Here is a 56,909-nt window from a genome sequence, read left to right as displayed (position 1 = left end):
ACTTCCGCGCCGGTGAGCACGTCGCTGCACGCGACCGCGGAGCGCCAGGCGGTGGTCCGCGAGGTGACGAGCACCGGCATGCCGTCGTCCAACTCGGCGTTGAGCCTGCGCATCGCGGTGCCGTACAACGCCGGGGGCAGTTCGTCGAAACCGTCGAGGACAGGCGCGATCAGCCCGGCGTCGAGCAGCGCCTCGGCCAGTACCGTGCCGTCGGTGGTGGCCGCCAGCGGCCGGTACTCCGCCACGAGCCACTCGATGAGCCAGGCACGCAGCGAGGTGGTGCCCGGACCCCAGGCCGCCAGAGGGAAGATCACGGGTACCGCCGTGCCGGACGTACGCTCCCTCAGAAGGTCGAGCGTGCAGCACACCGCAAGCACGCTCTTGCCCGAACCGGGGCTTCCGAGCACGACCATGCGCCTGGACGGCACCTCCTCGAAGGCGGTGGCGATCGATGCCAGACAGTTGTCGGCCGGCCGGGGATCCGGCGCCGGGCGACCGCGCCGGATGTTCCGTGTGTCGTCCGCGAGCAGCCGGTCGGCCCACCTCCAGCGGACGTTGAGCGGTGTCGGATCCTGCAACCGCCGCAGCCGCGCTTCCTGCGCCCATTGGACCCGTACCGCCTCGGCGAGCGCGTCAGCGGTCTGCCGCAGCAGGACACCGGGTTCCGGGGCCGTGTCGGGCCGACGCAGGATGTCGACGAGCAGTGCCGCGACGGACACCATGACGCCCACCACGGACACGAGGAACGCGGGGCCGTCGTACTGCGCTTGTTCACCCTGCTCCCCCACGACCCGGCGGAGCGTGACGGCCAGCACGATCAGCGCGGCACAGCCGACGCCGACCCACAGCCTGCGCCGCGTCCAGACCTCCCGCCCCCGCATGTCGCCCCCTCCGAATCCCTCGTCTCGCGTAGAACCGAGCGTTTCAAGAAGGAAGCCCCTGGCGGTTGGTCGGTTTCATTGCTGCAGGGGGCGCTTAGGGGTGAACCCGGGTGGCGTGTTCAGCGCGCGCGCCCCGCTCGGCGTGTGTGCCCCCCGCCCCCCGGACGGAGCTCGCCGCGCCGCGCCCCGTCCGGGCGGGTCGCACGTTGCCGATGGGGCCAGTCGCACCGGTGTGCACGGCGCACCGAACGTAGCCTCAAGCACCCAATGGGTACTTTGTGCGCCTCCCCGTCTCCCGGGGTGACGTGAATGATGAACGCACCGCAACCGAACCAGGAGCCGCGCCGACAACGGGCGGCTCAAGGAGGTCATGGTGTTACTTCTCATCTCCCCGGACAGTGTCGAGGAAGCTCTCGAATGCACGAAGGCGGCGGAGCATCTCGACATCGTCGACGTGAAGAAGCCCGACGAGGGCTCGCTCGGCGCGAACTTTCCCTGGGTCATCCGGGAGATCCGCGACGCCGTCCCGGCGGACAAACCGGTGTCCGCGACCGTGGGAGATGTCCCGTACAAGCCTGGCACGGTGGCCCAGGCGGCGCTCGGCGCCGTCGTCTCGGGGGCCACGTACATCAAGGTCGGCCTCTATGGATGTACGACGCCCGCCCAGGGTGTCGAGGTCATGCGCGCCGTCGTCCGGGCCGTGAAGGACTACCGGCCGGACGCGCTCGTCGTCGCCTCGGGCTACGCGGATGCCCACAGGATCGGCTGTGTCAATCCGCTCGCCGTGCCCGACATCGCCGCCCGATCGGGCGCCGACGCGGCCATGCTCGACACCGCCGTCAAGGACGGGTCGCGGTTGTTCGACCATGTTCCACCGGACATCTGCGCCGAGTTCGTCCGGCTGGCCCACGCGTCCGGGCTGCGCGCGGCCCTCGCGGGCAGTGTCACGCGGGCCGACCTCGGCCCGTTGACCCGCATCGGCACGGACATCGTGGGCGTGCGGGGCGCGGTCTGCGAGGGCGGCGACCGCAATGCAGGAAGGATTCGTCCCCATCTCGTGGCCGCCTTCCGTGCGGAGATGGACCAGCACGCGCAGGAGTACACCGTCGGCGTCCCCTCCGCGCGCTGACCGCCGCCGCGGGCCTCGTCCGTGTGCCGCGGCCCGCCACACCGCAGGGACTGGGTTGCAGCCCCTTTACCCCGGCCCATCCGCCCATCCCCCGTCGGTCCATCGGTCCATCGGCCCATTCGCCCATCGGCCCTTCGTCGTTCACCGACCCGCGGGAGGCATGACAGTGAAGTTCCAGGCGGCCGTGCTGCGCTCGTACGATAGTCCGTTCACGGTCGAGGAAGTGGTTCTGCGGACCGAGCCCGCCGAGGGCGAGATCCTGGTCGAGATCGCGGGCACCGGGATGTGCGGGACCGATCTCGCGGTACGCGGATCCGGTGGGCGAAGCCCGCTGCCGGCCGTCCTCGGCCACGAGGGCGCCGGCGTCGTCGTCCAGGCGTCGGGCGGTCCGGCCGCCGCGATCGACGTGGGTGACCACGTCGTGCTGAGCTTCGACTCCTGCGGACACTGTCCGAACTGTCGTGGCGCCGCCCCCGCCTACTGCGACTCCTTCGCTTCCCTCAACCTCTTCGGCGGCCGCGAGGAGCAACCGCCGCGGCTCACCGACGCGGCCGGCGAGGCGCTGGCGCCCCGGTGGTTCGGGCAGTCCTCGTTCGCCGAGTACGCACTCGTTCCGGTCCGTAACGCCGTACGAGTCGACCCCGCACTGCCGCTCGAACTGCTCGGGCCACTCGGCTGCGGTTTCCTCACCGGCGCCGGAGCCGTCCTGAACACCTTCGGTGCGGGGCCCGGCGACACGCTCGTCGTCCTCGGCGCGGGGGCCGTCGGCCTGGCCGCGGTGATGGCGGCCACGGCGGTCGGCGCGGCGGTCCTCGCCGTCGACCGGCACCCTGAACGGCTCACCCTGGCCGAGCGGTTCGGCGCCACACCGCTGCACGCCGCCTCCCCTGATCTGCACGGACGAATCCGCTCCCTGACCGACGGCGGGGCACGGTACGCGCTCGACACGACGGCTGCGCCGCCGCTCATCAACAACGCGCTGCACGCCCTGCGCCCCATGGGCACCCTCGGCCTGGTGGCACGCCTCCGCGCCCCGCTGTCCCTCGAACCGGGCACGCTCGACCGGGGCCGCGGCATCCGCCACATCTGCGAGGGGGACGCCGTGCCCGGTGTGCTGATCCCCCGGCTGATCGCGCTGTGGCAGGCCGGGTGCTTCCCCTTCGACCAGCTGATCCGCCCCTACCCGCTGGCCGGCGTCAACGAGGCCGAACGCGACTGCGCAGCGGGCCGTGTGGTCAAGCCGGTCCTGCTCCCGGAGAGGACCGGCCGATGAGCGATCACCCCGTACCAGCCCCACCGCTCACACACACCGCGCTCCCCATACATGCCATACACCCGACACTCACCGCACCCATCACGCTCACCACACCCACCGCACCCGCCGACGGAGGACGCATGGCCGGAACTACGCTTCAGCACACTGACGTGGACGGCGTCGACGGAGGCGTGGGCCTGACCGCCCTCCTGGTCGCCGCGGCACGGGCGATCGAGACCCGCCGCCACGACAGCCTGGCCCGGGACGTCTACGCGGAACACTTCGTACGCGCGGCCCCTGCCTGCGCCGACTGGCCGGTGCGTATCGAGCAGGTCCCGGCGGGCGACGACGACCCGCTGTGGGGACGGTTCGCCCGCTACTTCGGTCTGCGGACGAGGGTCCTCGACGACTTCCTGCTGCACTCGGTCACCGCGGGCGCCCGCCAAGTGGTGTTGCTGGGCGCCGGGTTGGACACCCGGGCGTTCCGGCTCGACCTGCCGTCCGACTGTGTCGTGCACGAGTTGGACAGGGCGGGCGTGCTGGACTTCAAGCAACGGGTGCTGTCGGGTCTGTCGGCCGTGCCGAGGGTGAAGCGCATCCCCGTACCCGTCGACCTGCGCGCGGACTGGGTCGGTGCGCTGAAGACCGCCGGATTCGACCCCGCCGCGCCGAGCGTGTGGCTGGCCGAGGGGCTCCTCTTCTACCTGCCGGGTCCCGTCGAGACGTACCTCATCGACAGCGTGGCCAGGCTCGCCGCCGAAGGCAGCGCGCTGGCCTTCGAGGCGAAGTTGGAGAAGGACCTGCTTGCCTACCGCGACAGCCCCATCTATGCGTCGACGCGGGAGCAGATCGGCATCGACCTGCTCCACCTCTTCGACAAGGGGCCACGGCCGGACTCCGTGGGCGATCTGACGGCCGGCGGCTGGTCGGCCTCGATGCACACGCCGTTCGACTTCACCCTGCGGCACGGGCGCGGCCCCCTCCCCGAGCCGAACGACGCGTTGGAGGGGAACCGATGGGTCTTCGCCCACAAGCCGCGGCCTTGACGTCCACAGGGCAACGGCTTGCACCACGTCGGCGTGAGCGCGTCGCGTCGCGTCAGGCGACGGCGCGCGGGGCCACCAGTTCGTCGCCCGGGATCCCCGCCATGTCCGGCGCGTAGTACTCCACGATGCCGGTGGCCCACGTGGACACGGTGATGCGGTCCTCGGCGTCCGGACCGAAGGCGTCGAAGAGGGCGTGGATGTTCGCCTCCTCGAAGCCGATCGCCCTCATCAGCGAGACGAAGAGGGGGCGCTCGATCAGGCCGTCCCCGTCGGGGTCACCGAGTGCGGAGAGGGCTTCGGCGAACTCGGCGATCGTGGGTCCGAAACGCCGCGAATCGAGCACGAACGGCCTGAACTCGTCCACCGTGATCACACCGTCCCCATTGGCGTCCAGTTCGGCGGCCAACGTCGTCCAGTAGCGGCGGAACGCGGCCCGAATGGCTTCCTTGGCACCGTCGTCCGAAGCGGACGCCGCCGCCAGGACCCGGCCCGTCATCAGGTCGAAGTCGTCGGATTCGATGACTCCGTTGCCGTTGGCGTCGAAGAGCGAGAAGACCAGCTCGACCCTCTTGGCGGCCTCAGTTCGCATGTGCATCCCCTGTCCTCTGTGACCCGACGATCGCGGGCCCGTCCCGATGGGCGCAGCCACCCGACGCGGCGCGTGCGGCTGCTCCGACCCATGAAACCGACACAGGCAACCAAAAGTGCTCGTTCTTCACTTTTGGCAACAAAAGACTGCACTGTGAACATGTGTGACCTATACGTAGGACATGCAATGGTGACAGATACGTAAGACGTATACGTAAGGCGCATAGGAGACACCGCGCGCTGCTGAGCGGGTCCTTAACCGTGCTGCTCCGTGTAGTGCGCTCGGAGCAGGTCGATGCCCCAGTCGTGGCGCAGGTGGCGCCAGACCGAGTGGGCGTGGTTGCCGTCGTCCTGGGTGTTGTCGTACTCGATGAGGAAGTCGGGCGCTTGTACGCAGTAGTAGTGCCGGTCCCCCGGCGCGCGACCGCCGCCCCAGGCGAAGGTGAGGGCGCCCAGACCCTGAGCCACGGTCTCGTCCCAGCACTGCCGCGCGTAGGCCGTCGGCGCGCGGTCGAGGTAGCGGCGCACCAGGCGTTCCAGCAGTCGGCGTTGGCTGGGCGTCATGTCGTCGTGGGTGAGTCCTGCCGGGAGCCTGCCCGGGTCGGCGAACGGGTCGTCGCGGGTCAGGATGTCGTCCGGCGGCACGGTGTCGAAGACCGCGACCGCACGTCGGTCCAGGTCGAGGCCCGTGACCAGTTCCCTGGCCAGGTCCTCTTCCAGCCCCAGCAGCCGGCGGCCCGCCTGCGGGCCCTGGGTGATGCGCGCCGGTTCCGCACCGATGAAGTGGGGCGTCACGCGGACGCCATCGGCCGTGATCAGTACGTGTACGGCGAGGTGGTGGCCGTTCATCCGCCACGCCCAGGGGGCGTCGCCGCCAGGGTCGCCGAGGAGCCGCAGCCAGTAGCGGTCGGGGGCTCCTGCGGCGCCGGCGGTGGCGCGGCGGTGCCGCTCCACCTCGATGGCGCCGCGCGCCAGCTCCGCTCCCGTCGCGCTGTGCGCCGCGGCGAGCAGGCGGTCCACCGCGGCTCGCTGGCTGTCGTCGAGTCCCTCGGTGCACAGCCCGGGACGTGAACCCGGCAGATACGTCCACTCGCGCAGTTCGGGCGCGTCCGGCCGAGCGGGGCCCGTACACAACTCACGTACCTGCTCCGGATCCAGGACGGACAGGAGCGCGTGCGCCGCCTCCCGCATGTCCGCAGCCGTCGTCGCGCCCACCGCCCCCGACCTTCTCGACCCCGACGCCTCCCAGGATGCCCCGTCCACCGTGTCTCCTCCGCCTCGCCCGACGTGCGCGTACGCGGGGCGGTGTCGCCCCTGTGACCCATGGTGCGTCATCCGGCGGCCGGGGGCTCGGTTCCCGGGCGGCGGGCCCCGCTCCCGTGGGAATCGGCGGGCCGGGCATGATGTCCGGCACAGGGCGGCGATCCGTCGCCTCGGTCGAGGAACGTCCGAGAGGCGGCCGGTGTGTTCGTCCTGCTCATGTACGGTGCCCTGCTGGCCGCACCCCTCTGGGCCGTCGCGGTGGTGGTGAAGCTGGCGTCGGTGGCCCTGCCGGGGCGCCGGCCGGACTGGGGCCGGGACCTGCTGCGCTGGAGCGCGGGCATGGCGGCGGTCGGCGCCGTGATCACGTACGCGATCGGGCTCGGTACGGTCCAGTGGGACGCGGACGAGGCCGAATCCGGCGCGGGGTCGTCGCCCGCCGTCCCCTGCCGCTCGCTCCCGCCCGACGCCCTCGACCGGCTCGCCGGGCATGAACCGTCATACGTTCCGCTGGGTTTCGACTGTCTGCTGGACGACGGAAGCGTCGTCGCGGCAAACGGCCCCTACACCTCGCTGAACACCGCGGCCGCCGCCTTCGCCCTCGCAGCGGTGCTGGCGCTCATCGCGGTGGGATTCTTGGACGAGTACCGGGCCAGGTCGGCGCCACGAGCAGATACGAGTGGTCCGCGGTCAGGGGCGTGAAACCCTGGCCTGCGCGGCGGCCATCCGCGCGTAGGGTTTGCGAGACGAGCCTCATCCGCTCCCGCTGACCGCCAACCTGTATTGCTCGTCGACTATCGCCACGAAGCGCTTCTTGCGCTTGGAATGCGCGGCCTCCGCCACACGGCCCCAGCTCGGGCGCACCCTGTTCCAGTAGGTGCGGCCGATCTCCCCCCGGAAAAAGGTCGTGAGGCTGATCGCAAGTTCGGCTTCACTGACTTCTTTGAGTACGTACTGGGTCTGCCACCAGTTGACGATGAGGTTGGCGAACATGACCTGGCGCGCCTGGTCGTTGGGGAGCTCATTGCTCGGGCTGCCCCAACAGGCGCGCAGAACCGGATCGTTGAGGCTCAGCATCAACAGTTCGCGATGCGTCTCACGGATGCTTGCTTCCTGAGATATCCGCGTCTGCCGGGACTGGTAGACCAACGAGACCAGTACGCCGGCCAGGGCGGCAGCCGAGATGATCAGCGATATCAGAGCCATGCGTTGACGTTGCCCGACCCGGGTCCCCCATAGTCCCGGCCACGGCTGGTCCCGGCTCCGGCTAGTCCCTGCTACCGCCGCCGCGGGCGGTTGCCGCGCATCACGTGCCCGGCTTGCGGCCGTAGACGAAGACGTCGTCTCCCTTGCGCAGCATGCCCCAGTACTTCACGGCGTCCTTCTTCGTCATGTTGACGCATCCGTGGGAGCCGGGCGGGGCCCAGACGCTGATGCCGACCGAGTGGAACGCCTGGCCGCCGTCGAAGAACTGGCTGTACGGCATCGGCACGTGGTAGATGCTCGACACGTGGTCGATGTGGCGCCAGTAGATCTTCTTCAGACCCGTGCGGGTCTCGTGGCCGTTGCGGCCGGTGCGCACCGGGACCGGGCCGTACTTGAGGTTCTTGCCGTCCTGGATCCAGCTGAGCTGGAGCGTCAGATCGACGCAGGCGATGCGTCCCTTGTTGGTCGGGCACTTGCCGGCCTTGTTGGGGTTGTTCCCGACCGCCTTCTGCTTGTTCATGAGGTTCATGACGCCCCAGGTGACGCTGCCCGCGTACCCGGCGTTCGGGGTGATCTGGTGCTTGGTCTGGAAGGCCTTGATCGCCTTGCAGTCGGCCGTCGACTGCCTGCCGTCCACCGGGCGGCCCAGGAACTTCTCGACCTGCTTCTGATACGGGCCGGTCTGCGTCGAGCACGACGCCGCCTGGGCGCTGCCGGTGCCGAGCGCCACCGTGAGCGGGGCCACCAGCATGGTGATCCCCAGAACCGCGACTCCTCGTCTGCGTATGTCCCCCATTGCCGCCCACTCCTTGTTCGTCGTCCATCTGCGGGTTGGTTCCCATCAGCTAGACGACGCGCCTGCGTGGTTCGTTGTAGGGCGAATCGGCACAGGTGTGTAACAGAGGAAGATTTACCGTCGGGTCGGGACAGCTGTCCGGGGCACGGCTACGAGTCCTGTGCAGAGCGCGCGTGCGGCGCCCCATCGTGGGAAAGCACCTTTTCCGCTCCGATCCGCTGTATGCGTGCGGTGCCCCACTCCCCCAGCGCGGCCAGGGCCTGGTTGAGCGAGGTGCCGTGTTCGGTGAGCGAGTACTCGACCTTCGGCGGGACCTCCCGGTACACCACGCGGAGTACGAGCCCGTCTGCCTCCATCTCCCGCAGGTGCTGGATGAGCATCTTCTCGCTGACGCCCGGCAGACCACGCCGCAGTTCGGCGAAGCGACGGGTCCCGTGGTGGTGCAGCTCCCAGAGGATCAGCGATTTCCACTTGCCGGACACGACGTCCATCGCCGCGTCGATCCCGCAGAAGTAGGGACCGCTCCGCGCTGTTTTCGTCACTCGCCCCTCCGCCCCTTTCATCGTGTGCTCCACGGCGTACTTACCTATAGGTGAGTACCCCACTAATTAGTCCGTACTGGTCAACTCTACTGCTGTCGCCAAGGATTGATCCGTACCGAAGAACACGAGGGGAAGTACGGAAATGACCATGAACAGTGATGTCCAGGTGAGCGTTCTCGGCCTGGGGGCGATGGGGAGCGCGCTCGCCGGCGCCTTGGTGAAGGGCGGGTACGCCACCACCGTCTGGAACCGCTCGCCCGGCAGGACGGACGATCTCGTCGCGCAGGGTGCGCAGGCCGCCGCCACCGCGAGTGACGCGGTTCGGGCGGGTGAAGTGGTGATCGCATGCCTGCTGGACCATGCGTCGGTACGGGAGGTGCTCGATCCGCTCGCCGGTGAGCTGGCCGGACGGACTTTGATCAACGTGACCACGACGACGCCGGACCAGTCACGGGAGTTGGCCGCCTGGGCCGCCGAGGCGGGGATCGCGTACCTGGACGGCGGGATCATGGCCGTACCGCACATGATCGGCCAGGCCGGGGCATCGATCCTGTACAGCGGGTCGGCAGAAGTCTTCGAACAGTACAAGCCGCTGCTCGACCTGTGGGCCGGCAGTGATTACTTCGGAGAGGATGCCGGGCTGGCGTCGCTGTACGACCTCGCCCTGCTCGCCGGCATGTACGTCATGTTCGCCGGGTTCCTGCACGGCGCCGCCATGGTGGCCCCTGCCGGGGTCACGGCCGGCGACTTCGCCGCCAGGGCCACCCCGTGGCTGACCGCCATGACCGGCGCCTTCAAGGGGTTCGCCGATGTCGTCGACGGCGGGGACTACACCGTCGCGGGACAGCAGAGCCTGCTGTTCTCCGACCTCGGTGACCTCCTGGCGGCCACGTCCGGGCAGGGCATCAGCACCGAAGTGGTCGACATGGTCCAGCGGCTCATCCGACGTCAGGTCGAGGCAGGTCACGGCGAGGAGGGATTCGCCCGCATCATCGAGAGCATCAAACGGCCGGCTGCCGAAGCTTGATCAGTCCCTATGAGCGCTCCACGGGCCAGGCCACACACAACAGGCTCGCCCAACGAGCCCAACCGGCCCCACCAGCCGATCCGGCCCCACCGGACGACGAAGGCGGCGTACGGACAAGTGCCCGGTGCGGCATACGACTGCTGCTGTCCGCCTCGAGTGGCTACGCTATGCACGCGGCCGTCCTCAGCCGATGCCGGGAGGTGTGCGCCGGTGCACGACGCGCTACGGGCCACATCCGACAGTCCGCTCTTCAAGGTGACCACGGCGCCGTATCTGCTCCTGGATACGGGCCTGCACATCCGCGGGGTCAACCCGGCCTACCTACGGGCCACCGGACGCTCGCGCGAGGAATTGACCGGCGCGTTCCTTTTCGACGCCTTCCCGGACAACCCCGAGGACACGGACTCGACCGGTGTCCACAACCTCACCACGTCGCTGGAGCGGGTGCTGCGCCACGGCACCCCTCACGACATGGGGATCCAGCGTTACGACATCCCCGAATCCCGGGCCCCGGGCGGCTTCCGCGTCAAGGCCTGGAGCCCCGTCAACTCCCCGCTGACCGCCGGCGACGGCCGCGTCGTGGGCGTCCTGCACCACGTCGAGGACATCACGACGGTGTACGAGTCACTGCGCCATGCCGACGGGAGCGGCACCGCGGACGGCGCGGGGCAGCCGACCGCGCTGCTGCGCGACGTGATGCTGGCTCTCGCCTTTCACCAGCGCGCCGCGCGACTGACCGGACCGGCCGCTCCGGTCGGCCTGTCGGGGGCGGGTGCGGGTGCGGGTGCGGGCACGAATGGCACGTCGGCGGCCGGCCTGGCCCGGCGGGACGCGCTGTGGCACGGGATCGCCCACGCCACCCGCCAGGGCCCGCCCGGCCGGGGTTGCCTCGCCGCGGTGTGCGACTGTGCGGTACGGGAACTGCCCGGAGCCGACGCCGCCGTGATCACCTTGCAAGGCGACGGGGCACAGAGCGTCCAGCTCGCTACCACGTCCCAGTGGGGGCAGCGGGTCGAGGAACTGCAGTGGATCACCGGCTGCGGCCCGTCGCTGACCGCCTTTGTCACCGGTGAGCCTGTCCTGGTGCCGCAGCTGGACCAGCCCAGTACCCGCTGGCCCTTGTTCACGGACGCCGCGTGCCGTATCGGCGTAGGTGCCGCCTTCGCCTACCCCCTGTCCACCGCCTCCACCACCGTGGGCACGCTCACCCTCTACCACCGGGGCAGAGGGCTCGCGAAGCCACCCGCCGACGCGGAGGTGTTCGCCCAGATCGCCGCCGCTGTGCTGCTGGCCGACCTGGAGGGCGACATCACCGCGCGGGCCAGGGCAACGGCCGACCGGGGCGACATCAACACCGCCATCGGCGTCCTCGCCGCCACCCAGCAGATCAGCACGAACGACGCGCTCGCCTGGCTGCGCACCATGGCCCGGAACAAGTCGATGCCCCTGGCCGACTTCGCCCGCGAGGTGCTCGCCCGACGCCCACCCGAGATGCCCTCTTAGCGGCGGCTTCGAGGACACGCTCACGGGACCCGGCCCGACGGTGTATGCAGTCGGCGCGCGGCGAGCAGAGCGATGTCGTCCTCGGTCTCCCTGCTGTAGTGCTGCAACAGGGCGTCCCTCAGGGCGTGCGGGGCGCAGGGGGTGCGTGCCACGCGTCGGCGGAGTTCTTCCAGGGAGACGGCCAGGTCGATCCGGGGCCGCTCGATCAGGCCGTCGGTGACCATCAGCAGGACCTGGTCGTGCTCCAGACGAGCCGTCGTGGCGGCTTTGTGGTGCAGGTTCACACCCAACAGCGGGCCGTGGACGGGGAGGTAGCGCGCCTGTCCGTCCGGCGAGACGACGAGCGGTGGTAAATGCCCCGCGTTGGCGACCTCCATGGCACCGGAGTGCACATCGAGTACGACCAGGCACATGGTCGCCGTCACCTCGAAGTGGAAGTGCACGAGAAGGCGGTCCATCAACTGCAGGATGCGGTGGGGCTCGTGGCCCTCCAGGGCGTATGCGCGCAGGACGTGACGCAGCTCGACCATGACCGTGGCCGCGGCCAGGGAGTGCCCGGCCACGTCGCCCACGGCCAGCAACACCCGGCGCTCGACGGCGAAGGCGGCGTAGAAGTCCCCGCCGAGTTGCGCGCGCTCCATGGCCGGTACGTAGCCGACAGCGAGGTCGACGCACTCCATGCCCTGCAGCGCCGCCAGTTTCTCCGCGCGGGGCAGGAAGGCGTGTTGCAGGTCGAACGCGAAGCTGCGTTCGTCCCGGACGATGCTTGCCTCGCGCTCCGCGAGCAGCACCGTGTCGACCGTGGCCAGCAGTTCCTCCGGGGCGACGGGCGAGGCGAGGTAGGCGCTGGCGCCCCCTTCGAGCCCTCGGATGCGGTCGCCCGGATCGTTGGCTTCCGCCGAGACGTGCACGATCGGGATGCGCGGGAACGTGGGTTCGGCGGCCATCAGCCGGGCGAGTTCGAACCCGCTCACTCCAGGAAGTCGTACGTCCACGATGGCCAACTCGGGCACCGGATCGGCGGCATGCAGAACAGCCAGAGCCTCGGGGCTCGAACCGGCTTCCAGTACGTGGTAGCCGGCGCGGCGTAGCACGCTGCCGACGGCCAGGCGGTTCGGCTCGTGGTCGTCGACGATCAAAATCGTGGCCATCGGGCTCGCGCTGGGCGCCGCTTCCGTCACGCGCGGAATTTACGGGGTCACGCCACGCAGAGACAAGTCCGCCCACCCGTGTGAGTGGCCTGCCCGAATCCTGGCCTCACGGGTGCCGCGGACGTGCCCGCACATATGGTCTGTTTTCTGGCGCGTGCGGCGCGCGGGTCGATCTCGTCGGCAGCGAGCGTGCCCGTCAGCTCCTGGACCTGGGTCCAAGGTCGCCGTGCGGATGAGTCCAGCGACCGATGCCCGCCCCGGTCACGGAGGTGATCATGAAGGCTGTCCGCTCAAGTCGGGGAAGTCGAGGAGGGGTTCATGCGGGTCGAGCAGGTGGACTGGGTCGAGGTCCCGGCCGGAGTGCTGCGTCGGGGCACGCCGGCCGAAGAGGTGGCGGCCGTGGCCCGGCGCTATGCGGACACCGGCGTGCCGACGGCGTGGTACATGAAGGAAAGTCCACAAACCCAGATCCACATCCCCGCCTTCCGGATCGCCCGCACCCCGGTCACCGTGCGCCAGTGGAGTCACTTCGCGGCGGTCGTCGGCCGGCCGGTCCCCCGGGCACCGGCGGAGCACCCGGTCATCGGTGTCACCTGGGATGCGGCGACGGCCTATTGCGAGTGGCTCGGGGTACAGCTCGGCGGCCTCGAGGTCCGGCTGCCCACGGAGGACGAGTGGGAGCGGGCCGCGCGGGGCGACGACGGCCGGGAGTTCCCCTGGGGCGACGAGTACCGCTCCGGCCTGGCCAACTTGGTGGACCTCGGCCTCGGCACCACGACGCCGGTCGGCTCGTTCCCCCGGGGCGCCGGCCCTTTCGGCGTACTGGACATGGCCGGCAACGCCGACGAGTGGACCTCCACGGTCTACGCCCCCTACCCCGGCGCGCCCGCCGAGGTGCCCCGCACCGAGGACTGGGCCTTCGACCGGCACGTCACCCGCGGCGGTTCGTTCCGTCATGACCGGGACCTGGCTCGATGCGCCCGCCGACACGGCGCCTACGAGCAGGATCTCGAAGCGATCGGTGTGGGGTTCCGCCTGGCGACGTCGGCCGTGCGGCAGTGAAAGTCTCCGTTTCACCACACCGCCGCGTCACAACACCTCGGCGAAGAGGGTGGTGAGGCCCCCGGTGACGAGGCCGACCACAATGATCAGCGGGCTCCCCTTGAGCGCGGCGCCGAGATGGAAGCCCATGTCCCCGTACTCGGGCATGCCTTCGGTGCCGGGCAGGATCAGCAGGCGGGGGCGCAGGCCGACGAGGATGATCCAGTCGAGGACGATCAGGTCGTAGACGCTCAATGTGGCGAAAACGAGTGCCGCGCAGACGGCAGCCGGCAGAAAGGCCAGGCCGCCGCTGAGCGCACCGCTCAGCCCCACCATCGCCGACGTCATCAGAGGGATGCCGCACACCCCCCACACGAACACAGCCACGAGCACGGCGACCCGCTTCCCTCGTGCGCTCTTCGGTCTGCCGTACCGCTCCTGGACCGCCGGTGGGTAGTCGTTCAGGAGGAAGTCCCGACTGACCGCGGCCCCCGCGAACACCGCCACAGTGAAGAGGACGCTCAGCACCAGCCCGTACACGACGCCGTACTGAATGACCGTCAACCACTGCATATCGATCCTCAACAGACGCTCTTAATACGGGTGTGCCGTCCGTTCGGAACGTATCGCGCCCTGCCCGACAATCTCCACGAAGGACGCCTCGGCGCGTCTTTTCAGGACGAATCGGGAACCGGGCGGGGAGCAGCTCCCTCAGTCGATGACACGTGCTTCAGGAAGGGGCCACGGCGTAGCTGAGGTCCTGGGCTGTCAGCGAGGTGGGCGTCAAGCGCAGCCAAACAGTTGGCCTACCCCGAGGCGGTCAAGGAGCGGGCGATGTGGAACTGTCGCTCTGCCTCGGCCGGGTGGCCGGCCGCCTCGTAGGTGCGGCCGAGTCGGCGGCGGACCTCCATTTCCAGGGGTCTGCTGGTGTGCTCGGTGAGCGTGGACAGGGCCTCCCGCTGGAGGGTGATGGCCAACGGCAGGTCTCCGAGGCCGTGTTCCGCCGCCCCGAGCAGCGACAGGCTCGTCGCGCGCAACTGCAGGTCACCGACCTCCTGGGCCAGCTCCGCCGCCCGCCGCGCCAGGCCTTTGACCTCGGCGTGTCGGCCGAGCGCCAGGTGCGACTCGGCGGTGAAGCACAGGGTCTTGCTGATCATTCTGGGGCGGCCGATCTTCTCGGCGTACCCGAGAGAGGTGGCGTAGAACGTGAGTGCCTTCTCGTGCCGGCCCTGCTGGTCGTGGAGGGCGCCCAGCTGGCAGCTCGACATCCCGGCCAGCCAGTCGTCGTCGAGCCGCGCCGCCATCCCCATCACCTCGCTCAGGTGCGCGGCCGCTTCCGGGAGCCGGCCCAGAGCACGCTCCGCGGCCCCCATGACGGCGACCGCCCTGGCCTGCTCGCGCAGGTCTCCCCGGCGGCGGGCGAGGTGCAGCGCGTCGGCGCACCAGGCGTGCGCCTGCTCGAAGCGACCCTGGTAGATGTCCGCGATGGCCAGGCAGTTGCGCAGGGAGGAGGGCATCCGCCGGTCGTCGGCCAGGTCGGCGCCGGGCAGCGCGAGCTCCAGGGCGGACCGGCACTCGTGGAAGCGGCCCTGGCGGACCAGCGGGTCGACCAGGGACTCGGCGATCCAGCAGGCGTGGTCACACTGTCCGGTGGCCGCCGCGAAAGCGACCACGTCGAGCAGTTGACCACCCGCCGCCTCCAGCCACGCGTCGGCTTCCCGCCAGTCCGAGAAGGGCGCGTCGGAGACGTCGGGTCCTGTCGGGTAGCCCTCAGGGCCCCAGTCGCTGGCGATGCGTCCGGCGGCCGTGTAGAGGTGCAGCACGGCGGCGCGGTCCGCTGCCGCCTCCTCTGGCTCGGCGGCGGCCAGGCGGCGCGTGTGGTCGCGTACGAGATCGTGCAGGCGGTAGCGGCCGGTCCGCGGCTGCTGCAGCAGACTCGCGTCGACCAGCCCCTCCAAGAGGTCTTCGGTGTCCTGGAGCGGGCGGCCCAGCATGACGGCGGGGGTGAGCCCGTCGAACTCGGCGGTCGGCGCCTGCCCCAACGCCCGGAAGCTGCGGCGCAGTTCGGGCGCGAGCAGGTCGTAGGACATGCGGAACGCGGCTTCCACGCTACGGTCCTCCGCCCGGAGCTCGACCAGCCTGCGTTCGTCGCCCGACATGCGGCCGACCAGGTGGGCCACCGTCCAGGACGGACGGTTCTGCAGACGGGCCCCGGCGATCCGCAGCGCCAGCGGAAGGCCGCCGCAGCGGCGGGCGAGTTCTTGCGCGGCCTCGGGTTCCTGCCCGGCACGCGTCTCGCCGAGGAGGCGCGTGAGCAGGGTGACCGCCTCATCCGTGTCCAGCGGTTCCACGGTGAGCCGCCGGTCGACGTCCAGGCCCGGCAGGCGCTGGCGGCCCGCCACGAGGACTCGGCTGCCCGGGCCCGCGGGCAACAGGGGACGCACCTGTTCCGCGCTGCGCGCGTCGTCCACGACGAGCAGCAGCCGCAGGGAGCTGGTGGCCGCGCGCCATGCGGTCGTCAACTCGGGCAGTTCGTCCGGCAGTTCGTCGTCGACGCCGTTGACGGCACGGAGCAGCTGGTGCAGGGCCCGCTGCGGACGCAGGCTCTCGTGCGGGGCACCGTGGGTGTGCAGGTCGACGAACAGGCAGCCGTCCGGGTACTGGTCCTGCAGTGTCCAGGCCGCGCGAACCAGCAGCGCGGTCTTGCCGACGCCCGCTGTACCGTCCACGGCGGCCACGGACACTGAACCGGCGGGCACCGGCGCGGTGAGCAGCGCCAGTTCCGCCTCCCGGCCGACGATCCAGGCCGTGTCGCCGGGGAGTTCGTTGCGGCGGGGACGCGCGGGGGGCGAGGCGGATGAGGGCGGGAGGGGTGAGGTCGGGGCCGGGGTCGGGTGGTGCTCGGACGTCGGCTGTTGAGCGGGTACGGGGAGGTGGGCGGATGTGGAGGGGTTTGCGGGCGCGGGCGGGTGCGGGGGTTCGGAGGGGGGTGCGGGTGCGGACGGGTGAGCCGTTGCGGACGGATCCGTGGGTACGGAGGGGTGCGTCGGCACAGACGGTTGCGCCGACTCGGACGGGTCCGCGGGTACGGACGGGTGAGCGGGTACGGACGGGTGAGCGGGTGCCGACTTGAGTGCGGGTGCCGCCGCACCGAGCAGCATCCGGTCGTCCCGGCGCAGCACGCCTTGGTGCACCCTGCGCAGCTCATCGCCGGGTTCCACACCCAGCTCAGCACGGAGCCGGCCGCCGGTCTCTTCGTAAGCGGCGAGCGCCTCGGCCTGCCGACCGCTGCCGTAGAGCGCGCGCATGCGCAGGGCGGCGAGCGGCTCGTCGTGCGGTTGCGCCATGGGCGCGGCGAGCAGCTCGTCCAACGCCTCCGTGTACCGGCCCAGGAGCACCAGGCACTCCGCCCGCTCCTGGTGGAGCGTGCGCCACTGCTGAACGAGGCGTTGCCGCTCGGCGTCGGCGAGCGGGCCGGGCAGGCCGGGCAGCGGCTCCCCGCGGAACAGGTCCAGCGCTCGCGTACAGCTGTCGAGGGCGACGGAGAGGTCACCCGCCGTTTTCGCAGCGCGTACCGCGGCACTCAGTCCGGTCACCTCCCGTAGGTCCAGGCGGGCTTCGCCGAGTGCGAACCGGTAGCCGCCGCGCTCGCCTCGAATCACGGACACAGTGGGGCCGGCGCCTGGCGTATCCAGCGCCTTGCGCAGGGGGTAGACGTAGCTGGGAAGGACCCGGCGGCCCGTACCCGGTGGCTCAAGTCCCCATACGTCGTCGAGCAGTTGTTGGTGGGTGACGAGTGTCCCGGCGCGCAGGATGAGTGCCGTGAGTACGGCCTGCCGCCGTACGGGCCCGAGGTCGAGCGGCATCCCGTCCCGGTGTGCGGTGACCGGACCGAGCAGGGCGAGATGGAGGCGGCCCGCGCCACCCCCGCGGCCTACCGCGCCCGCCGTCCCCGCCCCAGCCGGACCCGCCAGCCCCGCCTCATCCGCCACGCCGGACACGCCGGACACGCCGGTCACGCCGGTCACGCCGGTCACGCCGGTCACGCCGGTCACGCCGGTCACGCCCGCAGCATCCACCGGCCGCACCCCGCCCGCCACGTCCACCCGACCCACGTCCCGGGCCCCGGGCCCATCCGCACCCGCGCCCACTCCGAACTCCCCCATCGAACTCCCCCGTATTCAGCGCGCGTTGCCGCGCTTTCCCGCAGCTCCCCGCGGTCCTTCGTCGTCCCCACGGCAGCAGCATCCGCTGCTTCACCACAATTTCATCGGCATTGCAGTGTCTCGCGAGAGGGTTCGGCGCGTCGTGTCCGGTCCCGGTCGATCCCCGTTCCGGCCTGCCCAGGGACGGGTTCCTGTCGGTCCCGAGGGTGTGAACCGTAGGAAGTGAGCTGTCCCGTGAGTGAGAACCCGCAGGTGGATCCCCGGCAGGGCTTCGGCGAGGCGTACCAGGGCCCCGGCCAAGCACCTCCCCCGATGCCCGGCCAAGCGCCTCCCCCGATGCCCGGCCAGGCCCCACAGCCCGCCCCACCGCAGGCACAGGCGCAACCCCAGGCACCCGCCCCACCGCAGGCGCCGGCCGCGCCTTCGGCCTGGTCACAACCGGTGCCGCCCGGCGGTCCCGGCGGACACGGCGGCCCGGGCAGCCGCGGCCCCCGCCGCGACCGCTCCCGCCTCTGGCTGATCGGCGGCGCCGCGGCGCTCGTCGCGGCCGTCGTCGCCGGCGTGCTCGTCGCCACCTCGGGGGACGACGACGGCAAGAGCGACGCGTCGGGCAAGCCCCCCGGCGTACCGGGAAGCGCCGCCAAACCGGAAGCGCCGGAGGCGCCTTCGGAGGGCAAGACGTTCAGCAAGGTGCCCAAGGGCTGCCAGCTCATCAAGGCATCCACCATCGAGAAGATCGCACCGGGCGCCGAGTGCACGCCCGGCTTGATGGACGACAAGGACCTGGCCTCGATGATCACCAGAATGCCGCGGTGGGAGGCACCGAACCCCGGCAGCGACTATCAGAGTCTCGACGCGAACGTCACGGTCGGCCCGTCGGCCGCGAGCATGTACGACATGCACAAGAAGGTGGCCATGAAGGACATGGGACCCACGTACAAGGTGACCGAATCCCGTTCGCTCAGCGGGCTCGGCGAGAAGGCCTTCGTCGTCCACGCCGTCGACGACTCCCTGGTCTGGGTGAAACTGATCGTCCGCGAGGGCAACGCCCTGGTCCGCACGGAGTTCGTCTACAGCACGTCCTCCGACCGTACGGAGAAGCAGACCGAGGCCGACGCCATCACGGCCGCCCGTGACGTGCTCGGCTCGATGAGCTGACCGCCGCGACGACGACGTGCACCCTCAGCCCTACGGCGACAGCGACCCCATGGCCGCCCCCGACGCCACCCCCTCCGCACCCAGCCCCGCGCCCACCTCCGCACACTCCACACGCACCGCCGGGCACCCCTCGCACCCCTCACACCCCACCGTGCCGCACCCACCCGCCACACCGACCCGGCAGTTCACCGCCGTCCCGCAACCCCCTGGCCCGGCCGCTCACCAGCAGGGGCGGGGCGGCCCCGCCCGCATCGGCCCCTACGAGGTCTTCCAGCTCCTCGGCGAGGGCGGCATGGGCCGGGTGTTCCTGGCCCGGTCGCCGGGGTCACGGCTGGTCGCCCTGAAGGTGATCCGGCCCGAGTACGCCGAGACACCGAACTTCCGCGGCCGGTTCCGGCGCGAGGCCGAGTCCGCGCGCCGCGTGAGCGGCTTCTTCACCCCGCCGGTCCTCGACGCGGACGCGGACGCCCCCCAGCCCTGGCTTGCGACGGCCTACGTTCCCGCGCCGTCGCTGCACGACGTCGTGCGCACCTTCGGTGTCCTGCCCGAGGCGGGCCTACGGGCCCTGGGCGCAGGCCTCGCGGAGGCGTTGCCGGCCATCCACGACGCCGGCATCGTCCACCGCGACCTCAAGCCCGGCAACGTACTCATCACCGAGGACGGGCCCCGCGTCATCGACTTCGGCATCAGCCGGGCGGTGGACGCCACCCAGGTGACCCGGACCGGCGCCGTGATGGGGACGCCCGGATTCATGGCGCCCGAGCAGATCATGTCGAGCCGCGAGGCCGGGCCCGCCGCCGACATCTTCTCCCTGGGCTGCGTCCTGGTCTACGCGGCCACCGGGCAGGGCCCCTTCGGCACGGGAGGGACGGCCGAGATCCTGTACCGCGCCGTCCACCATCCGCCCCTGCTGGACGGCGTACCAGCGGCGTTGGGGCCGCTGGTCGGCGCCTGCCTGGACAAGGATCCCGGCCGCAGGCCGCCCGCCGCCGCCGTCCTGGCCGCCTTGGGGGACAGCGATCCCGCCGCGCTGCTCATCGAGGGCCTGCGGGAGGACCTGGCCCGACGGCAGGCGCATGCCGCCGTGCTGGTGTCCGCGCCGCCCGTGCCCATGGCGTCCCTCGCACCGCCCGACGACGCGTACACCGACGGCGGCTCCCGGAGGCCGAGCCGCCGCAGGTTCCTGTGGATTGCCGCCGCCGGCACCACGGTCGCGGCGGGCGGTGGGGCCGCGGCACTGGCCGGGTGGCGTGAGGAGCCCGGCAAGGCCCCCGCACGCGGGGGCAGTTCGGGCACCACCGGTCGGCCCGCGGCAAAAGTCCCGGCCGGGCCGCGGCCGCGTTGGTCGGCCCCGTTGACGAAGCTGGAGAGCGCTCGACTCCAGCTTCTGGGGGATGTGTTGGTGCACTGGGAGCAGCGTCGAGCGATCGCCTACGACACCGCCACCGGGAAGGAACGCTGGACGGGGTCCCTGCGGCTGCCCTCCGACGTCTCGGGGGACCCGAAGTGGCTGGGCGTGCGCGGATCGACGCTGTTCGCCTCGGCCTGGGGCGGCGAGCAGGGCTATCTGTTCGGCGTCGACTGCCGCGGCAAGCAGAAGTTCGCGCACACGGTCACCGAACAGGGCGCCGACGGCGGGTTCGCCGACTTCGCCGAGAGCGTCCTGTCCGTCACCGGTTCGGTCGCGATCGTCGGGACCGGTGGCAACCAGGGGTACGGGGTACTCGCGGTCGATCTCGGCTCGGGCGAGGTGCTGTGGTCGCGCAGGGTCAAGGGGAGCGACTTCCAGGCGTACGCCGAGGGGAGCCGCTGCTTCCTCCAGGACAACGGCACCCTTCGTTGCCTCTCCCTGCGTTCGGGCTCCGAACGGTGGAAGGTCCCGGGCGTCATCAAGCCCGGCGCCTATCCCCACCTGTCCTCCGACGGCGAGACCCTGCTCGTCACCAGCACCAAGGCGCAGGCCTTCCGCGCCGCCGACGGCAAGAAGCTGTGGACCGCCGTCAATGAGACGACCACGATCAGCGCGGCCAGGATCCGCGACGGGCGGGCCTACCTGTACGACGGCCCCGGCACCGTGTTCGCCCTGGACATGCGTGGCGGGAAGCAGGTGTGGCACACGGCGAGCCCGGTGCGCCTGACGACCACCGGCGGCGCGCAGGACCAGGGGCCGTCCGTCTCGTCGTCCGTGCTGGCCGTCGCCACCTGGGCCACCGGTGACGTCCCGGGCTTCGTCGTCCTGCGCGCCCGTGACGGCAAGCCGCTCTGGGCCCACCAGCCTTCCGGCGGCAAGGCCGGGGACGCATCCGGCGGAAAGACCGTATGGCTGCTCCAGTTCGACGGCAGCACTCTCTTCGCCGCCTCCGAGACCACCCTCCACGCCTTCCGGAGCGACACGACGTGACCATGCCGCCCACACCGCCCACGCCACCCGTGCCGCCCGTGCCGCCGTCCTCCGCACCGACGCCGTCGGGCCAGGCACCGGCAACACCGTCCGCGCAGGCACCGATGACGCCGTCCGCACAGGCACCTGTATCGCCGTCCGGCCCCGCACCGGCCACGCCGTCCCCGCAGACCGCCTTCCCCTCTCCGTCCCCGCAGATCCCCTCCTCCTCGCCACCCCCACCGCAGGCCACCTCCCCCGCCTCGTACATCGGCCCCTACCGGGTGATCCGGGAGCTCGGTGCGGGCGGCATGGGCCGTGTCCATCTCGCCGCGTCGCGGAGCGGCCGTGCGGTGGCCGTCAAGGTCGTGCGGCCCGAACTCGCCGTTGATCCCGACTTCCGTCGCCGCTTCAAGGCCGAGGTCGACGCCGCCCGCGCGGTGTCCGGAGCCTTCACCGCGCCGGTCGTCGACGCCGATCCCGAAGGGCCGCAGCCGTGGCTGGCCACCGCGTACATCCCCGGCCCCTCCCTCACCGACGCCTTGGCCGCCCACGGCCCCATGCCCGAGTCCACCGTCCGCGTACTCGGCGGGGGTCTGGCCGAGGCGCTGGCGGCCATCCACCGCGCCGGGCTCATCCACCGCGACCTCAAGCCGTCCAACATCCTGCTCACCCTCGACGGCCCCCGGGTCATCGACTTCGGCATCAGCCGGGCCGTCGACGGAACCGTGCTCACCGCCGAGGGCCAGATCGCGGGTTCGCCCGGCTTCATGTCGCCCGAACAGTCGAGAGGGCTCGAACTGACGCCCGCCAGCGACGTGTTCGCCCTCGGGGCCGTGCTCGCCTTCGCCGCGACCGGGGTGCCGCCCTTCGGCACCGGCGCGGTGCACGCCCTGCTCTACCGCGCCGCCTACGAAGAGCCGGAGCTGACCGGCGTCCCCCACGGCCTGCTCGGCATCGTCGCCGCGTGCCTCGACAAGGACCCGGCGCGCCGCCCCACCGTCGAGCAACTGCAGGCCTGGCTGCGCCCGGAGACCACCGCCGGATGGCTGGGCGCGGTCGAGCTCCGGGTGACCGAGGACCAGCGCACACTGGAGGACGCGCTGCGCGGCCCGCTGCTCGGCCGCCGAAGGTTGCTGACGGGCGGCGCCGCGTTCGCCGTGGCCGCGGCGGCAGGCGGCACGACGTGGTTCCTGCGCTCACGCGGCAAGGGCGGCGGGGACTCGGCCGCGGTCCCCGAACTCGCCTGGACCAAGGAGCTTCCGCAGGCCGGAATGTCTCTGCGCGCGCTGACCCGGTCCACCCTGCTGTGCACCGAGAAGGCCTCCGGCGCCTGCTTCGACCGGGGTACCGGCAAGCTCCTGTGGAAGGACCTCGACGGACAGAACACCGATGCGCTGCCCGACGACAAGCGCGTCTACACCGTGCGCACCGACGGCAAGGTGCACGCCTTCGACGGCCGGTCCGGCAAGAAGCTGTGGGAGGCGCCCCCGGCCGGGGACAGCGCACCCGAACTGGACTTCGCGGACGGCGATGTGGTCATGGTCAAGAGCCGCGGAACCGCCCGCGCACTGGAGGCGTCGAGCGGCGAGGTGCGATGGACCGCGCAGGACGTGAAGGACGTCAGCATGACCGTCGGCGCCACCCCCGCGGGCGCCCTGCTCGTCTGGGGCGGCCCGTCGAAGACCGATCCGGCCGCGATGCTCCGCGGCTACTTCGCCCTCGGCCGCAAGACGGGCGAGCGCATATGGGCGAAGGACCTCGTCACCCTGTACCCGCCGGAGAAGAGCAAGGTCCTCTACGGCATCGACGCCGACATGAAACTGCTCGCCCTCGACCCCGACGACGGCCGCACACGCTGGAGCAGGTCCACCGAACTCCCGCGCACCAACAGCGAGATCCTCGGTTTCGCGGGGTCCCTGAGCCTGTTGGAAGGCACCCTGTTCTGCTACCCGAGCACCGGTTTCAGCGGCTCACGGCGCGGCCTGCTCGTCGCCTTCGACCCGGCGTCGGGCAAGACGCTCTGGACGGTGCAGACGACCGCCCGCGGCAACCGTGGTTTCGCACGCTCCGGTGACACCGTCTGCTACCTGGACAAGAAGGTCCTGTACGGCGTCGACGCCGGGACCGGCGCGCGGCGCTGGACGGCAGGGGCAGGCCTGGGCGACCTCGCGTTCCTGGGCGTCCTGCGCGGGCTCTTCCTCGCCGCGGGTACGAAGGGGCTGTACGCCTTCCACGCCGGGACCGGCGAGCAGGTCTGGCACCACCGGGCCACCGGCGGGTCCGGGACCTGGTCGGCCGAGACCGTCGGCGACGACCTCTACGCCACCTGGTCCGGCAAGCTCTTCCGCTTCTCGGTGTCCTGAAGGGTGTACGCAGCAGGGGACCGCCACCCCGTCCAGCACGGGCACCGTCATGATTCGGCCCCGCGGATGGCATGAGGTAAGAAGGCTTCCGTGACCGAACCGCCCCAGCCCGCCACCCAGCACGCGTTCATCGCCCTCGCACCGCCCGACGACGCGAAGAACGAGCTGGCGCACACGCTGGGCCGGGCCTACACCGCCTACCCCGACCTGCGTTGGAACCGCATCGAGGACTGGCACATCACGCTGGCCTTCCTGGGCGAGCTGCCGGTCCAGACCGTGCAGCGGCTTCGGTCGCCCCTCGCCGACCTGGCGGCCGCCCGCCCCTCTCTGGAACTGTCGCTGCGCGGGGGCGGCCACTTCGACGAGCGGGTGCTGTGGAGCGGCATCGAGGGCGATCTCGAAGGACTGCACGAACTGGCCGAAGCGGTACGGGCGCGGGTCAGGGACTGCGGCGTCGTCTTCCCCGAACGTCTGCTGCGCCCCCACCTCACCCTGGCCCGCGCCCGTCGCTACGACGACGCGTCCGTGACGGCGGCGGCCGCCTGCCTCGACGGCTTCACCGGACGCCCTTGGCAGACCGACCGCCTCCACCTGGTCGGCAGCACGACAAGCGGGCATCCAGGCCCCCGGCGCTATCGGGACATCGACGCATGGACCCTGGTCACCGGTGCAGGGGAATCCGATACACGGGAGCCTGATACACGGGAGCCCGATGCAGGGCAGCCCGAGCCAGGGGAGCCCGATCCGAAACGGTCTGGTCTCCGTCCGGTACATCCTCGACCGTGACCGCGGCGAGGGGCAGGCCCAGTCCCTGCGACACCACCCGGGCGATCCCGTCCAGGTCCTGACCGGTCGGGACGGGCGGCTGTTCGGTGCCGTCGTAGCTCTCGATCGCCTTGACGAAGTAGCCGGGGTGCCAGGCGCCCACTGCCCCTCTGACCTCGACCGCGGTCACACCGCGGTCGCCGACGCGGTCCTTGAGCGCGGCCAGGATCCGGTCCGAACGCAGTTCACCCGGTACTTGGAACAGGCTGGCGTGCGCCCCGACGAGGCCGCCGCCCTCCAGGCGCACGGTCACCGTGAGGCAGCTCGTGACGCTGGGATACGTGATCTCACCGCCCCGCGCCACCTCCTTGACCTGGCCTTCCGTGATCATCGCCCGGTCGGGGACCGCCGACGGGCTCGCCACGCGCGGTCCCGACCCGGCCGGTGCCCGGGTCCCGCTCGGAGGTTGCTCCTGGGTCTGGGCCCGGGCCGCGGTTCCGAGGCCCAGTTGCAGGGCCAGCAGCGCCGTCGGCAGGACCACGGCACACACCGCGGTGCCCCTCCGCGTCCGCCGGCCTGTCGCCGTGGCGGCGCGGGCCGCGGCGGGGTCGAGGGGCTGGTGCGGTGTCACGGGTTCTCCAGAGGTGTGGTTACGTCGGCCGGCGGTCGTCGAATGCGGCCGCCGAATATTCGATCACTGTACTCAGCGGACCCGACGAGGCCCTCACCGGCAGGGTCGGACCGGCCTGAGGAGATTCGTTTTTCCAAAGGCACGCCTCTCTGGAATCTTTCCCATTCTCCAAGAATCCCACCCGGCACCTCTGCGAGAGCTTTCCGCGCGGGGCGCACGCCCGGAACACATCTCAAGAAAAAAGGGCGTGCAATTCCGGTAGTAATTACGCTACAACGGCCCTTTCGGGGGGTTTACGGAACTCCGATCGCCTTTCTGTGAGAGCTTTACATGGTGCGCGCTTCTTCACGTACCGGCAGGCGAGGAGTCAAGTATGGCTTGCAGCGAACCCCGTACCGTAGTTGACGACCGCGTGAAATTCTCTACTCTCGGACCGAACAGCGAGGGTGCCATTCACGACGGAAATCACGCGCTTTTCGGCGTCAGCGCAGGAAACAGCTATTTCAGCCGTCGCCATCTGACCGATGTATTGACGTGGGCGACGGCGCGCTTCGCGGCGGTCGACATCGTGTACGCGGACGTCGCACTGGAAGCCATGCTCGAAGCCTTCGGTTATGAGCGATCCGCCGCACGCAAAAGTGTGGCCAAGCAGCTGAGCGGCACGCGGCGCCGCATCAGGGGCGCGTGCGACGACATCGGCGCGGCGGCGGAGAAGGTACGGGCCCGACCCCTGTCCGGCTTCCTCGCTGACCCCGGCTACCAGGAGGTTCGGGCACGGACACAGACGGCGCTGCGAACCGACGTGGGGCTGCGGGCGGCACAGGACGCCACGGCGTACCAGTTCCTCAGCACCCGGTTGGGACCGGCAGAAATGCCCGCCCCCGCCCAGGTCGGGGCGGCATTGGCCTACGTGGAAGCCGAGTTGCCGTTCGTGATCGACACACCGCGCATTCTCGGCGTCGCCTCATCCGTCCACTGTTACCACTCCATCCTCCCCCTGGGGCGCCTGCTGTTCGGCGACCGTCCGAGGGGACTCAAACCGGCCGACAACCAGGGCTACGCCATCGTCGAATGCCGCGACTGATCGTCCGGACCGCGGAAGAAAGCAGAGCCTCATGACCGCCCCCTCCACTTCCGGCCCCGACGCGGCCTCCACTCCTGCCTCCAACTCCACCTCCACCTCCACCCCGCCCGCGTACGCCGATGTCGTGTGGCCCCTGTCCCGGCGCGGGGACATCGTGCCCCCCGAATGCGCCCGGCTGCGCCAGAAGAGCCCCGTCGCCCGCATCCGCACCCTCACCGGCGATGACGCGTGGCTGGTCACCAGTCACGCGCTGGCCCAGCAGGTACTGGAGGACGAACGCTTCAGCCTGCACGACACGGCGGCTCCCGACGTCCCACGACAGTACGCGCTGACGATCCCCCCGGAGATCGTCAGCACCATGGGCAACGTCAACAGCGCGGGGCTCCACCAGGAGGTGATGCGGGCCTTCGGGCCCCGCTCCGGGCCCGCGTCGGCGCGGTGGCTGTCCGCGCGGGCCCACGAACTGGTCGACGCCATGGTCGACGAGGGCCCACCGCTCGACCTGCGGTCGCGGTTCGCCGAACCGTACTCCGCCGCTCTGCTGTGCAAAGTGCTCGGCGTGCCCTACGCCGACGGGTTGCGGATCATGGCGGGCCTGGACCTCGGCTTCGTCACCAGCCCTGTCGCCTACGACGAGTGCACCGCCAACTGGGACAAGGACTTCGCCTTCGTTCTCCGTCTCGTACGGGCCGACCGAGACAGTCAGCGCGGTCTCATCCGGCGGCTGTGCGAGCTGCGCGACGACCCGGAGCGGGACGGCGGCGACCTCACCGACGAGATGCTCGCCGCCACGGTCACCTCCCTCTTCGGGGCCGGCGCCATGAGCACGTACGTGTTCCTGCTGCACGCCGTGCTGATGCTCGTCCGGCACCCGGAGGTGATGGACCGCCTGCGCAAGGAGCCCGAGGCGATGCCGCGCGCGGTGGAGGAGCTGATGCGCAGCACCCTGTCGATCGGCGACGGTCTGCCCCGGATCGCGCGGGCGGACGTACAGGTCGGCGAGGTCCTGGTACGCGCGGGCGAACTGGTCCTGGTGTGCGTCGAGGGCGCGAACCACGACCCCGCACAGTTCCCCGACCCCGAACGGTTCGACCTCGACCGCTCACCCAACAACCACCTGTCGTTCGGCGCGGGTTCGCACTTCTGCCCCGCCTCGACGATCTCCCGCGTCCACGCGGCGGAGGCTCTCGCCGTCCTCGTCGAACGCCTCCCGCGGCTGCGTCTCGCACTTCCCGCCGACCAACTGGTGTGGCGTACGGGCAACATCAAGCGAGTCCCGGAAAGGCTGCCGGTCCTATGGTGATGACACCGGAAGGCGCCTACATCGGCCGGAGTTTCGACAGCCTCGGCCTGAAGTACGAGCAGGCTTTCGCCGACCAGAGACAGAACCAGATCGACGCCGTCGACGAACTGTCGAACCGTCTGGCGCGCGGCTCCCGCGTCCTGGACGTGGGATGCGCCTCCGGCCGCCCCACCAGCGAGCAACTGTGCGCCAACGGCATGGACGTCACCGGCATCGACGTGTCCCGAGTCATGCTGGCCCACGCCCGGCGCCAGGTGCCCGCCGGACGTTTCGTCCTGGCCGACCTCTTCGGCGACACCACCGGCCTCGGTGTGTACGACGCCGCGGTGTGCCTGTACTGCCTCGTCAACCTCTCCGAAGCCCGCTTCGTGGACGGCCTGCGGCGGCTCGCGGGCCGCGTCCGGCCGGGCGGCATCCTGCTCGTCGCGGTGCCGGAATTCGAGGGCACGGAGGAGGAGGTGCGGTTCGTCGACTGGACCTACCAGCCCCAACGCTGCCTCAGCGAGGACGTCCGCCGGTACGCGGAGCTGGCCGGCCTGGACATCGAACGCGTCGACGTCCACGCGGAACCCCCCTCGCCCGGCCGCCCGAACCCCGGCAACAGCCTGTACCTCTGGGCAAGCACACGCACGACCTGACCGCCGGCCTGGGCGCCCGCGGCACCGACTGATCGCCCCCGAACGGACCAGCTGACCGATTTGATCACCGCAGGGTCGGGTAGCAGGGCGTCATGGTCACCGACAGCGCCGTTTCCCCGGGGGGCTACGTGCCCCCCACCGTCGACGTCCCGGCTCTCGCGGAGCTGCTGGACGGCGAGTACTCCGAGGTCCGCACTCTGGTCCGGGCGAATTTGGCGACGTACGCGGGCGTGCTGGACGAAGCGGAAGAGCTCGGCTTTGACGCGTTCCGGGAGCGTGTGCGTGAAGTCGTCGTCGAGATGGCGGCGACGGGGCAGACCGGCATGGGCTTCCCGAAGAAGTACGGCGGGGGCGGTGACATCGGTGCGTCGATCGCCGCGTTCGAGACGCTCGCCTTCGGCGATCTCTCGGTACTCGTGAAGGTCGGCGTGCAGTTCGGGCTCTTCGGCGGCGCGATCCTGCAGCTCGGCACGGAGCGCCACCACGAAGCGTACCTGCCGCGTCTGATCACCGGGGAGCTGATGGGCTGCTTCGCGATGACCGAGACGGGGCACGGCTCCAACGTCCAGGCTCTCGGCACCGTGGCGCGGTACGACGCCGACAGCCGGGAGTTCGTCATCACCACCGACGGCGACGCGGCGCGCAAGGACTACATCGGGAACGCGGCCCGTCACGCGGAGCTCGCCGTCGTCTTCGCGCAGCTGGAGGTGGGCGGGGAGCACAAGGGCGTGCACGCTTTCGTCGTGCCGGTCCGCGTGGACGGTGCGGTGGCTCCCGGCGTCCGGATCGAGGACGACGGCCGCAAGATGGGTCTCAACGGCGTCGACAACGGACGGATCTGGTTCGACGGCGTGCGCGTGCCCCGCGAGGCACTGCTCAACCGGTTCGCCGACGTGACCGCGGAGGGCGTCTACGAGAGCCCGATCGACAACCCCGACCGCCGCTTCTTCACCATGCTCGGCACGCTGGTGCAAGGGCGGGTCAGCGTCGCGGGCGGCGCCATCAACGCCGCCAAGGTCGCGCTTGCGATCGCCACCAAGTACGGCGATCGGCGCCGCCAGTTCGAGGCGGCCGCGGACGGCGAGGAGCAGGTGCTCCTCGACTACGGAATGCATCAGCGCCGCCTGCTGCCGCTCGTCGCCCGCACGTACGCGCTGCACTTCGCCCAGGACGTCGTGCGCACGCAGCTGCACGAGGTGTTCTCGGGCATCGCCGACGACGAGCGCGCCCGGCGCGAACTGGAGGCGCGGGCCGCGGGCACCAAGGCCCTGGCCACCTGGCACGCCACGCGCACGATCCAGGAGTGCCGCGAGGCGTGCGGAGGCGCCGGATATCTCGCGGTCAACCGGTTCGCCGCCCTGAAGGCCGACAGCGACGTCTTCGCGACGTTCGAGGGCGACAACCACGTGCTGCTGCAGATGGTCGCGAAGGGGCTGCTGACGCACTACGCGAGCGAGTTCGAGAACATGGACCAGCTCGGCATGGTCCGGTACGTCACGGGGCTCGCCGTCGACACGGTCATCGAGAAGACGTCCGCCCACAAGCTGCTGGAACGGGTACGCGACCTGTTGCCCGGCGGCGACGAGTGGGACCAGGAGGCGGGCCTCTTCGACTCGGAGTACCAGCTCGCCATGCTCCGCTTCCGCGAGGAGCACATGCTCGCCGGTCTGGCGCGCCGGCTCAAGCGCGGAATGGAGCAGGAGAAGCATCCGGGCGTCGTCTTCTCGCAGGTGCAGGACCACGTCATCGCGGTGGCGCACGCACACGTCGAGCGGCTGGTGCTCGAAGCGTTCGTCGAGAAGGTGCGGCAGATGCCCGACGGAAACGGTGATGGGGAGAACAAGGCCGCGATGGCCCTGCTGTGCGACCTCTTCGCCCTCTCCACCATCGAGGCGGACCGCGCCTGGTTCATGGAGCACGGCCGGCTGACGGTCCAGCGCTCCAAGGCTGTCCACCGCGAGGTGAACGACCTGTGCCGGAAGGTCCGGCCGATCGCGGGCGACCTCGTCGACGCCTGGAACATCCCGCCGGAGATGCTCCGCTCCCCCGACCTCGTGGGGTGAGCCACCTCGTGGGGTGAGCGCGCCCGGGCCCGTGGCGTGACCGCAGTCCAGGTCACGGACGAGCCGCGCCTCTGACATCGTTGTCGGAAGCGCGGCTCGCACGCGGGCTCAGCCCACTGAGGGTGCTCTACCGCGTGTAGACGGCGTCACTGCCGTACAGCTCCTTCGTGAACGCGGAGACGTCGGCGCTGCGGTCGTTGCCATCGAGGTTGTACGTCAGATAGACGCCGTACCCCTCGCTCACGGTGCGGCGGGCGAGGCCGGCGACCGTGCTCCGCGAGGTCCCGCCGATCTCGACGGCCGCCGGCGACAGCTTGGACTTGGGCAGGGAGATGCCGGGGACCTGCCAGGTTCCGTAGTACGGGTTCCAGGCGTAGTTGAACTTGGACGAGATGTCGACGCCGCCGTAGGAGAGGCGCGACGCGGCAGGGCCGATGTTGTAGAGGCTGATGATCTTGTCCGGCATGTTCGCGCGCAGTGCCGTCACCAGGTGCACGAACGAGCTCGCGTTGGGCTGGCCGGTGCCGTTGTTGCCGTACTCGGCGTACTCGTCGTCGAAGTCGATGCCGTCGAGGCGGTACTTGCTCACGGTGTCCGACAGCTGCTTCGCGAACGTCGACGCCGCCTGCTTGGAAGGGAAGTTGGCGAACCCGGCACCCTGGTGGTTGCCGAGCACCGAGAGGACGACCTTGATGCCCTTCTCCTGGAGAGGGCGTATCTCCGTGGCGGCGTTGTCGAGAACGCGCTGCACGTTCTCGTTGAAGTGCAGGTACGCGGCCTTCTTGGTCGTGTCGTAGTTGATGTTCGCCGCGAAGATCACGGCGACGTCGAAGGCGTTGCCACCGCCGTTGGCGAGCTTGTACTTGCCGACGTTCAGCATGCTGTTGTTGTTCACCTCGACGTACGCCACCGAGGTCGGCCCCTGCTTCTTGACCGCCGGGGCAGGCGCGGGGGCCGCTGCCGCGTCGGTCGTGGTGGTCAGGGCGGTCGTGCCGAGGGTGAGGGCGGCGACTGCCGAGAGCGCGAGCGCGACGGTCCGCACTCTGCTCCCTGCCGTGCTCCGTGACTTGCTCCGTGCCGAGCCCTCTGCCGTGCTCGCTGCCTTGCTCCGTGCCGGAGTGAACATCGTTGATCGGTCTCCCATCACGCGGTTCGGCGCCCGACCTGTTCGAAGCGCCGAGTGATCCCTCCGAGTTTTCCGCTCCTGTGACCGAATCCGCAGATTCGTGCGCGATTTCTTCACGACTCCCACGCACTCTCACGCCCCGTGCGCCTCCACTCCTTACCGAAGGATGACGTGCGCGGCGCGGTGCTGGTCCGGCCGGGAGGCGGGGCCTAGCGTGCGAGTCATGCGTGTACTGGTCACCGGCGGTGCCGGGTTCATCGGGTCCCATGTCGTCGAGGCGCTCGCGGCGCGCGGGCACGAGCCTTTCGTGTTCGACGTGCGCGAGGACGCGGGAGCGGACGTGCGGGACGCCGATGCGGTGCGCGGCGCACTGTCCGGCGTGGACGCGGTCTGCCATCAAGCGGCGATGGTCGGGCTCGGCAACGGTTTCACCGACGCGGCGGAGTACGTCTCGCGCAACGACCTCGGCACGGCCGTCCTGCTCGGTGCGATGGCGGAGGCGGGGGTGCGCCGGCTGGTGCTCGCCGGGTCGATGGTCGTGTACGGGGAGGGGCGGTACGCGTGCGCTCGGCACGGCGTCGTGCGGCCGGGTCCCCGCGCCGTCGACGACCTGGCGGCGGGACGCTTCGAGCCCACCTGCCCGGCCTGCGGCGCCGCCCTGACGTCCGGACTCGTCACCGAGGACGCCCCGGTCGACCCCCGCAACGTGTACGCGACGACCAAGCTGGCCCAGGAACATCTGGCCGCCGCCTGGGCCCGCTCGACGGACGGCTCGGCGATTTCGCTGCGCTACCACAACGTGTACGGGCCCAGAATGCCCCGCGACACCCCGTACGCGGGCGTCGCGTCCTTCTTCCGCTCGGCGCTCGCCCGCGGAGAGGCCCCGCGTGTCTTCGAGGACGGCGCGCAGCGACGGGACTTCGTCCACGTACGGGATGTGGCGGCGGCCAACGTGGCGGCGCTGGAGGCCACTTCGGCGGGCGGTGCGCTGCGGGTCTACAACACCGGCAGCGGGGAGCCGCACACCGTCGGCGAGATGGCGCGGGCCCTGGCCGCCGCGTACGGAGGCCCTTCCCCGGTGGTCACCGGGGAGTACCGGCTCGGCGACGTCCGCCACATCACGGCGGACTCGTCCCGGCTCCGCTCCGACCTGGGCTGCAAGCCCGAGGTCGGTTTCCAGGAGGGGATGGCGGAGTTCGCGGTGGCGGCGCTGCGGGAGGAGGGGTAGAGGCTCGGGAGGGGGCGGGTCCGGCCGGAGCTTGGAGCCTGTCCTCTCCGGACCCCTGTCGTTCTCGCGGGGCGCGGGGCGCGGGCGCAGCGGCGTCGGCGCTCCGCGCGAACGGTGAGAGGGATCAGCGCGAGCGATCGGTGCGAGCGATCGGCATGCGGCGTCCCAGGGCACGTGGCCGAGCCGAGTCGCCTGTCCTGGGACGCCGTGCGGCATAGGGTCCCCCTCGCTCTTGCGCAGCCGAAAGCTTGGGGTCGCGTGCCGGGCGTCGGGGCACAGTCGGCACAGCCGGGCGTGCAACGACAGGCTCTTACGTCCCGGCTGCGGGGAGGGTGACCTCGAAGCGGCAGCCGCCCGGGATGTTGCGTACGGCGGCGCGGCCGTGATGCGCCTCCACGATGCCGCGGACGATGGCAAGTCCGAGGCCGGCGCCCGCGGGGGGTGTACGGGCGTGGGTGCCGCGCCAGCCGGTGTCGAAGACGCGCGGCAGATCCTCCTCGGGGATGCCGCCGCAGCCGTCGGTGACGGACAGGACCACGCCTTCGGCGGAGCGGGTGGCCGCGACGGCGACCGTCCCGTCTGCCGGGGCCCGGCGGATCGCGTTGACCAGGAGATTGCCCAGGACCCGGCTCATCTCCTTGCCGTCCACCTCCACCGGCACCGGCTCGACCCGGTCGCCGACGAGCCGGACACCGTGCTCGCGGGCGAGCGGGTCCGCGCCGGCGAGCGCGCCGCCGACCAGGTCGTACAGCGACATCCGGGAGGGCGTCAGGACGAGCGCGCCGACGTGGATGCGGGAGAGTTCGAACAGGTCGCCGACCATGTGGTTGAGGCGCTCGACCTCGCTGCGGATCTGACGCAGATAGCGGTCGGGGTCGGCGGCGACGCCGTCCTCCAGCGCCTCGGACATCGCGCGCAGGCCCGCGAGCGGGGTGCGCAGGTCGTGCGAGATCCAGGCGACGAGTTCCCTGCGGGAGGCCTCCAGGGCGCGTTCGCGGTCGCGCGACTCGGCGAGCCGGGCGCTGGTGGCGGCCAGCTCGCGGCTCAGTTCCTCCAGTTCCGCGGTGGCCGGGACGCCCGGCGCGGCGAAGGCTCCTCCGTCGCCGAACGAGCGTGCCGCGAGGGCCAGTTCACGGCTGCGGGCGACCACCCAGCGGCCGAGCAGCAGCGCGGTGGCCAGCGAGACGACGGCCGCCATGGCCACGACCGTGGTCACCACGGTCAGGTCGTGCGAGGACAGGAACATCGCCTGGGCGACGGCGAGCGTTCCGGCGAGCATCGCGCCCACGGCCACGGAGGCGACGACGGCCAGGGACGCGGTGAGCGAACGCCGGCGCAGCAGGCACAGCGCGAGGGCGCCGAGCGCCCCGGCCGCCGCGGCGCCGAGGAAGGCGAACAGGGCGATGAGGAGGATGTCGCGCACGGTCACATCTCCGCGGGGGTGGGTGCGGCGTCTAGGGTCTCCGGGGCCGCCTCGCCCGCGGGCTCGAAGCGGTAGCCGACGCCCCAGACGGTCTGGATCAGGCGGGGCCGGGCCGGGTCGTCCTCGATCTTGCCGCGCAGCCGCCGCACGTGGACGGTGACGGTCGACAGATCGCCGAAGTCCCATCCCCAGACCTCGCGCATCAGATCCTCGCGGCTGTAGGCGTGGCCGGGGTGGGCGAGGAAGAAGGCCAGCAGGTCGAACTCCCGGAGGGTGAGGGCGAGTTCGGATCCGTGTTTGGTGGCGCGACGGGCCGCCGGATCGGCGGTGAGACCGGCCGCGACCAGGCGGCGCGCGTCGCTGCGGGGCCGGGCCCGGCGCAGGACCGACTCAACCCGCAGGACGAGTTCGCGGGGGCTGAACGGCTTGGTGACGTAGTCGTCCGCGCCGACCTCCAGGCCGAGGATGCGGTCGTCCTCGTCCCCGCGCGCGGTCAGCATGATGACCGGTACGGGCCTCTGGGCGCGCAGTCGGCCGCAGACCTCGAGGCCGTCCATGCCCGGCAGCATCAGGTCCAGGACCACGAGGTCGGGTCGGCGCTCGGCCGCCCGGGCCAGGGCCGTCGGCCCGTCGCCCGCACGGTCCACGGCGTATCCGGCACGGTCGAGGTATCCGGAGACGACCTCGGCGACGGTCGGGTCGTCGTCGACGACCAGGATCCGTCCGGCTCCGGCAGTCCCGGGCCGTGCGGGTGCGCCCGGTGTCGGGTCATGCGGCTGTTGCTCCATGCGGCAAGCGTCGCACCGCGCGGACGCCGTCGGCGCCTTCGGGGCGCTCAGGGCCGTCGACGTCCGCGTTTCGTAAGGAACCGAAGTCCGATATGCCCGATTCTCGCTCGTAGGGTGAAGCGCGTGAAGACCTCTCCCCCGGATCCGACGGATCCCGCACGCCCCGAGGCGGAGCCGCTGCGACCTGACGTCGACGTGGTGCTGCCCTGTCTCGACGAGGCGGACGCCCTGCCTTGGGTGCTGGCCCGCATCCCGCGCGGCTGGCGCGCCCTCGTCGTGGACAACGGCTCCACCGACGGTTCCGCGGAGATCGCCCGCGGTCTCGGCGCCACGGTGGTCCACGAGGCGCGCCGCGGCTTCGGGGCCGCGTGCCACGCCGGCCTGACCGCCGCCACCGCCGACATCGTGTGCTTCTGCGACTGCGACGCCTCCCTCGATCCGTCCCTGCTCGTCCCCTTCGTACGCGAGGTGCGCGCCGGCGAGGCCGACCTGGTACTCGGCCGCCGCCGTCCGCAGACCCGCGGCGCATGGCCCCCGCACGCCCGCGCGGGCAACCTCGCCCTCGCCCGTATGCTCCGCCGCCGGACCGGACTGCGCCTGCACGACCTCGGCCCGCTGCGCGCCGCCCGCCGCGAGCCGCTTCTGTCCCTGGGCCTCACCGACCGGCGCAGCGGCTACCCGCTCCAGATGGTGGTCCGTGCGTCGGACGCGGGCTGGCGGGTGACCGAGCACGACGTCCCGTATCTGCCGCGCACCGGCGCGTCGAAGGTGACGGGCACGTGGCGCGGCACGTGGCAGGCGGTACGCGACATGAGCCAGGTCTTGGCGGAGCGGCCTGGGACGGGGGCGGGTGATCCGTCCCCGGCGGGCGGCGCGTCTACACCGGGTGATCCGTCCCCGGCGGGCGGCCCGCCGGCACCGGGTGATCCGCCGACTTCGGCTGGCCCCTCGCCGCAGGCAGAGCCGACCGCATCCTCGGCCCATCCGTCGGCGCCGGGCGACCCGTCGGCAACGGCAGGCCCGTTGGTATCGGTTGGCCCCTCGGCGCAGGCAGAACCGACCGCGTCCTCGGCCGACCCGACCGCGCCGGACGGCCCGCCGACACCGGGCGAACCGTCGGCTTCAGCGGGTCCCTCGGCTCAGGCAGATCCGACGGCGCCATCGGCCCATCCGTCGACGCCGGTCGGCGCGTCGGCACCAGGCGACCAGTCGGCTTCGGCTGGTCCCTCGGCGCGGGCAGAGCCGGCCGCATCCTCGGCCGATCCGTCGGCACCGGGTGAACCGCCGGCTTCAGCTGACCCCTCGGCGCAGGCAGACCCGACGGCATCACCGGCCAATCCGTCCGCGCCGGGCGGCCCGCCGGCACCGGGTGATCCGCCGACTTCGGCTGGCCCCTCGCCGCAAGCAGAGTCGACCGCATCCTCGGCCGATCCCTCCGCGCCGGGCGCCCCGTCGACACCCGCAGGCCCGACAGCACCGGCCGGTCCAGTGACCCAGGCAGGCTCCACGGCACCGGGCAGTCCGACGACACCGGCCGGGCGCCCCACGGCACCGCCCACCCCGCCGACACCGCGCGACTGATGCGCCGCGGCGCTCAGCTCACCCCCCTCCTCTCCCCTGCCCTCTTCTTCCAGTTCCTCCGGGAGGAATCCCCGTGACCACGCTCCTCGTCATCGCCAAGGCGCCGCTGCCGGGGCGGGTGAAGACCCGGCTCACCCCGCCCTTTTCCCCGCACGAGGCCGCCCGCCTCGCCGAGGCCGCCCTCGTGGACAGCCTGCGTGCCGTGGCGGCAACGCCCGCTCGGCGCCGCGTCCTGGTCCTCGACGGGACGCCCGGCCCCTGGCTGCCGTCCGGCTTCGAGGTCGTGCCCCAGTGCGCGGGTGGCCTGGACGAGCGCTTGGCCGCGGCTTTCGCCGGCTGTTGGGGGCCCGCTCTCCTCATCGGCATGGACACCCCGCAGGTCAGCCCGGAGCTGCTCACCGTGGACTTCGCGGACTGTGACGCCTGGTTCGGGCCGGCGGACGACGGCGGGTTCTGGGCGCTCGGGCTCGCCGACCCGGATCCCGAACTGCTGCGGGGCGTACCGATGTCGACGTCCACGACGGGCGCCGTACAGCGTGCGCGGCTCGTCTCCGCCGGGCTGCGCGTACGCGATCTGCCGCGGCTGCGGGACGTGGACACGGCGGCCGACGCGGTCGCGGTCGCCGACGCCGCACCGCACGGCCGGTTCGCGGCCGAGCTGGCGCGGCTCGGGACGGTCATCGGACGATGAGCACCGCGCACGAGGCGGTACGAGCCTCCACCGGACCCGGCCGTCATCTCCTCGACGTCTGCGCGCCTTCCTGGGGCGACGACCCCTACGCCGACGCGCTGCGAGCCGGGCGCGGCCCGCTCTTCCTGCGCCGCGCCGACGGTTGGCTGCTGCCGTTGGACGTGGAGCGCTGGTGCGCGCACGCCGACGCGACGGATCTCGACGTACTGGAGCGCTGCGAGGGGGCCGTGCTCGACATCGGGTGCGGGCCAGGACGGCTGGTCGCCGCGCTGGCCGCCCGGGGCCGGCACGCCCTGGGCATCGACGTCAGCCGGGCCGCCGTCGCGCACACCACGGGGCTCGGCGGCCAGGCGCTGCACCGATCCGTCTTCGAGCCGCTGCCCGGCGAGGGCCGCTGGGGGACCGCTCTGCTCCTCGACGGCAACATCGGCATCGGCGGTGACCCGTCCGCGCTGCTCGAACGCGCCGCGGAACTCCTCACGCCCGGTGGCCTGTTGATCACCGAGACGGCGTCCGTCGACATCGACGAGCGCGTCGACGTACGTCTGGTCCCGGCCGTCGGCCCCCACGGCGCGCGCGAGGGCGTGGACGAGACCGCGTACGAGCGGCCGTTCCCGTGGGCCCGCCTCGGCACACCCGCATTGCTGCGGCGCGCCGGGCGGGCGGGCTGGCGTGTCAGCGGTCAGTGGACGGCGGACGGTCGTTCCTTCGTCGCGCTGCGCAGCCGCAGTACGAGGAGCAGCCCCGAGCTGGCGAACAGCACGGCGGTGATCAGCAGCCACCGGGTCAGGAAGCCGTCGCCGGACACGCCGGTCGCGGACGCGTAGCGCTCGGACGCGGACCCGCTGATCAGCGGGAACCAGACGAGCAGCAGCAGCCCGGAGAGCGCGGCGGGTACGCGTACGTACACGACGCGCTCCCGGCGCCTGCCCGCCGCCCGCACGAGGGCGCGGTCGAGAGCCGCGTACACGGGCACCAGCACCAGATCGTGCACGAGGGCCGCCCCGACGAACCAGAGCGTCACGCCGAGCCAGTCGTCGGCGAGGAGCCGCACCCCCGCGTAGCCGGCCAGCGCGAACGAGCTTGCAAGGAGCAGGAGTTGGAGCGGACTCCCGAGCGGCGGGCGGCACAGGCGTCCACGTACCGCTGACGGAATTGTCTGGGTGGGGCGACGGCTCATCACAGGTCTCCGAACGTCATGCGGGCCACCCACTTGGTGTTGAGCACACCGGGCGCGGCGGGCACGATGATCCGCGCCGGGTAGCCGTGGTCGGGGGTCAGGTCGACGCCGTTGACGGCCAGGGCGAGCAGGGAGCGCGCGTCGCCGACCTGGTTGGCGCGCAGCGCGGCACGGCGGAAGGCGCCGCGCTGCTGCAGGGACTCCACGAGTACGTCCGGCGGATCGTCGTGGCCGACCAGCGCCGCGAGGTCCCGCAGCCGCACGCCCTGCCACCACTGGTCCGACGTCGACCACCCTTCCACGCAGGCGATGGGCAGTGCGGAGCCGTGCTGGGGGCGCCGCAGGAGCTGGGTGCGGCTGAGCCGGACCGTGCCCCGGCGGCCGACCAGGACGAGCTGCCAGGCTTCCGCACTCGTGTCGCGCTCGCGGATGCCCGCGTACGCGGCGGTCTTGTTGATCTGGAACGCGCCGGGTCCGGAGCCGGGGTCCTTGCCGCCGTGCGGCGCGAGTACGGCGGTCTCGCGCAACGGCCCGTCGAAGCTGCGGCCGACCGTCGTCGCGAGCAGGAGCAGCGAGCCGCCGCCGACGAGCCCGAAGGCGCCGCGCCGGGAAACCGTGGGTGCGGCGGGGTCCGGCGACACCAACACCCCTTCTTCAGCCGGTGCTTCCGGGGCTTCACCACCACCCGCTCGCCCCGCACGCACCGCGCGTTGCGCACGGAGCGCACGCAACTGGCGCATGGCCTCGGGCAGACGCAGCACCACGTGCGTGACGAAGGCAGCGAAGAACACCCACGCCCCGTAGAAGTGCAGCGGGTAGAAGGAGCCGGGGAAGAGGTAGTCGAGCTGAACGTTCAGGACGCCGGTCACGAACTCGAAGAGCGCGCCGCCCACCAGCAGGAGCAGCGAGAGGCGTTCGAGTGCGTGGGCGACGGACCGTGCGGGCGGCAGTGCGAACAGTTTCGGCACGACCGACCAGAGCTTCGCGAGCAGGACGGGGATCAGGGTGATCCCGAGCGTGACGTGGACGCCTTGGGTGAGCCGGTAGAGCCAGGGCGGGTCGGTCGGCCAGGAGAAGAGGTAGAAGCCGAGCAGCCCCTTGTCCGGGGTCTTGTCGTTCACCGCGGCGAGGTCCGGGTTGTAAGCGGCGTACGAGAGCAGCCCCGTCACGAACAGCACGGTGATGCCGCCGAGCAGAACCAGGCCGAGCACGGCGGTGAACCGGGGGCCGCGCACGGGACTGCGCCAGAAGCCGGGGGACGAGGGGAGCGGTTGGTCGCGCATGCCCCGACGGTAGGCCGGGACCACCCCTTGAGAGCGGGTAGGACTCATGACGAAACGCTGACGTCACGGCCGTGATCGGCACTGTTCGTGCGGCTCCGGCCTAGCGTTCCGGTGTGAACCGTGACCTTCTGCGCGACCTGGGTGCCGCCCTGGCCGCCGCTCTGCTCGTCGTGGCGGCCGTAGTGCTCGGCACCGCCATCGAGAACTCCGACGGCACCCTGCACGTCAACTGGCCTCCTCTGTACGCCCGTTGGGAACCGCACCTCGGCCCCGGAACGCCCGCCGCGCTGCTCGTCGCGCTCGCCGTCGTCGGGTACGGCCCGCGGCTCGCCGCCCGCTTGGGATGGCGCACGCTGCTGGGCGCGGCCTGGGGCGCCGCGGCCGCCTGGACGTGTTCGCTCGCGCTGATCGACGGCCGGCAGCGCGGCATCACCGAGCGCCTGACCACGAAGTACGAGTATCTGCAGGTCATCGACCGCTTCGGCGACATCCCCGGCACGCTGCGGGACTTCACCCGGCACATCCTGATCGACTCCCCCGACCCCTGGCCGGCGCACGTCGCCGGGCATCCGCCGGCCTCGACGCTCACATTCGTCCTGCTCGACCGGGCGGGTCTGGGCGGCGGTGCCTGGGCGGGAGCGTGGTGCATCGCCGTGGGCGCCACGGCGTGCGCGGCCGTCCTGGTGACGGTGCGGGCGCTGGCCGGGGAGGGCCTGGCGCGACGGGCCGCGCCGTTCCTGGTCCTGTCCCCCGCGGCGGTGTGGATGGGCACTTCGGCGGACGGCTACTTCGCGGCGGTCGCGGGCTGGGCCGTGGCCCTGCTCGCCCTGGCGGTGACGGGTCGCCGACCGCGTCTCACCGCGCCCGCCTCGGGCCTGCTGTTCGGCCTCACCTGCTACCTGTCGTACGGCCTCACGCTGTTCGCGCTCGTCGCGGCAGCCGTGCTGGTGCTGGGCGCCCGGCGCCGGTCATCGCGCAGCGGCCCACGCACCCGCCTGCGGACGACACTCGCCCCTTCCCTGTTCCTGGCCGGCTTCGCCGTCGTCCCGCTCCTCTTCACGTTCGCGGGGTTCAACTGGTGGGAGGCGTACCGACTGCTCGTCGAGCGCTACTACCAAGGCGCGGGCGGCATCCGCCCCTACGGCTACTGGGTCTGGGCCAACCTCGCCTGCACCGTGCTCGTCGTGGGTCTCGCCACGGTGGCGGGCCTGCGCCGGGCCGTGGTGACCCTCTTCCGGGGACGCGCACACGTCCTGCCCCGAGCCGACGAGCCCAGCGACGGCCCGGACCACGCCGCCGCCCAGCGCCTTGCCCTGCTCGTCCTCGCCGCCCTGTCGGCGCTGCTCGTCGCGGACCTCTCCGGGATGAGCAAGGCGGAAACGGAACGCATCTGGCTGCCGTTCGCCCTGTGGCTGCTGCCGGCCGGCGCGTTCCTCACCCACCCCCGCGCCTGGCTCACGGCCCAGGCCGCCCTCGCCTTGCTCATCAACCATCTGCTGTTCACCGGCTGGTGACAGCCCCTATCCGTGAGCAGGCCCGCGTCGGGGCGGGCACACTGCGGGGTTCACTTGCCGTCTGTGCCCTTCGGCGCTCCGGAGCCGCCGCCCGAACCGCGGCCCGGCAGCATCTCCTGCACCTTGGCCTTGAGGCCCTGCTTGATGATGCCGACCCGGTCGCTGTCGCCCTTGAGGACGGCCGACGCGGCGGCTTCGATCTGGTCGAGGTCGGCGTGCGGCGGGATCGGCGGTACGTCGGGGTCCGTGCGGAAGTCGATGACGAAGGGCCGGTCGGAGCCGAGCGCGCGATGCCAGGCCGATGCCACGTCGGCCGGCTTCTCCACCCGTACGCCGTCCAGTCCGATGGACCGGGCGAAGTCGGCGTAGGGCACGTCGGGCAGCGCCTGCGAGGGCAGGAACTGCGGGGCGCCGGACATGGCCCGCATCTCCCAGGTGACCTGGTTGAGGTCCTGGTTGTTGAGCACGGCCACCACGAGCCGCGGGTCCTGCCACTCCTGCCAGTACTTGGCGACCGTGATCAGTTCGCCGAGCCCGTTCATCTGCATGGCGCCGTCGCCCACGAGGGCGATGGCGGGGCGCTCGGGGTGGGCGAACTTGGCGCCGATCACGTACGGCACGCCGGGCCCCATGGTGGCGAGGGTCCCGGACAGGGAACCGCGCATGGTGCCGCGCATGCGAAGGTGCCGGGCGTACCAGTTGGCCGCGGAGCCGGAGTCCGCGGCGATGATCGCGTCGTGGGGCAGCAGCGCGTCCAGGGCGTGCACGACGTACTCGGGGTTGATGGGATCCGCCTCCACCGCCGCACGTCGTTGCATCACCTCCCACCAGCGGGCCGTGTCCTTCTCGATCTTCTTCCGCCAGGAGCCGTGCTTCTTTTTCTTCAGCTGCGGCAGCAGCGCCTTGAGCGTCTCCTTGGCGTCACCGACCAGGTTGACCTCAAACGGGTACCGGAGGCCGATCATGTGCGGATCGATGTCGATCTGCACCGCCCGCGCCTGGTCGAAATCCGGCAGGAACTGGGCGTACGGGAAGCTGGAGCCGATCACGAGCAGCGTGTCGCACTCCTGCATCAGCTCGTACGAGGGCCGGGTGCCGAGGAGCCCGATGGATCCGGTCACGTACGGCAGGTCGTCGGGCAGCGCGTCCTTGCCGAGCAGCGCCTTCGCGACGCCGGCGCCCAAGACGTCGGCGATCTGCTCCACCTCGGCGCGCGCGGAGCGGGCGCCCTGGCCGATGAGGACGGCGACCTTCTCCCCCGCGTTCAGCACCTCGGCCGCCCGGGTGAGATCGTCGGCGGTCGGCACGGGCGCGTACTGGGCCATGCCGATGCTGGAGGGCACCATCTTGAAGGCGTGGGTGGGTGGGGTGTAGTCGAGTTCCTGCACGTCCGCGGGGACGATGATCGCGGTCACCGTGCGGCGGGCGTAGGCGGTGCGCATGGCCCGGTCGATGACGTTGGGGAGCTGTTCGGGGACGGTCACCATCTCGCAGAAGTCCGAGGCGACGTCCTTGTAGAGGCTCAGGAGGTCGACTTCCTGCTGGTAGGAGCCGCCCATGGCGCTGCGGTTCGTCTGGCCGACGATCGCGACGACGGGGACGTGGTCGAGCTTGGCGTCGTAGAGGCCGTTCAGAAGGTGGATGGCGCCCGGACCGGAGGTGGCCGCGCACACGCCGACCTTGCCGGAGAACTTGGCGTAGCCGACTGCCTCGAAGGCGGACATCTCCTCGTGCCGGGACTGGATGAACTGGGGCTTGTTGTCCGCTCGTCCCCAGGCGGCGAGGAGACCGTTGATGCCGTCCCCGGCGTAGGCGAAGACTCGCTCGACATCCCACTCGCGCAGCCGCTGAAGGATGTAATCGGAGACCTTGGTGGACACGGGGTGGCCTTTCTGTCGGGCGTGCGGGTTACGAGGTTCCGTCGGGCGTGCGGGTTACCAGGTCAGTGCGTGCCAGGACGCCGGTGGTCGTCGCCGCGCCGACCCGGGGAGTGAGCTCTTCGGGGCACTCGGCCCATGAATGCATTCACTCCTCTGTCACGTCCTCCGACAACCGGAACCTCAGAGAGCGGGTGATGGCGGCGCCCGGTGACCGGCCGGGGTCGGGCTGCCGGTCCGCCATCGCTTCCGCGATCGCTCCGAGAGCCGGGTAACCGCCCGAACGGGGGAGGAAACAAGTGATCGTCCGGTTTTGCCGGGGTTTGACGGCCACGGCGTGCCGGCCCTGCCCGCGTCCGCCCGCCGCTCGCCGCTCGCCGCTGGCCGCTGGCCGCTGGCCGAGACTGCCGCGGCTGCTCCGCGCTCGGCGAAGCGGGGCTCGACGAGGAGCAGGCCTACTTCACCAACGCGGCTCGTCTCACTGGAGCAGGGCCGCGACCTGCCCTTGGCGACCGAGAAGACGGCCGACGGCGACCACCGTCACGTGCTGCCCATCGTGCACCCGTCAGCGGTCCTGTCTGCCAGGCGTTCGACGGTGTGGCCGCGCCCCTCGCTCACGGAGGTCGACGCGTTCGCGACGGCGGTGGTCGTACCGAGGGTGGCGAGAGTGATCAGCGCGAAGACGGCGAAGGCTATGGGCTTCTGCATGGGCGTCTCCGAGGCATGGGTCGAGGTCGAGGTGCTGCTCCGGGCCGGCCGTGCCACCCCGCCCTTCGATCCTCACACCTCGGACCTTTCGTCCGTGTTCACATCGCCCCCTGAGGATGAGAAGCCGATGAGAACGGCGCGCGACCGTCGAGCACCGGGCCCGAAACCCGCACCCGAGGAGTCCAGGGCCGCACTGGTCAGGCGGGGTCGGGGCCGCCGTCCGGGGTGCGTGACCACACCTCGGGGCCACCGCCCTTCCAGTCGATGAACATCGACGTCTCCACCATGTGGGCGTCGGCCTCCTCGATGCCGGCCCGACGCAGGAACTCCACGACGTCGTTGACGCCGTGGGCCAGTCCCAGGATCTCGCCGTCCACGCGGACGCGACGCCCGCCGGTCGGTGAGGGCGGAGAGACGACGACGGGCAGCGGTTCAGCCATACGGCCAGCCTCACCCGCCGACGGGCCCCACGCACGCCGGGGCACCCGCCAGCGGAGACTGTCAGCGCCGCGCCGACCGCCTCACCGTTCGGCGGCCCGACCGATGCCGAACCGCCGAAGCCCCGGGAGCTGTAGGGCCACGGAATCGGGCAGGTGATCGCCGGACGTACTGGCCACCACCATCTCCGCGACTTGCCGCAACTTGGTGTTCGAGCGCTGGGAGATCTCCACCAACACCTCCCAGGCCTCTTCGGCGCTGCACCCCCCGGCCGCCATCAGCACGCCGCGCCTGATCGATCACCGGCCGGCAGACCAGAGCCTGCCGCAGCTGCGCGTTCTCCCGTCGCAGCGCTTCCGCTTCCACCTCGGCCGCCGAGGGAGCGGCCGCACCGCCGGGCCGTCCACTCGCACCACCAGGCCGTCCGGCCGCACCACCGGATCGTCGAAGAGGCCAGCGCCATCGGTCTCAGCTTCCCGCACGACTTCCTCGCCGCCGACAGAGGTCGCACGATGAACAGCGGCGACCTGAAGATCGAGCCGCGCCGCTGATGTCCGATCGAGCGCCGAGGCCCGTCAAGCACTGAGGCAGTCAAGCGCTGTGGCCCGGTATGCGCCGGGGGGCGTCGGCACCACCCTGGCACCGACGTACCACCACCGGCGCATCGCGTCGCGGCGCCCCACCCTGTCCGTCCCGCACGTGCACACACGTCTCGGGCAGCACGACCGATTGACTCCGCACGGCAGGGGTAACCGGTCATGCATGCCCGAGACACCCACACGGATGGTTCCGGACTCGGCCGCACGCATGATCCAGCGGCGCAAGACAGCCCGGCACGCCCGCTCGAACCGCCGCCGCGGCAGGCTCCGCCGCCGCCTCCTCGCCTACCGACACATCGAGATCCTCCACTCCCCCGCTCTTGAGGCCCGCGCGGACAGCCTGCTGCTGGTCCACAGCCGCCGCATCGTGGGCCATCTGACCTACCGCGTGTGCAAACGGTGCGCGAGCGGCGTCATCGACGAGATCCACGTCGACGCGGCTCTGCAGGACAGTGGCCTGGGAACCCGCGCCGTATCGCACTTGCGCACCTGCTACCCCGACATCGAATGGCGCAGCTGCCTGGCGCAGCGCATGACGCGGGATCTGGCTCATCGCATGCGCCTACCTCAGAGCCGGACCGGCCAACCGTGCTCGCACTCCCAGGAACCGAGCTCCCGGCGCTCCTACGCGGCGTCGTAGAGGATGCGGCGCGGGCACGACCACCGCGAGGCGCCGGACGGACATCCTCCGGAGCCCCTCGCCAGAGCCGTCGGACTGGTCCGTCCGCTACCGCACCATCCCTCTGCCGCACTACTCCTCGCCGCGCGTCGGCAGCCGCTCTGTGATCCGGTCCAACAAGTCCGTCAGCGGCTCACCGACATCCTGACCGAACTCTGTCAGCCCGTACGTCACTTGGGGCGGTGTAGTCGGCTCCACCCTGCGCCAGACCAGGCCGTCCTGGACCAGCGCGCGCAGGGCCTGGGCGAGCATCTTCTCGCTGATGCCGCGGATGCTGTCGCGCAGCTCGTAGAACCGAAGTTCGTTGTTGCGTAGAGCGATCAGCACCCAGACACCCCATTTGCTGGTCACGTGGTCGACCACGTCTCGCGCGGGGCAGTCAGTGTGAAACACCTCATACCGAGTGCCTGTCTCGGCCTGTGTCAGCTGCACGCCTTCACTCATGTCCGGAGCTTACCTCTGGGTATGTCCTTACGAAAAGTAAGTCCTGCTCCTAGCGTCAACTGCCTCAGCGCACAACGAACCAGGAGCAGAAAATGATCGTGGTGACCGGAGCTACCGGGAACGTGGGTCGGCCTTTGACGCGGGCTCTGGCCGAGGCGGGCGAGCGGGTGACGGCGGTTTCGCGGCACGCCGCGGTGATGCCGGACGGAGTCACGCACGTGGCGGCCGACCTGGCCGAACCGTCCACCCTCGTACCCGCGTTGGACGGTGCGAAGGCGCTCTTCCTCCTGCTGTCCGGCGACCTGCACGCCCCGGACGCCAGGCCGACCGACATCATCGACCTGGCGGCGGCCCACGGGGTACGCCGGGTCGTCCTGCTGTCTTCGCAAGGCGTGGCGACCAGGCCGCTCGGCCGGACGCGAATCGCGATGCGAGGGGTAGAGGACGCGCTGCGGCGGTCCGGCCTCGACTGGGCCGTCCTGCGTCCCGGCGGCTTCGCCTCCAACGCCCTGGCCTGGGCGGAGTCCGTCCGTACGCAAGGGACGGCCGCCGCACCCTTCGGCGACGTCGGGGTTCCGGTCGTCGACCCGACGGACATCGCCGAGGTCGCGGCCGCCTGCCTGCGGGGCGACCGGCACACCGGCGAGATCTACGAACTCACCGGCCCCGAGGTGATCACGCCACGCGAGCAGACGGCGGCCATCGCTGCCGCACTCGGCTCGCCGGTGCGCTTCCACGAACTCACCCGCGAGGAGGCCAAGGCGGGGATGACCCAGTTCGTGCCGCCGGAACTCGCCGACGACACCCTGGACATCATCGCAGCCCCGAACCCCGCGGAACTCCGGATCAGCCCGGACGTCGAACGAGTCCTCGGCCGCGCCCCGCACTCCTTCGAGAGCTGGGTCGCCCGCAACATCGCAGCGTTCGACGCCGGCAGCGGAAACCACGAGGGCCACGGTCAACCGTGAGTTGACGCGGGGATCCGTCCCGGCCGGGCGGGCCCTGCTTCAGTCTCCGCGGCGTCGGAACAAGCCCATGCGTGGCTTCGCATCACCCGGCGGCGCCGCGTGCGGTCGCAGATCCAAGCCGAGGGATACCCCGTACACGACGAGGCTGTCCTCGGGCCCGTTCTGGAACCGCTTGACCACTCGCTGGACCGGCCAGATGACCGATCCGCCGCTCAGCCGGACCGCGACGTCGCTCTCGCTCGCCGGGTCCGCATCGCCCCCGGCCCAGACGCCACCGAGGCTGAGCCGGATCGTCTCGCCCACGTAGCAGCCCAGGCCGAACAGACGAGCTCCCAGACCGGTGGCCAACAGACCGTTGGCCGCCGCCCGGCCGGAGCTGCTCTGCTCCGTCATGAAACGCTCGACGGCCCGCAGGCTGTGCGGGGAGAAATCGGCCTGATAACCCGAACTGTCGAGCGCGGCAGCCATCCAATCGGCACTCGTACGCACGTCATCCACCGGTGAAGTCACCCGCAGATCATCCCTCGCGGCACTCGGCTGGCGGCCGCGGGCCCTCCCGGCCCTGGAGATCCAGCTCAGACACCAGCCGCGGAGTAGGTAAGAAGGGCCGGGCGTCAAAGCCCCCCCCCCGGGGCGCGGCGTAGTCACCGCACTACAGGGGCCCGGCCACCCGCACCCGCGGTGTCACTGCCGTCACCGTTCTCGCCGTTGTCGTTGTCGTTGTCGCTGCGAATCCAGACCGTGCGCTGCTGGAAGGGAATGTCGATGCCCGCGGCGTCCAACGCTTCCTTCACCCGCCGACGCAGCTCGCGGGTCACAGCCCACTGCTGCAAAGGCGCTGTCTTCACGGCCACCCGGACCACGACGCCGTCCGGCTCCAGGGACTGCACTCCCCACACGGAAGGGTCCTCCAGCAGAGCCGGTGCGAACTTCGGGTCCTCGCGCATGTCGCGTCCCGCTTCTTCCAGCACGCGGTACACGGTGTCGAGGTTGCACTCATAGGCCACCGAGACGTCCAGGACGGCTCGGGCCCACTCCTGGCTGTCGTTGCGCACGCGCAGGATCTCCCCGTTGCGGATGTGCCACAGGCCACCGTTGAGGTCACGGACCTGGGTGAGCCGCAGGCCGACGTGCTCCACCTCGCCGACCGCCTCGCCCAGATCCACCGAGTCGCCGACGCCGTACTGGTCCTCCAGCATGATCAGCATGCCGGACAGGTAGTCCGCCACGAGATTCTGGGCGCCGAAACCGATGGCCAGGCCCACCACACCGGCGCTCGCCAGCAGCGGGCCGAGGGCGATGCCGACCTGGTCGAGAAGCATGGCTGTCGCCATGACACCCACTACTACGGTGACGATGCTGCTGAGCACCGAGCCGATGGTGCGGGCACGCTGCTCCCTGCGTTCCTTGGCCCGGCTGCGGTCGCGGTGCAGCACGGCCGGACCGCGGCTGGTGCGGCGTGCTTCGCCGGTCTGCTCGGGCGGTTGGAGGATGCGCTGCACCACGCGGGTGATGGCCTTCTTGGCCAGCGCCCGGACAATCATCGCCCCCACGACGATGAGCAGAATGCGCAAGGGGATGCCGATGACGATGTCGGCGTGGTCCCCCAGCCACCCCGGGGCGGCTATCACCGCATGGTTCGCGCTGCTGCCGGGGACGGACGACGCCGGCATGCCGGTGGGTGACACGGACGATGGCTCCACTCAGTCGAAGTAGCAAGATCACGGCGGGCACGGGCCCGCAGTTACGGGCTGCGGTCGCGGTTCACAAGGTCCTTGTTCCGCACCGGGGGCGCGCTCTTGGTTGGTGTCCAAGCACTCACGCAACGCATCCACGTCTACCGCCCTAGATCCGCTGCCCGCATCCAGCGCTTTCATGACACGTCTCGCCCGAATCGAGTCGGGTCCGCCCGCCGCGCGGGAGTCAGCCCTCCGCGTCCTCCGCCCGCTTCTCCAGGCGGCTTCCCCGTGGCACGGTGATCGACATGATGTCGCGGGGGGGACCACCGGGCCACCGCCCCGGAACACGCACGCACACGCTGATCCGGTGGTCACGGCGGCGTCTGGGAGTGAGCTGACGGAAATCCAACGGCGTGGCCGGTGAGTTTGCGGCTCCCGACCGGTCCAAGCTCGTGACACCTAGGAAAGGACACCGCCATGTCGGAACTTCTCGTCGACTTCATCACCTCCCTCGACGGCTACGCATCGGGCGAGGGATGGCCCGGGTTCTGGGGCCTCGAGGGGCCGGAGTACCTCGCCTGGCTGGGCGAACAGCCCGAGGTCACGTACCTGATGGGAGCGAACACCTACCGCTTGATGTCGGGCTTCGCCGCAGGTGAGGTCCCGAAGGGCCAGGACGAGTTCAGGCCCGAGGAAGAGGCGTCCGTCGACGAGCTCACGCAGGCGTCCAAGGTGGTGTTCTCCTCCTCGCTCGAGGAGCCGCTGACCTGGGCCAACTCCACGCTCGTCCGCGACGACGCCGTCGAGACGGTCCGCACCATGAAGTCGAACGGCTCGGGGCTCCTCAGCACGATCGGCAGCCTCAGCCTGTGCCGGTCCCTGCTACGGGCCGGGCTCGTCGACCGCTTCCGGGTCGTGATGTTCCCGGTGATCACCGGGGCCACGGGTGAAGAGCGCATCTACGACGGCTATCCGGACGTCGCCCTCGAGATGACCGACCACCGCACCTTCGACGGTCGCATCCAGCTCGTCGAGTACAGGCCCCGCGTGCTCGAACACCCGCCACTCGCCGACCCCGCGTGACGTCACCCCGCCGACGCCGGTCCGGCGCCGCACGTTCCACCGCGCCCCGGTCCGACTTACGAGAGCGCCTACCCACTGACGCGGCCATGACCATAATGGTGAGACCCGGACGGCATGGGTACCGGGAGGGCATGGGGGGTCAGTGTGGATGCACCCGACCTGGCGGCGATGGCTGCGCAAGCTCTGTCCGTCGCGCCGCCGGGCGCCGCCCATACGGCGGCGTCGGATCTCGTACGCGGCCGGCTCAGCCGTTCCGATCGCGGGCGGTCCGCACTCGACGAGCTGGCCCACGCACCAGACGACCCCGAGGTCAGCAGCAAGGTACGAGCTGTCCTCGCCGAGGAGATCAGCGGCGATCCCGAGTTCGCCGGGCGGCTCGCGGTGCTCTTGCACGCATCCTCACAGGAACACACCGCACGGGAACACACCGCACAGGGGCACACCTCACAGCAGCACACCTCACAGCAGCACATCGGCAGTGTCGTCCTGACCGGCAGCAAGGTGTCGCGCAGCCAGATCGCGCTCGGTCCGCTGACCATCAACAACACCCCTGCCGGGCGGCTCTCCCTCGGCGCGGGCATCCTCCTGGCGCTACTGGTGATCGTGCTTTCCGCCTACGGGGGTGTGCGGCTGTTCGACAACGCGGACGCTTCACCGCGCAACGCGCCGCCCGGCCCCGAATCGGCACGCTCTGCCGACCGCGCCACCGCTCTGCCACCCACCGCCGAGACTGTCCGCCAGATCCTTCCGGACCGGAGCAGCATGGATGCCCGGGAGTATCCCTGGGTCGGGACGCCCAAGGTCAGGACGTCCGCGGCCGGTCTCCCCCTCTGCGAGGCAGCACCTGAGTGCGAGGAGAATGCCGCCGCGGTCGGCGCGGTGGATTTCGGCAGGGGTGAGAACGAGGGCGAGAACCGGGCCGAGTTCCTGGTCTTGGCGTTCCCGGATGCCGACGCCGCCCATCGGGCGTACACCGACATCGTGGAGGACATCGAGGAGGTCCGCGTGCCTACGTTCGTCAAGGTGGAGCTGGAACGGAGGGGTGAGGAGAGCCAAGGGTTCAGCATGGACCGAACGAGCGATCCAACAGAGCTCAACCGCTCGCTGCTCTTCCGTCACGGCGCCTTCATCGGCCTGGCACACCAGATGGATGATCCGACCGCCCAGCGACACAGCCGCATCCTCGGCCTGTCTTCCATACTTGCCGACCGCTTGGAGAAGGCCAACGCCGGCAAGACCCCGTAGGTCCGAGGCCGGCGACGCCGCGCAGCCACGCGCTCGGGTCAGTCGTGAGCGACGGTCACGAGCTTCCAGCCGGTCCCGGTGCATCCCTGGTGCGGGGGCGGGAACCGGTGACCTCGCACGTCGGTGCTATACCGGTGGTGCTGGCCGCACTCACACTCGTAGATACCGGACTCGGGCACGATCTCGCCGGGCTTGAAGATCTGCTCGCTCTGCGCATCGCTTTCACTCTCGCTCTCGCTCATGATTCCGGTTTATGGGTCCTGGCAGTGCGGCGCGACTCGGCGGACGCCGGATGGGGCTGCGGCGCGACGACCAGGGCGACGAACAGCCCGAGGATTCCCGCGATCTCCGCCGTCACCGAGAGGCGCAGGCGCCAGGGGTTGGTCTCGCTGCGCGGCGGTGATGGCGGCGGTGCTGGAGGAGAAGCGCCCCCGGTGTCACCACCGTCCATGGCCGGATGGCGACGGACTGGCGGGGCGTTCCCTGGACGGTGCCATACCGCCGGAAGAAGTCCTCCGCGGACTGACGCGAACGCTGCCGACTGCGGCGTTCTTCTTGGGCCTTCTCCATCAGTTCCCGCACGAGGAGCACGGTGGACACGGCAAGCCAGACCACCACCGCCGCCCACCACAACGACACCGTGTAGACATGCGTCCCGACGGTCACTTCCATGGTTCCCCCGAAGCGCCGTCCGCGCCGAGCAGCCAGTCCCTCGCAGCTGCCGTCTCACCGACTGTCCCGCACTGACGCCCCCCCCCAGCGCAGGTACATGTACCGCCCCGTTCACGACGCGCTCCGCGCTAACTCCGATACGGCTTCAACAGATGCTCCCAGCCGCGCCGGAGTGCCTCCCACTCCTCCTCGCACCCCTCGCTCCGGTCGCGGGTGAGGATGGTGTCGTCGACGAGGCGCTCGTGGGTGTCGGGATGGGCTCCGTACAGCCAGCACCGGTAGTTGGCCGCGCGGGCCGCGTCCGGGGAGTGCTCGTCGGAATAGTCGAGGTCCTCCGGATCGTCGTCCGCGGCGTACAGCCGGTATGCGTCGGCCACGGCGGCGAGGTCCCGCCGGCCTCGCGCGCCCTGCCGTACGAGCTGGTACGCGGCGAACTGGTCGGCGACGTCCTCCTCCCGCCCGACGAAAGGCAGCTCCCACTTGTCCATCAGCGCGTGCGCACCCTCGTGGTACAGCGTCTCGCGCAGCGCGCCCTCGACCCGCTCGTCGACGTCCGACCGGCCCTCGTCGTGGAACAGCTCGCGCGTCTCGGCGACGAACTCGTAGCAGACGACGATCCGCCCCGTCTCAGGGTCGTACTCGGCCTCGGCGTCCTTGCAGGACTTCGCCGTCATCCTCACGCCGCCCGGCAGCCGAACCTGCTTGGCCAGCGAGCTCCGCACCCCTTCCAGGACGCGCCGCTCGCGCAGGAAGTCCGCCTCCGCACCACTCCCCCGCTTCGGCGTCTCGTACGAGATGCCCCAGACGTTGGGCTCGGCGGCCGGGACCGCGTCGGGCGTGCACGCCGCCGCCACGCCGACGGCGGCCGCTGCCGCGCCGACCAGTGCGACCGCCCTGGGAACCGGGCGGCGCGACACCGACGGGGAACGGAAGAAAGATGTCATACGTGACATTCTCCCGTGCCGATGTCACCCGCATGGTGCGCGAGCCGGTGCACGAGCCCCGTCCGCGCGGACGCCGCCGCTGCTTCCGCGCCGAGCCCTAAGGCCTGTGTCGGAAGTCCCGCCTGCCCCGCGACGCCCTCCGGGCGGACGACGGGACTTCCGACACAGGCCCTAGATCCGGGAGTTGCGCAGCGACTGCCACACCGCACCGGCAAGCGCCCGCGTCGAACGCGGGACCGACAGGCCTTCGTGCCGCCGGTACAGATCCCAGTTGTAGGGAACGAGGGACAGCTTGTTGGAGGACAGCGAGTCCGCCTGGTGCGCCCGGTACACCGCGAGCGGCTCGGTCAGGCCCCGGGCGTCGGCACCGTCACGCATGATCGACAACCACAGCGCGTAGTCCTGCCGCTTGCGCATCTCGGGCATGAGCCTCGTGCCCAGGGCGTTGCGGTCGTACATGGCGGTCAGGGCACCGATGTGGTCCCGGACCAGCATCGCGCGGTAGTCCACGTGCTCGCGCGCGCGAACAATGCGGCCGTTCGGAACGAAGTCGGTGCTCTCGCCCGCGTAGTCGGCGTCCATCTTGAAGTACGAGGTGAACGTCAGCGGCGCGCTGCCCTCCCGGGCGAAGGCGACCTGCCGCTCGGCCTTCTCCGGCAGCCACATGTCGTCGCTGTCGAGGAAGGCGACGTAGTCACCCCGGGCCCGCTCGATCGCGAGATTACGCGCCCGGCCGGCGCCGCCCCGCTCGGGCGCCTGTTTCGGCAGGACTCGCTCGTCCTGCCGGGCGAGATCCATCAGCATGTCCATGGAGCCGTCGGACGACTGATCATCCGTGACCAGCAGCTCCACGTCGCTGTGGGTCTGTGTGAGTACCGACCGGACAGCTGCGCCGAGCGTGGTGACCGAGTTGTACACGGGCATCACGACAGACACCAAAGGCACAGTGTTTCTCCTTGCTCAACCAGAACGACGGTCCATTCAAGCACTGCGTCGAGCGCGACGAGGGCGAGGGCCGACCGCACACGCTCTCACTGCCCCCGTCGCCGGCAGGCGCACCCTCGGAGCCGCGTCGGATACGCCACACGGCGAAGGCGCCTCCCAGGGCCCCGCCCGCGAGAGATGCCACGCCTGCCCCGACCTCGCTGTGCGAGAGACCCACGCCGAGCAAGCCGGCCACCACGGCTCCGATCAGCGCATACATGACGACGATGAAGCCCATGGCAAGGTACCGGTCCCGCAGCGGCGGCAGGCCCCCGCTCACCGGTCCGCTCCAGCGGCAGCGGCAGCGGAGTGGGCGTAGGCCAAGCCAAACCACGCATCGGTGCACTGGTGCGGGCCATTACTCCGGACGTAATCGACCACCACGCGGCCGAGCGGCAGTCTTGGGTCATCACCCCGCAGGGCAACCACCACCTCACAGGAGGCCGTTCCGCCATGACCACACACGACACCGCCGCTTACGAGACCGCCGTCGCCCGCTACTTCGAGGCCTGGAACGCGGAGGGCGGCGAGGACATCTCCAAGGCCGTGGCCGCCGCGTGGACCGAGGACGGCAGCTACACGGACCCGCTCGCCGACGTCTCCGGATACGAGGGCGTCGCCGCCGTCATCAACGGGGCCCACGAGCAGTTCCCCGGCTTCGAGTTCCGCCGGACCGGCGCGGTCGACGGGCACCACGACATCGCGCGCTTCACGTGGGAGCTCGTGTCGACCGCGGACGGGTCCGCGCCCGTCGCCGGGTTCGACGTCATCACGCTGGCCGACGACGGCCGGATCCGCACCGTCCACGGATTCCTGGACCGCGTGCCCACGGCCTGAACGACGGAGACGGAGCCCTCGTGGACGGGCTCTCGAAGCCCGTCCACGCCTCAGCGCTTCAGCACACTGTCCAGCCACTCCAGTACCTCGGGGGTCACCGTGTCCGCGAGGTCGGCGAACTCCTCGTGCTTCTTGAGGAACTTCGCCACGTAGGGGCAGACGGGCACGGCGCGCAGGCCCGCGCTCCGCACGTCCTCCAGCGCCTCCCGTACGAGGATCGAGGCCAGGCCCTGCCCGGCGTGGGCGTCGTCGATCTCGGTGTGGAAGAACACGCGCCGGTCGTCGCGGTCACGGTACGCGGTGAAGCCCGCGCTCTCGCCGTCGACGACGATCTCGTAACGGTGCCTGGCGTCCACGCGTCGGACGGTCGGGGTCATTTCGGGCTGCGTCATCGTCGTACTGCCTTTCAGGGAAGCGTCAGAGGAAGGTGTCAGGCACGCGCCGGGGTCTTGCGCGGAGCGATGGTGGCGTTGGGGAGGGCGGGCACCGGGGTAGCCGTCGACGTCGCCGAAGCGATAGGACGCCGCTTCCCACGCCTGTCGGACCTCGACGAGGTCCTCATGGCTGCGGCCGATGAAGTTCCACCACATCGAGAGTACTTGGTGACTTCCCACAGGTCAGAGGCGCCTCAATCCTCGGACGGTCAGCAAATCGCCAGCATCGGGCCACGGGAATCGGCGACCGTTGGCGAACAAGAGCTTGCCGCACGGCATGGGCACCCATTTCAAGGTGTGTGATCACGCCCGATCAAGATGGCCGAAGTGCCCGCACTCCTACAAGATCCAATTCCGCGACGCGTCACCCATCGACACAGGAAAATCACGCTAGGTGCGATATGGAACCACTCAGTTGTGCCTCCCGGACCAGTCACGGACCAGACTTCCGATCTGCGTACGCACCATGTGGAGTGCGTGGCGGTTTTGGAGGCTCCCACCCCGTCGTCCACCCTCGGTTCGGGGCCAGGAATGCGCATGCCGTGCTCCCTCTGTGCGTGATGCGGCAGATGCCTACGACGCGGCTCCCTTCGCGTCCACCACGCCGCCGATGACCAGCAGGACGACGGGGAAGACGATCAACAGGAAAGCCATGGTCCAGCCCATCTTCGCCGTTGTCTTGATCGCGACCTTCCTGCAGAGCAGGGCCACGGGCACCAGGTAGAGGAACGCGGCGAAGAAGGCCAAGTACAGAAAGCCCATGAGGATTTCTCCATAAACGTGCGGAGGGGGGACGGGCCGGCCGGTGCGGGCCGGTCCGTCCCCTCTCTTCGTGCATCGGATCAGTCGGCGGTCATACGCTCACTCACCCACTCCGGGTCACCGGGTGAGGTTCTCGGTGAACTTGTTCGCCGGCTCGTCACAGTGCACCACACTGCCCGGACGGTTCCCCGGCCCGTCCCCAAGGAACGGAACGGGGGCGTCCACGCCCCACGGATTGCCGCCGCTGCCCCGGTGGTAGGCGGAGCAGGAGGCGAAGGCGTTGCCGTTCGGCGCGGTGGCGGGGAAGTTGGAGAAGTTCCGCCAGTCGCCGCCGCTGATGCGGTGGTTCGACTTCCGGCCGAGGTTGTCGGTCAGCCGGTCGTCCACGTACAGATAGAGGTCCGGCATGTACGACTGGAAGACGATGCCGTCGGACGGGTTGGCGTCCTTGTTCTTCTCCAGGTGAGTCGGCTTCACGGAGCCGTCGGCGCAGAAGGCCGCGGCGATGTCCTGCCAGATCGGCGGGGCGTTGCCGATCATGGAGCCGAACATGTTGTTGTTCCACTTCCCGGTGTTCTTGAAGAACATCGAGTAGACGTCCCCGGCGAACCGCCGCACGGTGTGGTTGGTCTCCAGGTCGTTGTTGACCTGGTCCACCCACGCCTTGACGTTGTCGTTGACGGACTTGTGGCCGATCATCGCCCGGTAGCCGTGCACACCGCCGCCGACCCCGCGGAAGTCGACGCACTGCTTGGCGTCGTCCAGACGTGCGCCGCGGAAGTGCGGGAAGTACGCCTGACCAGGGGTGTCACCGTCCTTGTAGGGGTGGGACGTGTGGACGTTGCCGTACTCGAGCGCGTCCTGCGTGGTGTAGTCGATGTCCGGCGCCGGGATGCCGTAGTCCGCCTCGATCGCCTGCATGATGTCCGTGACGAAGTGCGGCAGGTGGGCATTGCCGACGCGGGCGCGGTAGTCGGACCCCACGCTGCCGTCGACGATCTTCCCGTCCTCGCCGACCACGAACGTCACGTTCACATCAGACTTGATCTTGTAGCTGTTCGGGTCCGCGTACGCCTTGGACGCGGGGGCGGCCGGGTCGGGCCGCTCGTTGGACATGGCCATCCAGCGCGGGATGGAGTGCGCGGGGGCGGAACCGTCGGCGCGGGGCTTCCAGCCGCCCGCCTTGATCTCCTTGGCCCACTTGTCGGCCGCGTCCCATGTCTTCTGGCCCGTGCACTCGCCGACGGCCTTCGCCGAAGGGCAGCGCGCCTTGGAGGACATGCCGACGGCGTCGGCGCCCTCCGGGTTGTTCCACAGGGGACCTTGGTCAGCGAGGCCGAGACCCCAGTCGTAGAGCGCCTTCATCGACTGCACCGGCGAGTTGATCTCGGTCGAAACCGGCCAGTTGGAGTTCAGCTCCTGGTTCGGGTCGAAGATCGCCGCGGCGGTCAGCGAGCGGTGCACGAACTTGCCCTTGATCGGCTTGAACGCCACGGAGTTCCAGGCGATGTCGCGGTCCGCGGAGCCCGTCTTCGTGTAGTTCGTGAGCTTCACCCTCGGCGTGCCCGTGAACGCATACCACTTCTCCCGACTGGTGCTGGCGCTGGCCGAGGCACGCGGGGGACGGACGCGGATGTCGCCGTGGTGGACAGCCGCCGACCTCTTTACGGAGATCACCCGCCTGACCTTGGAGCATGCGCCGCGGGCTGACCGGATGCTGCTCGCGCTCGAGACGGCATCCGAACAGATCGCCGTCTCGCGTC

The 56,909-nt window shown here is 70.8% G+C and carries 51 protein-coding genes and 1 pseudogene (2 of these 52 cut by a window edge); 26 read left to right on the top strand and 26 right to left on the bottom strand.

Annotation, left to right across the window (positions count from 1 at the left end):
• Nucleotides 1–881, bottom strand: the beginning of a protein-coding gene (locus tag DEJ48_RS39490; RefSeq protein WP_190537893.1) for an NACHT domain-containing protein. It extends 2,206 nt beyond the left edge of the window; only the first 881 of its 3,087 coding nucleotides appear in the window; its start codon is at nt 879–881; its stop codon lies beyond the left edge, outside the window.
• Nucleotides 882–1,254: 373 nt separating this feature from the next.
• Here DEJ48_RS39490 and DEJ48_RS39485 point away from each other — a divergent pair, with 373 nt between their 5' ends.
• The 3 genes from DEJ48_RS39485 to DEJ48_RS39475 all read left to right on the top strand — a co-directional run bounded on the left by DEJ48_RS39485 (nt 1,255) and on the right by DEJ48_RS39475 (nt 4,311).
• Nucleotides 1,255–2,010 carry a (5-formylfuran-3-yl)methyl phosphate synthase gene (locus DEJ48_RS39485; RefSeq protein WP_150221674.1) on the top strand — a complete coding sequence of 252 codons (756 nt, stop codon included), beginning with the start codon at nt 1,255–1,257 and terminating at the stop codon, nt 2,008–2,010.
• Between the two features lie 166 nt (nt 2,011–2,176).
• Nucleotides 2,177–3,283 carry an NAD(P)-dependent alcohol dehydrogenase gene (locus DEJ48_RS39480; RefSeq protein ID WP_150221673.1) on the top strand — a complete coding sequence of 369 codons (1,107 nt, stop codon included), beginning with the start codon at nt 2,177–2,179 and terminating at the stop codon, nt 3,281–3,283.
• Nucleotides 3,284–3,405: 122 nt separating this feature from the next.
• A complete protein-coding gene (locus tag DEJ48_RS39475) occupies nt 3,406–4,311 on the top strand; it encodes a class I SAM-dependent methyltransferase (RefSeq protein ID WP_150220851.1) in 906 nt (301 codons plus the stop codon).
• Nucleotides 4,312–4,363: 52 nt separating this feature from the next.
• On the opposite strand, the gene DEJ48_RS39470 is transcribed toward DEJ48_RS39475, so the two are convergent.
• On the bottom strand, nt 4,364–4,900 hold the full coding sequence (locus DEJ48_RS39470; RefSeq protein ID WP_150221672.1) for an EF-hand domain-containing protein: 537 nt from the start codon (nt 4,898–4,900) through the stop codon (nt 4,364–4,366).
• A gap of 254 nt (nt 4,901–5,154) precedes the next feature.
• On the bottom strand, nt 5,155–6,162 hold the full coding sequence (locus DEJ48_RS39465) for a DUF3500 domain-containing protein (protein WP_223832403.1): 1,008 nt from the start codon (nt 6,160–6,162) through the stop codon (nt 5,155–5,157).
• Nucleotides 6,163–6,363: 201 nt separating this feature from the next.
• Here DEJ48_RS39465 and DEJ48_RS39460 point away from each other — a divergent pair, with 201 nt between their 5' ends.
• On the top strand, nt 6,364–6,861 hold the full coding sequence (locus DEJ48_RS39460; protein ID WP_150220850.1) for a hypothetical protein: 498 nt from the start codon (nt 6,364–6,366) through the stop codon (nt 6,859–6,861).
• Nucleotides 6,862–6,912: 51 nt separating this feature from the next.
• Here the strand turns inward: DEJ48_RS39460 and DEJ48_RS39455 are convergent, their stop codons facing one another.
• The 3 genes from DEJ48_RS39455 to DEJ48_RS39445 form a co-directional block, all read right to left on the bottom strand.
• Nucleotides 6,913–7,365, bottom strand: coding sequence for a DUF6082 family protein (locus DEJ48_RS39455; RefSeq protein WP_150220849.1), 453 nt, complete (start codon nt 7,363–7,365; stop codon nt 6,913–6,915).
• 100 nt (nt 7,366–7,465) lie between these two features.
• A complete protein-coding gene (locus tag DEJ48_RS39450) occupies nt 7,466–8,161 on the bottom strand; it encodes a L,D-transpeptidase (RefSeq protein WP_150220848.1) in 696 nt (231 codons plus the stop codon).
• 149 nt (nt 8,162–8,310) lie between these two features.
• A complete protein-coding gene (locus DEJ48_RS39445) occupies nt 8,311–8,652 on the bottom strand; it encodes a winged helix-turn-helix transcriptional regulator (RefSeq protein ID WP_223832564.1) in 342 nt (113 codons plus the stop codon).
• Between the two features lie 199 nt (nt 8,653–8,851).
• Here DEJ48_RS39445 and DEJ48_RS39440 point away from each other — a divergent pair, with 199 nt between their 5' ends.
• Both DEJ48_RS39440 and DEJ48_RS39435 read left to right on the top strand, forming a co-directional pair.
• Entirely contained in the window at nt 8,852–9,730 is an 879-nt protein-coding gene (locus DEJ48_RS39440) for an NAD(P)-dependent oxidoreductase (protein ID WP_223832402.1), read from the top strand.
• 210 nt (nt 9,731–9,940) lie between these two features.
• Entirely contained in the window at nt 9,941–11,233 is a 1,293-nt protein-coding gene (locus DEJ48_RS39435) for a PAS domain-containing protein (protein WP_190537891.1), read from the top strand.
• A 20-nt stretch (nt 11,234–11,253) separates the two neighbouring features.
• Here DEJ48_RS39435 and DEJ48_RS39430 read toward each other — a convergent pair whose 3' ends face one another.
• Nucleotides 11,254–12,414, bottom strand: coding sequence for a PP2C family protein-serine/threonine phosphatase (locus DEJ48_RS39430; RefSeq protein ID WP_223832401.1), 1,161 nt, complete (start codon nt 12,412–12,414; stop codon nt 11,254–11,256).
• Nucleotides 12,415–12,702: 288 nt separating this feature from the next.
• On the opposite strand from DEJ48_RS39430, the gene DEJ48_RS39425 reads away from it, so the two are divergent.
• Nucleotides 12,703–13,446, top strand: a complete 744-nt coding sequence (locus tag DEJ48_RS39425) for a formylglycine-generating enzyme family protein (RefSeq protein WP_150220844.1) — start codon at nt 12,703–12,705, stop codon at nt 13,444–13,446.
• Between the two features lie 27 nt (nt 13,447–13,473).
• Here DEJ48_RS39425 and DEJ48_RS39420 read toward each other — a convergent pair whose 3' ends face one another.
• Together DEJ48_RS39420 and DEJ48_RS39415 are read right to left on the bottom strand one after the other, a co-directional pair.
• Nucleotides 13,474–13,989, bottom strand: coding sequence for a hypothetical protein (locus DEJ48_RS39420; RefSeq protein ID WP_150220843.1), 516 nt, complete (start codon nt 13,987–13,989; stop codon nt 13,474–13,476).
• Nucleotides 13,990–14,231: 242 nt separating this feature from the next.
• Entirely contained in the window at nt 14,232–17,489 is a 3,258-nt protein-coding gene (locus DEJ48_RS39415) for an AfsR/SARP family transcriptional regulator (RefSeq protein WP_223832400.1), read from the bottom strand.
• Between the two features lie 336 nt (nt 17,490–17,825).
• On the opposite strand from DEJ48_RS39415, the gene DEJ48_RS39405 reads away from it, so the two are divergent.
• The 8 genes from DEJ48_RS39405 (at nt 17,826) to DEJ48_RS39365 (ending at nt 29,979) form a co-directional block, all read left to right on the top strand.
• Nucleotides 17,826–18,749 carry a hypothetical protein gene (locus DEJ48_RS39405; RefSeq protein WP_223832399.1) on the top strand — a complete coding sequence of 308 codons (924 nt, stop codon included), beginning with the start codon at nt 17,826–17,828 and terminating at the stop codon, nt 18,747–18,749.
• Nucleotides 18,750–18,798: 49 nt separating this feature from the next.
• Nucleotides 18,799–21,150: a protein kinase domain-containing protein gene (locus DEJ48_RS39400; protein WP_150220840.1), complete on the top strand. Its 2,352-nt coding sequence runs from the start codon at nt 18,799–18,801 to the stop codon at nt 21,148–21,150.
• 104 nt (nt 21,151–21,254) lie between these two features.
• Nucleotides 21,255–23,495 carry a protein kinase domain-containing protein gene (locus DEJ48_RS39395; RefSeq protein ID WP_223832398.1) on the top strand — a complete coding sequence of 747 codons (2,241 nt, stop codon included), beginning with the start codon at nt 21,255–21,257 and terminating at the stop codon, nt 23,493–23,495.
• Between the two features lie 90 nt (nt 23,496–23,585).
• Nucleotides 23,586–24,281 carry an RNA 2',3'-cyclic phosphodiesterase gene (gene thpR / locus DEJ48_RS39390; protein WP_150220838.1) on the top strand — a complete coding sequence of 232 codons (696 nt, stop codon included), beginning with the start codon at nt 23,586–23,588 and terminating at the stop codon, nt 24,279–24,281.
• Nucleotides 24,282–25,264: 983 nt separating this feature from the next.
• Nucleotides 25,265–25,975, top strand: a complete 711-nt coding sequence (locus DEJ48_RS39380; RefSeq protein ID WP_150220837.1) for a tRNA-dependent cyclodipeptide synthase — start codon at nt 25,265–25,267, stop codon at nt 25,973–25,975.
• Nucleotides 25,976–26,006: 31 nt separating this feature from the next.
• Nucleotides 26,007–27,278, top strand: coding sequence for a cytochrome P450 (locus DEJ48_RS39375; RefSeq protein ID WP_150220836.1), 1,272 nt, complete (start codon nt 26,007–26,009; stop codon nt 27,276–27,278).
• Complete coding sequence (locus DEJ48_RS39370) at nt 27,272–27,916, top strand: class I SAM-dependent methyltransferase (protein WP_150220835.1); 645 nt, start codon at nt 27,272–27,274, stop codon at nt 27,914–27,916. The genes DEJ48_RS39375 and DEJ48_RS39370 overlap by 7 nt, the downstream gene beginning before the upstream one ends.
• A 92-nt stretch (nt 27,917–28,008) precedes the next feature.
• A complete protein-coding gene (locus tag DEJ48_RS39365; RefSeq protein WP_150220834.1) occupies nt 28,009–29,979 on the top strand; it encodes an acyl-CoA dehydrogenase family protein in 1,971 nt (656 codons plus the stop codon).
• Between the two features lie 127 nt (nt 29,980–30,106).
• Here DEJ48_RS39365 and DEJ48_RS39360 read toward each other — a convergent pair whose 3' ends face one another.
• Nucleotides 30,107–31,021: an endo-beta-N-acetylglucosaminidase H gene (locus DEJ48_RS39360; RefSeq protein WP_223832396.1), complete on the bottom strand. Its 915-nt coding sequence runs from the start codon at nt 31,019–31,021 to the stop codon at nt 30,107–30,109.
• A 307-nt stretch (nt 31,022–31,328) separates the two neighbouring features.
• Here DEJ48_RS39360 and DEJ48_RS39355 point away from each other — a divergent pair, with 307 nt between their 5' ends.
• A complete protein-coding gene (locus DEJ48_RS39355; protein WP_150220832.1) occupies nt 31,329–32,333 on the top strand; it encodes an NAD-dependent epimerase/dehydratase family protein in 1,005 nt (334 codons plus the stop codon).
• Between the two features lie 310 nt (nt 32,334–32,643).
• On the opposite strand, the gene DEJ48_RS39350 is transcribed toward DEJ48_RS39355, so the two are convergent.
• Together DEJ48_RS39350 and DEJ48_RS39345 are read right to left on the bottom strand one after the other, a co-directional pair.
• Nucleotides 32,644–33,756 (bottom strand): sensor histidine kinase, encoded by a 1,113-nt coding sequence (locus DEJ48_RS39350; protein ID WP_150220831.1) that lies wholly within the window; start codon nt 33,754–33,756, stop codon nt 32,644–32,646.
• Between the two features lie 2 nt (nt 33,757–33,758).
• Nucleotides 33,759–34,544: a response regulator transcription factor gene (locus tag DEJ48_RS39345; protein WP_150220830.1), complete on the bottom strand. Its 786-nt coding sequence runs from the start codon at nt 34,542–34,544 to the stop codon at nt 33,759–33,761.
• Between the two features lie 177 nt (nt 34,545–34,721).
• Between DEJ48_RS39345 and DEJ48_RS39340 the strand changes: the two are divergent.
• From DEJ48_RS39340 to DEJ48_RS39330, 3 genes and pseudogenes are all read left to right on the top strand, one after another.
• A pseudogene (locus DEJ48_RS39340) lies at nt 34,722–35,387 on the top strand (glycosyltransferase family 2 protein); the annotation flags it as partial.
• Between the two features lie 811 nt (nt 35,388–36,198).
• Nucleotides 36,199–36,816 carry a DUF2064 domain-containing protein gene (locus DEJ48_RS39335; protein WP_150220829.1) on the top strand — a complete coding sequence of 206 codons (618 nt, stop codon included), beginning with the start codon at nt 36,199–36,201 and terminating at the stop codon, nt 36,814–36,816.
• Nucleotides 36,813–37,643, top strand: a complete 831-nt coding sequence (locus DEJ48_RS39330) for a methyltransferase domain-containing protein (protein ID WP_150220828.1) — start codon at nt 36,813–36,815, stop codon at nt 37,641–37,643. The genes DEJ48_RS39335 and DEJ48_RS39330 overlap by 4 nt, the downstream gene beginning before the upstream one ends.
• 352 nt (nt 37,644–37,995) lie before the next feature.
• On the opposite strand, the gene DEJ48_RS39320 is transcribed toward DEJ48_RS39330, so the two are convergent.
• A complete protein-coding gene (locus tag DEJ48_RS39320; protein WP_150220827.1) occupies nt 37,996–39,279 on the bottom strand; it encodes a molybdopterin-dependent oxidoreductase in 1,284 nt (427 codons plus the stop codon).
• A gap of 113 nt (nt 39,280–39,392) precedes the next feature.
• On the opposite strand from DEJ48_RS39320, the gene DEJ48_RS39315 reads away from it, so the two are divergent.
• Complete coding sequence (locus DEJ48_RS39315; RefSeq protein WP_150220826.1) at nt 39,393–40,793, top strand: hypothetical protein; 1,401 nt, start codon at nt 39,393–39,395, stop codon at nt 40,791–40,793.
• Nucleotides 40,794–40,843: 50 nt separating this feature from the next.
• Here DEJ48_RS39315 and DEJ48_RS39310 read toward each other — a convergent pair whose 3' ends face one another.
• The 4 genes from DEJ48_RS39310 to DEJ48_RS39300 form a co-directional block, all read right to left on the bottom strand.
• Nucleotides 40,844–42,673, bottom strand: coding sequence for a thiamine pyrophosphate-requiring protein (locus tag DEJ48_RS39310; RefSeq protein WP_150220825.1), 1,830 nt, complete (start codon nt 42,671–42,673; stop codon nt 40,844–40,846).
• A gap of 537 nt (nt 42,674–43,210) precedes the next feature.
• Nucleotides 43,211–43,378: a hypothetical protein gene (locus DEJ48_RS40055; RefSeq protein WP_190537889.1), complete on the bottom strand. Its 168-nt coding sequence runs from the start codon at nt 43,376–43,378 to the stop codon at nt 43,211–43,213.
• Nucleotides 43,379–43,575: 197 nt separating this feature from the next.
• Nucleotides 43,576–43,818, bottom strand: a complete 243-nt coding sequence (locus tag DEJ48_RS39305; RefSeq protein ID WP_150220824.1) for a hypothetical protein — start codon at nt 43,816–43,818, stop codon at nt 43,576–43,578.
• Between the two features lie 81 nt (nt 43,819–43,899).
• Nucleotides 43,900–44,094 carry an ANTAR domain-containing protein gene (locus DEJ48_RS39300; RefSeq protein ID WP_223832563.1) on the bottom strand — a complete coding sequence of 65 codons (195 nt, stop codon included), beginning with the start codon at nt 44,092–44,094 and terminating at the stop codon, nt 43,900–43,902.
• Nucleotides 44,095–44,578: 484 nt separating this feature from the next.
• Here DEJ48_RS39300 and DEJ48_RS39295 point away from each other — a divergent pair, with 484 nt between their 5' ends.
• A complete protein-coding gene (locus DEJ48_RS39295; protein ID WP_190537888.1) occupies nt 44,579–45,055 on the top strand; it encodes a hypothetical protein in 477 nt (158 codons plus the stop codon).
• 111 nt (nt 45,056–45,166) lie between these two features.
• On the opposite strand, the gene DEJ48_RS39290 is transcribed toward DEJ48_RS39295, so the two are convergent.
• Complete coding sequence (locus DEJ48_RS39290; protein ID WP_150220823.1) at nt 45,167–45,538, bottom strand: winged helix-turn-helix transcriptional regulator; 372 nt, start codon at nt 45,536–45,538, stop codon at nt 45,167–45,169.
• Between the two features lie 92 nt (nt 45,539–45,630).
• Here DEJ48_RS39290 and DEJ48_RS39285 point away from each other — a divergent pair, with 92 nt between their 5' ends.
• Complete coding sequence (locus DEJ48_RS39285; RefSeq protein WP_150220822.1) at nt 45,631–46,506, top strand: SDR family oxidoreductase; 876 nt, start codon at nt 45,631–45,633, stop codon at nt 46,504–46,506.
• 39 nt (nt 46,507–46,545) lie between these two features.
• On the opposite strand, the gene DEJ48_RS39280 is transcribed toward DEJ48_RS39285, so the two are convergent.
• The gene (locus DEJ48_RS39280; RefSeq protein ID WP_150220821.1) at nt 46,546–46,974 is read right to left on the bottom strand and encodes a hypothetical protein; all 429 of its coding nucleotides are present in this window, start codon (nt 46,972–46,974) and stop codon (nt 46,546–46,548) included.
• 176 nt (nt 46,975–47,150) lie between these two features.
• Nucleotides 47,151–48,194 carry a mechanosensitive ion channel family protein gene (locus DEJ48_RS39275; RefSeq protein ID WP_223832395.1) on the bottom strand — a complete coding sequence of 348 codons (1,044 nt, stop codon included), beginning with the start codon at nt 48,192–48,194 and terminating at the stop codon, nt 47,151–47,153.
• A 468-nt stretch (nt 48,195–48,662) separates the two neighbouring features.
• Here DEJ48_RS39275 and DEJ48_RS39270 point away from each other — a divergent pair, with 468 nt between their 5' ends.
• Together DEJ48_RS39270 and DEJ48_RS39265 are read left to right on the top strand one after the other, a co-directional pair.
• Complete coding sequence (locus tag DEJ48_RS39270) at nt 48,663–49,268, top strand: dihydrofolate reductase family protein (RefSeq protein WP_150220820.1); 606 nt, start codon at nt 48,663–48,665, stop codon at nt 49,266–49,268.
• A 144-nt stretch (nt 49,269–49,412) separates the two neighbouring features.
• On the top strand, nt 49,413–50,513 hold the full coding sequence (locus tag DEJ48_RS39265) for a hypothetical protein (RefSeq protein WP_150220819.1): 1,101 nt from the start codon (nt 49,413–49,415) through the stop codon (nt 50,511–50,513).
• A gap of 38 nt (nt 50,514–50,551) precedes the next feature.
• Here the strand turns inward: DEJ48_RS39265 and DEJ48_RS39260 are convergent, their stop codons facing one another.
• The 3 genes from DEJ48_RS39260 to DEJ48_RS39250 all read right to left on the bottom strand — a co-directional run bounded on the left by DEJ48_RS39260 (nt 50,552) and on the right by DEJ48_RS39250 (nt 53,074).
• Nucleotides 50,552–50,755, bottom strand: coding sequence for a hypothetical protein (locus tag DEJ48_RS39260; protein WP_150220818.1), 204 nt, complete (start codon nt 50,753–50,755; stop codon nt 50,552–50,554).
• Between the two features lie 558 nt (nt 50,756–51,313).
• Entirely contained in the window at nt 51,314–52,129 is an 816-nt protein-coding gene (locus DEJ48_RS39255) for a DUF4344 domain-containing metallopeptidase (protein ID WP_150220817.1), read from the bottom strand.
• 171 nt (nt 52,130–52,300) lie between these two features.
• The gene (locus tag DEJ48_RS39250; protein ID WP_150220816.1) at nt 52,301–53,074 is read right to left on the bottom strand and encodes a glycosyltransferase family 2 protein; all 774 of its coding nucleotides are present in this window, start codon (nt 53,072–53,074) and stop codon (nt 52,301–52,303) included.
• Between the two features lie 492 nt (nt 53,075–53,566).
• Between DEJ48_RS39250 and DEJ48_RS39245 the strand changes: the two genes are divergently transcribed.
• Nucleotides 53,567–53,950: a nuclear transport factor 2 family protein gene (locus DEJ48_RS39245; RefSeq protein ID WP_150220815.1), complete on the top strand. Its 384-nt coding sequence runs from the start codon at nt 53,567–53,569 to the stop codon at nt 53,948–53,950.
• Between the two features lie 50 nt (nt 53,951–54,000).
• Here the strand turns inward: DEJ48_RS39245 and DEJ48_RS39240 are convergent, their stop codons facing one another.
• The 3 genes from DEJ48_RS39240 to DEJ48_RS39230 all read right to left on the bottom strand — a co-directional run bounded on the left by DEJ48_RS39240 (nt 54,001) and on the right by DEJ48_RS39230 (nt 56,700).
• Nucleotides 54,001–54,342, bottom strand: coding sequence for a GNAT family N-acetyltransferase (locus tag DEJ48_RS39240; protein WP_150220814.1), 342 nt, complete (start codon nt 54,340–54,342; stop codon nt 54,001–54,003).
• Between the two features lie 615 nt (nt 54,343–54,957).
• Nucleotides 54,958–55,146, bottom strand: coding sequence for a hypothetical protein (locus DEJ48_RS39235; protein WP_055565705.1), 189 nt, complete (start codon nt 55,144–55,146; stop codon nt 54,958–54,960).
• A 117-nt stretch (nt 55,147–55,263) separates the two neighbouring features.
• Nucleotides 55,264–56,700 carry a hypothetical protein gene (locus tag DEJ48_RS39230; RefSeq protein ID WP_150220813.1) on the bottom strand — a complete coding sequence of 479 codons (1,437 nt, stop codon included), beginning with the start codon at nt 56,698–56,700 and terminating at the stop codon, nt 55,264–55,266.
• Between DEJ48_RS39230 and DEJ48_RS39225 the strand changes: the two genes are divergently transcribed.
• Nucleotides 56,690–56,909: the 5' portion of a CHAT domain-containing protein gene (locus DEJ48_RS39225; protein WP_150220812.1), read on the top strand. 2,936 nt of this gene lie beyond the right edge of the window; the window shows 220 of its 3,156 coding nt (coding positions 1–220); it begins with the start codon at nt 56,690–56,692; the stop codon falls past the right edge of the window. The genes DEJ48_RS39230 and DEJ48_RS39225 overlap by 11 nt on opposite strands.

Source organism: Streptomyces venezuelae, assembly GCF_008642315.1.
In the GTDB taxonomy this organism is placed as follows: Bacteria; Actinomycetota; Actinomycetes; order Streptomycetales; family Streptomycetaceae; genus Streptomyces; species Streptomyces venezuelae_D.
Note: the sequence above shows the minus strand (reverse complement) of the source record. Positions and strands in the feature narration are given on the sequence as shown.

Bases quoted from the DNA above. Each gene is read 5' to 3' on its own strand.
- DEJ48_RS39475 (WP_150220851.1), top strand. From the start codon at position 3,406: ATGGCCGGAACTACGCTTCAGCACACTGACGTGGACGGCGTCGACGGA.
- DEJ48_RS39470 (WP_150221672.1), bottom strand. From the start codon at position 4,900: ATGCGAACTGAGGCCGCCAAGAGGGTCGAGCTGGTCTTCTCGCTCTTC.
- DEJ48_RS39455 (WP_150220849.1), bottom strand. From the start codon at position 7,365: ATGGCTCTGATATCGCTGATCATCTCGGCTGCCGCCCTGGCCGGCGTA.
- DEJ48_RS39450 (WP_150220848.1), bottom strand. From the start codon at position 8,161: ATGGGGGACATACGCAGACGAGGAGTCGCGGTTCTGGGGATCACCATG.
- DEJ48_RS39445 (WP_223832564.1), bottom strand. From the start codon at position 8,652: ATGGACGTCGTGTCCGGCAAGTGGAAATCGCTGATCCTCTGGGAGCTG.
- DEJ48_RS39440 (WP_223832402.1), top strand. From the start codon at position 8,852: ATGAACAGTGATGTCCAGGTGAGCGTTCTCGGCCTGGGGGCGATGGGG.
- DEJ48_RS39425 (WP_150220844.1), top strand. From the start codon at position 12,703: ATGCGGGTCGAGCAGGTGGACTGGGTCGAGGTCCCGGCCGGAGTGCTG.
- DEJ48_RS39400 (WP_150220840.1), top strand. From the start codon at position 18,799: ATGGCCGCCCCCGACGCCACCCCCTCCGCACCCAGCCCCGCGCCCACC.
- DEJ48_RS39395 (WP_223832398.1), top strand. From the start codon at position 21,255: ATGACGCCGTCCGCACAGGCACCTGTATCGCCGTCCGGCCCCGCACCG.
- DEJ48_RS39380 (WP_150220837.1), top strand. From the start codon at position 25,265: ATGGCTTGCAGCGAACCCCGTACCGTAGTTGACGACCGCGTGAAATTC.
- DEJ48_RS39375 (WP_150220836.1), top strand. From the start codon at position 26,007: ATGACCGCCCCCTCCACTTCCGGCCCCGACGCGGCCTCCACTCCTGCC.
- DEJ48_RS39370 (WP_150220835.1), top strand. From the start codon at position 27,272: ATGGTGATGACACCGGAAGGCGCCTACATCGGCCGGAGTTTCGACAGC.
- DEJ48_RS39365 (WP_150220834.1), top strand. From the start codon at position 28,009: ATGGTCACCGACAGCGCCGTTTCCCCGGGGGGCTACGTGCCCCCCACC.
- DEJ48_RS39355 (WP_150220832.1), top strand. From the start codon at position 31,329: ATGCGTGTACTGGTCACCGGCGGTGCCGGGTTCATCGGGTCCCATGTC.
- DEJ48_RS39345 (WP_150220830.1), bottom strand. From the start codon at position 34,544: ATGGAGCAACAGCCGCATGACCCGACACCGGGCGCACCCGCACGGCCC.
- DEJ48_RS39330 (WP_150220828.1), top strand. From the start codon at position 36,813: ATGAGCACCGCGCACGAGGCGGTACGAGCCTCCACCGGACCCGGCCGT.
- DEJ48_RS39320 (WP_150220827.1), bottom strand. From the start codon at position 39,279: ATGCGCGACCAACCGCTCCCCTCGTCCCCCGGCTTCTGGCGCAGTCCC.
- DEJ48_RS40055 (WP_190537889.1), bottom strand. From the start codon at position 43,378: ATGCAGAAGCCCATAGCCTTCGCCGTCTTCGCGCTGATCACTCTCGCC.
- DEJ48_RS39305 (WP_150220824.1), bottom strand. From the start codon at position 43,818: ATGGCTGAACCGCTGCCCGTCGTCGTCTCTCCGCCCTCACCGACCGGC.
- DEJ48_RS39300 (WP_223832563.1), bottom strand. From the start codon at position 44,094: ATGGCGGCCGGGGGGTGCAGCGCCGAAGAGGCCTGGGAGGTGTTGGTG.
- DEJ48_RS39295 (WP_190537888.1), top strand. From the start codon at position 44,579: ATGCCCGAGACACCCACACGGATGGTTCCGGACTCGGCCGCACGCATG.
- DEJ48_RS39290 (WP_150220823.1), bottom strand. From the start codon at position 45,538: ATGAGTGAAGGCGTGCAGCTGACACAGGCCGAGACAGGCACTCGGTAT.
- DEJ48_RS39285 (WP_150220822.1), top strand. From the start codon at position 45,631: ATGATCGTGGTGACCGGAGCTACCGGGAACGTGGGTCGGCCTTTGACG.
- DEJ48_RS39280 (WP_150220821.1), bottom strand. From the start codon at position 46,974: ATGGCTGCCGCGCTCGACAGTTCGGGTTATCAGGCCGATTTCTCCCCG.
- DEJ48_RS39270 (WP_150220820.1), top strand. From the start codon at position 48,663: ATGTCGGAACTTCTCGTCGACTTCATCACCTCCCTCGACGGCTACGCA.
- DEJ48_RS39260 (WP_150220818.1), bottom strand. From the start codon at position 50,755: ATGAGCGAGAGCGAGAGTGAAAGCGATGCGCAGAGCGAGCAGATCTTC.
- DEJ48_RS39255 (WP_150220817.1), bottom strand. From the start codon at position 52,129: ATGACATCTTTCTTCCGTTCCCCGTCGGTGTCGCGCCGCCCGGTTCCC.
- DEJ48_RS39245 (WP_150220815.1), top strand. From the start codon at position 53,567: ATGACCACACACGACACCGCCGCTTACGAGACCGCCGTCGCCCGCTAC.
- DEJ48_RS39240 (WP_150220814.1), bottom strand. From the start codon at position 54,342: ATGACGCAGCCCGAAATGACCCCGACCGTCCGACGCGTGGACGCCAGG.
- DEJ48_RS39235 (WP_055565705.1), bottom strand. From the start codon at position 55,146: ATGGGCTTTCTGTACTTGGCCTTCTTCGCCGCGTTCCTCTACCTGGTG.